This window comes from Citrobacter europaeus, from assembly GCF_037482245.1.
Classification (GTDB): Bacteria; Pseudomonadota; Gammaproteobacteria; order Enterobacterales; family Enterobacteriaceae; genus Citrobacter; species Citrobacter europaeus.
Genome location: NZ_CP148084.1, coordinates 2,473,736 through 2,531,406, shown reverse-complemented (window position 1 = coordinate 2,531,406; position 57,671 = coordinate 2,473,736). Strand labels below are relative to the sequence as shown.

Annotated in this window: 56 protein-coding genes (2 of these 56 running past the window's edge); 30 read left to right on the top strand and 26 right to left on the bottom strand. The window is 50.9% G+C overall.

Going from position 1 to position 57,671, the window contains the following annotated elements:
• The 5 genes from WHR59_RS11945 to WHR59_RS11925 form a co-directional block, all read left to right on the top strand.
• A protein-coding gene (locus WHR59_RS11945; protein WP_100194392.1) for an iron-containing alcohol dehydrogenase crosses the window boundary here: on the top strand, positions 1-797 show its 3' portion. Its footprint begins 373 nt before the window's first position; 797 of the gene's 1,170 nt are visible here — the last part of the coding sequence; the start codon falls outside the window, past its left edge; it ends in the stop codon at positions 795-797.
• Positions 790-1,674 (top strand): dihydrodipicolinate synthase family protein, encoded by an 885-nt coding sequence (locus tag WHR59_RS11940; RefSeq protein WP_087053269.1) that lies wholly within the window; start codon positions 790-792, stop codon positions 1,672-1,674. The genes WHR59_RS11945 and WHR59_RS11940 overlap by 8 nt, the downstream gene beginning before the upstream one ends.
• A gap of 47 nt (positions 1,675-1,721) precedes the next feature.
• Positions 1,722-2,672: a phosphoglycerate dehydrogenase gene (locus WHR59_RS11935; protein WP_043016352.1), complete on the top strand. Its 951-nt coding sequence runs from the start codon at positions 1,722-1,724 to the stop codon at positions 2,670-2,672.
• A gap of 61 nt (positions 2,673-2,733) precedes the next feature.
• The gene (locus WHR59_RS11930; protein WP_043016353.1) at positions 2,734-4,053 is read left to right on the top strand and encodes an MFS transporter; all 1,320 of its coding nucleotides are present in this window, start codon (positions 2,734-2,736) and stop codon (positions 4,051-4,053) included.
• 176 nt (positions 4,054-4,229) lie between these two features.
• The gene (locus tag WHR59_RS11925; protein WP_047411323.1) at positions 4,230-5,426 is read left to right on the top strand and encodes a sugar transporter; all 1,197 of its coding nucleotides are present in this window, start codon (positions 4,230-4,232) and stop codon (positions 5,424-5,426) included.
• A gap of 39 nt (positions 5,427-5,465) precedes the next feature.
• On the opposite strand, the gene WHR59_RS11920 is transcribed toward WHR59_RS11925, so the two are convergent.
• Positions 5,466-6,131, bottom strand: a complete 666-nt coding sequence (locus tag WHR59_RS11920) for a MarC family NAAT transporter (RefSeq protein WP_043016355.1) — start codon at positions 6,129-6,131, stop codon at positions 5,466-5,468.
• A 257-nt stretch (positions 6,132-6,388) separates the two neighbouring features.
• On the opposite strand from WHR59_RS11920, the gene marR reads away from it, so the two are divergent.
• Genes marR through marB form a run of 3 tightly spaced genes read left to right on the top strand, consistent with a single transcriptional unit; the run spans position 6,389 to position 7,474 of the window.
• A complete protein-coding gene (gene marR / locus WHR59_RS11915) occupies positions 6,389-6,823 on the top strand; it encodes a multiple antibiotic resistance transcriptional regulator MarR (RefSeq protein ID WP_016156485.1) in 435 nt (144 codons plus the stop codon).
• Between the two features lie 18 nt (positions 6,824-6,841).
• Positions 6,842-7,225: an MDR efflux pump AcrAB transcriptional activator MarA gene (marA, locus tag WHR59_RS11910; protein WP_003032424.1), complete on the top strand. Its 384-nt coding sequence runs from the start codon at positions 6,842-6,844 to the stop codon at positions 7,223-7,225.
• Positions 7,226-7,255: 30 nt separating this feature from the next.
• The gene (gene marB, locus WHR59_RS11905; protein ID WP_338844035.1) at positions 7,256-7,474 is read left to right on the top strand and encodes a multiple antibiotic resistance protein MarB; all 219 of its coding nucleotides are present in this window, start codon (positions 7,256-7,258) and stop codon (positions 7,472-7,474) included.
• 30 nt (positions 7,475-7,504) lie between these two features.
• On the opposite strand, the gene eamA is transcribed toward marB, so the two are convergent.
• Positions 7,505-8,404, bottom strand: coding sequence for an O-acetylserine/cysteine exporter (gene eamA, locus WHR59_RS11900; protein ID WP_227093186.1), 900 nt, complete (start codon positions 8,402-8,404; stop codon positions 7,505-7,507).
• A gap of 197 nt (positions 8,405-8,601) precedes the next feature.
• On the opposite strand from eamA, the gene ydeE reads away from it, so the two are divergent.
• Positions 8,602-9,789, top strand: coding sequence for an efflux MFS transporter YdeE (gene ydeE, locus WHR59_RS11895; protein ID WP_043016357.1), 1,188 nt, complete (start codon positions 8,602-8,604; stop codon positions 9,787-9,789).
• A gap of 40 nt (positions 9,790-9,829) precedes the next feature.
• Here the strand turns inward: ydeE and urtE are convergent, their stop codons facing one another.
• The 5 genes from urtE to urtA are packed head-to-tail and all read right to left on the bottom strand — an operon-like array spanning position 9,830 to position 15,297.
• Complete coding sequence (gene urtE / locus WHR59_RS11890) at positions 9,830-10,528, bottom strand: urea ABC transporter ATP-binding subunit UrtE (protein WP_043016358.1); 699 nt, start codon at positions 10,526-10,528, stop codon at positions 9,830-9,832.
• A gap of 9 nt (positions 10,529-10,537) precedes the next feature.
• Positions 10,538-11,335: an urea ABC transporter ATP-binding protein UrtD gene (gene urtD, locus WHR59_RS11885; RefSeq protein ID WP_043016359.1), complete on the bottom strand. Its 798-nt coding sequence runs from the start codon at positions 11,333-11,335 to the stop codon at positions 10,538-10,540.
• The gene (gene urtC / locus WHR59_RS11880) at positions 11,335-12,408 is read right to left on the bottom strand and encodes an urea ABC transporter permease subunit UrtC (protein WP_047411331.1); all 1,074 of its coding nucleotides are present in this window, start codon (positions 12,406-12,408) and stop codon (positions 11,335-11,337) included. The genes urtD and urtC overlap by 1 nt, the downstream gene beginning before the upstream one ends.
• Positions 12,408-13,982 carry an urea ABC transporter permease subunit UrtB gene (gene urtB / locus WHR59_RS11875; protein WP_338844034.1) on the bottom strand — a complete coding sequence of 525 codons (1,575 nt, stop codon included), beginning with the start codon at positions 13,980-13,982 and terminating at the stop codon, positions 12,408-12,410. The genes urtC and urtB overlap by 1 nt, the downstream gene beginning before the upstream one ends.
• A 43-nt stretch (positions 13,983-14,025) precedes the next feature.
• Entirely contained in the window at positions 14,026-15,297 is a 1,272-nt protein-coding gene (gene urtA, locus WHR59_RS11870) for an urea ABC transporter substrate-binding protein (RefSeq protein WP_103276740.1), read from the bottom strand.
• Between the two features lie 486 nt (positions 15,298-15,783).
• Here urtA and mgtS point away from each other — a divergent pair, with 486 nt between their 5' ends.
• Positions 15,784-15,879: a protein MgtS gene (gene mgtS / locus WHR59_RS11865; RefSeq protein WP_003032406.1), complete on the top strand. Its 96-nt coding sequence runs from the start codon at positions 15,784-15,786 to the stop codon at positions 15,877-15,879.
• Positions 15,880-16,165: 286 nt separating this feature from the next.
• Here the strand turns inward: mgtS and WHR59_RS11860 are convergent, their stop codons facing one another.
• The gene (locus WHR59_RS11860) at positions 16,166-17,092 is read right to left on the bottom strand and encodes a diguanylate cyclase (protein ID WP_286519154.1); all 927 of its coding nucleotides are present in this window, start codon (positions 17,090-17,092) and stop codon (positions 16,166-16,168) included.
• 346 nt (positions 17,093-17,438) lie between these two features.
• Positions 17,439-19,484: a peptidyl-dipeptidase Dcp gene (gene dcp, locus WHR59_RS11855; protein WP_338844032.1), complete on the bottom strand. Its 2,046-nt coding sequence runs from the start codon at positions 19,482-19,484 to the stop codon at positions 17,439-17,441.
• A 137-nt stretch (positions 19,485-19,621) separates the two neighbouring features.
• On the opposite strand from dcp, the gene ydfG reads away from it, so the two are divergent.
• From ydfG to ydfZ, 3 genes are all read left to right on the top strand, one after another.
• Positions 19,622-20,368, top strand: a complete 747-nt coding sequence (gene ydfG / locus WHR59_RS11850) for a bifunctional NADP-dependent 3-hydroxy acid dehydrogenase/3-hydroxypropionate dehydrogenase YdfG (RefSeq protein WP_043016364.1) — start codon at positions 19,622-19,624, stop codon at positions 20,366-20,368.
• An 86-nt stretch (positions 20,369-20,454) separates the two neighbouring features.
• Positions 20,455-21,141 (top strand): GntR family transcriptional regulator, encoded by a 687-nt coding sequence (locus WHR59_RS11845; RefSeq protein WP_043016365.1) that lies wholly within the window; start codon positions 20,455-20,457, stop codon positions 21,139-21,141.
• A 191-nt stretch (positions 21,142-21,332) separates the two neighbouring features.
• Complete coding sequence (ydfZ, locus tag WHR59_RS11840) at positions 21,333-21,536, top strand: putative selenium delivery protein YdfZ (RefSeq protein WP_005121144.1); 204 nt, start codon at positions 21,333-21,335, stop codon at positions 21,534-21,536.
• 75 nt (positions 21,537-21,611) lie between these two features.
• On the opposite strand, the gene WHR59_RS11835 is transcribed toward ydfZ, so the two are convergent.
• The 4 genes from WHR59_RS11835 to WHR59_RS11820 all read right to left on the bottom strand — a co-directional run bounded on the left by WHR59_RS11835 (position 21,612) and on the right by WHR59_RS11820 (position 26,283).
• A complete protein-coding gene (locus tag WHR59_RS11835) occupies positions 21,612-23,078 on the bottom strand; it encodes a mannitol dehydrogenase family protein (RefSeq protein WP_338844031.1) in 1,467 nt (488 codons plus the stop codon).
• Between the two features lie 161 nt (positions 23,079-23,239).
• Positions 23,240-24,574: an MFS transporter gene (locus WHR59_RS11830; protein WP_338844030.1), complete on the bottom strand. Its 1,335-nt coding sequence runs from the start codon at positions 24,572-24,574 to the stop codon at positions 23,240-23,242.
• A gap of 60 nt (positions 24,575-24,634) precedes the next feature.
• The gene (gene rspA, locus WHR59_RS11825) at positions 24,635-25,849 is read right to left on the bottom strand and encodes a starvation-sensing protein RspA (RefSeq protein WP_043016367.1); all 1,215 of its coding nucleotides are present in this window, start codon (positions 25,847-25,849) and stop codon (positions 24,635-24,637) included.
• Positions 25,850-25,956: 107 nt separating this feature from the next.
• Complete coding sequence (locus WHR59_RS11820; RefSeq protein WP_043016368.1) at positions 25,957-26,283, bottom strand: YnfA family protein; 327 nt, start codon at positions 26,281-26,283, stop codon at positions 25,957-25,959.
• A 153-nt stretch (positions 26,284-26,436) separates the two neighbouring features.
• Between WHR59_RS11820 and WHR59_RS11815 the strand changes: the two genes are divergently transcribed.
• On the top strand, positions 26,437-26,778 hold the full coding sequence (locus WHR59_RS11815; RefSeq protein ID WP_043016369.1) for a DUF1283 family protein: 342 nt from the start codon (positions 26,437-26,439) through the stop codon (positions 26,776-26,778).
• 35 nt (positions 26,779-26,813) lie between these two features.
• Positions 26,814-27,374, top strand: coding sequence for a spermidine N1-acetyltransferase (speG, locus tag WHR59_RS11810; protein WP_043016370.1), 561 nt, complete (start codon positions 26,814-26,816; stop codon positions 27,372-27,374).
• Positions 27,375-27,380: 6 nt separating this feature from the next.
• Here the strand turns inward: speG and WHR59_RS11805 are convergent, their stop codons facing one another.
• Entirely contained in the window at positions 27,381-28,091 is a 711-nt protein-coding gene (locus tag WHR59_RS11805; protein WP_043017906.1) for a YnfC family lipoprotein, read from the bottom strand.
• A 102-nt stretch (positions 28,092-28,193) separates the two neighbouring features.
• Between WHR59_RS11805 and WHR59_RS11800 the strand changes: the two genes are divergently transcribed.
• The 7 genes from WHR59_RS11800 (at position 28,194) to clcB (ending at position 37,342) form a co-directional block, all read left to right on the top strand.
• The gene (locus WHR59_RS11800; RefSeq protein WP_087050570.1) at positions 28,194-28,502 is read left to right on the top strand and encodes a DUF1161 domain-containing protein; all 309 of its coding nucleotides are present in this window, start codon (positions 28,194-28,196) and stop codon (positions 28,500-28,502) included.
• Positions 28,503-28,650: 148 nt separating this feature from the next.
• Positions 28,651-31,089, top strand: coding sequence for a selenate/tellurate reductase subunit YnfE (ynfE, locus tag WHR59_RS11795; protein WP_080625167.1), 2,439 nt, complete (start codon positions 28,651-28,653; stop codon positions 31,087-31,089).
• A 276-nt stretch (positions 31,090-31,365) separates the two neighbouring features.
• The gene (gene ynfF, locus WHR59_RS11790; RefSeq protein WP_080625166.1) at positions 31,366-33,792 is read left to right on the top strand and encodes a selenate/tellurate reductase subunit YnfF; all 2,427 of its coding nucleotides are present in this window, start codon (positions 31,366-31,368) and stop codon (positions 33,790-33,792) included.
• Positions 33,793-33,802: 10 nt separating this feature from the next.
• Complete coding sequence (gene dmsB / locus WHR59_RS11785; RefSeq protein ID WP_043016374.1) at positions 33,803-34,420, top strand: dimethylsulfoxide reductase iron-sulfur subunit DmsB; 618 nt, start codon at positions 33,803-33,805, stop codon at positions 34,418-34,420.
• Between the two features lies 1 nt (position 34,421).
• Positions 34,422-35,276, top strand: a complete 855-nt coding sequence (locus WHR59_RS11780) for a dimethyl sulfoxide reductase anchor subunit family protein (protein WP_075146145.1) — start codon at positions 34,422-34,424, stop codon at positions 35,274-35,276.
• A 42-nt stretch (positions 35,277-35,318) separates the two neighbouring features.
• A complete protein-coding gene (gene dmsD, locus WHR59_RS11775) occupies positions 35,319-35,933 on the top strand; it encodes a Tat proofreading chaperone DmsD (RefSeq protein WP_080625165.1) in 615 nt (204 codons plus the stop codon).
• A gap of 119 nt (positions 35,934-36,052) precedes the next feature.
• A complete protein-coding gene (clcB, locus tag WHR59_RS11770) occupies positions 36,053-37,342 on the top strand; it encodes a voltage-gated ClC-type chloride channel ClcB (RefSeq protein WP_080625164.1) in 1,290 nt (429 codons plus the stop codon).
• On the opposite strand, the gene bioD is transcribed toward clcB, so the two are convergent.
• The 3 genes from bioD to WHR59_RS11755 form a co-directional block, all read right to left on the bottom strand.
• Entirely contained in the window at positions 37,298-37,993 is a 696-nt protein-coding gene (gene bioD / locus WHR59_RS11765) for a dethiobiotin synthase (protein ID WP_043016378.1), read from the bottom strand. The two genes, clcB and bioD, sit on opposite strands and share 45 nt — an antisense overlap.
• Before the next feature lie 125 nt (positions 37,994-38,118).
• A complete protein-coding gene (gene mlc, locus WHR59_RS11760; protein WP_047413493.1) occupies positions 38,119-39,339 on the bottom strand; it encodes a sugar metabolism global transcriptional regulator Mlc in 1,221 nt (406 codons plus the stop codon).
• Between the two features lie 118 nt (positions 39,340-39,457).
• A complete protein-coding gene (locus tag WHR59_RS11755) occupies positions 39,458-40,366 on the bottom strand; it encodes a LysR family transcriptional regulator (RefSeq protein ID WP_043016380.1) in 909 nt (302 codons plus the stop codon).
• 106 nt (positions 40,367-40,472) lie between these two features.
• On the opposite strand from WHR59_RS11755, the gene WHR59_RS11750 reads away from it, so the two are divergent.
• Complete coding sequence (locus WHR59_RS11750; RefSeq protein WP_043016381.1) at positions 40,473-41,726, top strand: MFS transporter; 1,254 nt, start codon at positions 40,473-40,475, stop codon at positions 41,724-41,726.
• A 33-nt stretch (positions 41,727-41,759) separates the two neighbouring features.
• On the opposite strand, the gene WHR59_RS11745 is transcribed toward WHR59_RS11750, so the two are convergent.
• The 3 genes from WHR59_RS11745 to WHR59_RS11735 form a co-directional block, all read right to left on the bottom strand.
• Positions 41,760-42,446, bottom strand: a complete 687-nt coding sequence (locus tag WHR59_RS11745; protein ID WP_043016382.1) for a CPBP family intramembrane glutamic endopeptidase — start codon at positions 42,444-42,446, stop codon at positions 41,760-41,762.
• Between the two features lie 151 nt (positions 42,447-42,597).
• Positions 42,598-44,088 (bottom strand): sensor histidine kinase, encoded by a 1,491-nt coding sequence (locus tag WHR59_RS11740; protein ID WP_075146144.1) that lies wholly within the window; start codon positions 44,086-44,088, stop codon positions 42,598-42,600.
• Positions 44,085-44,807, bottom strand: a complete 723-nt coding sequence (locus WHR59_RS11735) for a response regulator transcription factor (protein WP_080626309.1) — start codon at positions 44,805-44,807, stop codon at positions 44,085-44,087. Before WHR59_RS11735 ends, WHR59_RS11740 begins: the two co-directional genes overlap by 4 nt.
• Positions 44,808-44,996: 189 nt before the next feature.
• Here WHR59_RS11735 and msrP point away from each other — a divergent pair, with 189 nt between their 5' ends.
• From msrP to WHR59_RS11710, 5 genes are all read left to right on the top strand, one after another.
• Positions 44,997-46,001 carry a protein-methionine-sulfoxide reductase catalytic subunit MsrP gene (gene msrP, locus WHR59_RS11730; protein WP_338844026.1) on the top strand — a complete coding sequence of 335 codons (1,005 nt, stop codon included), beginning with the start codon at positions 44,997-44,999 and terminating at the stop codon, positions 45,999-46,001.
• On the top strand, positions 46,002-46,628 hold the full coding sequence (gene msrQ, locus WHR59_RS11725; RefSeq protein WP_200000713.1) for a protein-methionine-sulfoxide reductase heme-binding subunit MsrQ: 627 nt from the start codon (positions 46,002-46,004) through the stop codon (positions 46,626-46,628).
• Positions 46,629-46,674: 46 nt separating this feature from the next.
• The gene (locus tag WHR59_RS11720; RefSeq protein WP_087053252.1) at positions 46,675-48,162 is read left to right on the top strand and encodes a carboxypeptidase M32; all 1,488 of its coding nucleotides are present in this window, start codon (positions 46,675-46,677) and stop codon (positions 48,160-48,162) included.
• A gap of 137 nt (positions 48,163-48,299) precedes the next feature.
• Complete coding sequence (asr, locus tag WHR59_RS11715; RefSeq protein ID WP_087053251.1) at positions 48,300-48,695, top strand: acid resistance repetitive basic protein Asr; 396 nt, start codon at positions 48,300-48,302, stop codon at positions 48,693-48,695.
• 270 nt (positions 48,696-48,965) lie between these two features.
• Positions 48,966-49,787, top strand: a complete 822-nt coding sequence (locus tag WHR59_RS11710) for a trypsin-like serine peptidase (protein WP_087053250.1) — start codon at positions 48,966-48,968, stop codon at positions 49,785-49,787.
• Between the two features lie 34 nt (positions 49,788-49,821).
• Here the strand turns inward: WHR59_RS11710 and mdtI are convergent, their stop codons facing one another.
• The 3 genes from mdtI to WHR59_RS24485 all read right to left on the bottom strand — a co-directional run bounded on the left by mdtI (position 49,822) and on the right by WHR59_RS24485 (position 50,782).
• Positions 49,822-50,151 (bottom strand): multidrug/spermidine efflux SMR transporter subunit MdtI, encoded by a 330-nt coding sequence (gene mdtI / locus WHR59_RS11705; RefSeq protein ID WP_043016389.1) that lies wholly within the window; start codon positions 50,149-50,151, stop codon positions 49,822-49,824.
• Positions 50,138-50,503: a multidrug/spermidine efflux SMR transporter subunit MdtJ gene (gene mdtJ / locus WHR59_RS11700; RefSeq protein ID WP_167373452.1), complete on the bottom strand. Its 366-nt coding sequence runs from the start codon at positions 50,501-50,503 to the stop codon at positions 50,138-50,140. Before mdtJ ends, mdtI begins: the two co-directional genes overlap by 14 nt.
• 108 nt (positions 50,504-50,611) lie before the next feature.
• Positions 50,612-50,782 (bottom strand): hypothetical protein, encoded by a 171-nt coding sequence (locus tag WHR59_RS24485; RefSeq protein ID WP_087050578.1) that lies wholly within the window; start codon positions 50,780-50,782, stop codon positions 50,612-50,614.
• 138 nt (positions 50,783-50,920) lie between these two features.
• On the opposite strand from WHR59_RS24485, the gene WHR59_RS11695 reads away from it, so the two are divergent.
• Entirely contained in the window at positions 50,921-51,955 is a 1,035-nt protein-coding gene (locus tag WHR59_RS11695) for an AI-2E family transporter (protein WP_043016391.1), read from the top strand.
• Positions 51,956-51,985: 30 nt separating this feature from the next.
• Here WHR59_RS11695 and WHR59_RS11690 read toward each other — a convergent pair whose 3' ends face one another.
• The 3 genes from WHR59_RS11690 to pntA all read right to left on the bottom strand — a co-directional run bounded on the left by WHR59_RS11690 (position 51,986) and on the right by pntA (position 56,271).
• Positions 51,986-53,182: a multidrug effflux MFS transporter gene (locus tag WHR59_RS11690; protein ID WP_338844022.1), complete on the bottom strand. Its 1,197-nt coding sequence runs from the start codon at positions 53,180-53,182 to the stop codon at positions 51,986-51,988.
• A gap of 160 nt (positions 53,183-53,342) precedes the next feature.
• Positions 53,343-54,731, bottom strand: a complete 1,389-nt coding sequence (gene pntB / locus WHR59_RS11685; RefSeq protein ID WP_043016393.1) for a Re/Si-specific NAD(P)(+) transhydrogenase subunit beta — start codon at positions 54,729-54,731, stop codon at positions 53,343-53,345.
• Positions 54,732-54,741: 10 nt separating this feature from the next.
• Positions 54,742-56,271 (bottom strand): Re/Si-specific NAD(P)(+) transhydrogenase subunit alpha, encoded by a 1,530-nt coding sequence (gene pntA, locus WHR59_RS11680; protein ID WP_080625158.1) that lies wholly within the window; start codon positions 56,269-56,271, stop codon positions 54,742-54,744.
• A gap of 525 nt (positions 56,272-56,796) precedes the next feature.
• Between pntA and ydgH the strand changes: the two genes are divergently transcribed.
• A protein-coding gene (ydgH, locus tag WHR59_RS11675) for a DUF1471 family protein YdgH (RefSeq protein WP_043016395.1) crosses the window boundary here: on the top strand, positions 56,797-57,671 show its 5' portion. Its footprint extends 70 nt past the window's final position; 875 of the gene's 945 nt are visible here — the first part of the coding sequence; the start codon lies at positions 56,797-56,799; the stop codon falls past the right edge of the window.

The following is a 57,671-nucleotide window of genomic DNA, read 5'->3' as shown; positions in this document are numbered from 1 at the left end:
TGACCTCCGTGCTAATCCCCGCCACAGCAGGCACGGGTTCAGAAGCCACTCCAAACGCGATACTGGCCATCCCCGAACAAAACACCAAGGTGGGTATCATCTCCCCGGTGCTGCTGCCGGATTATGTCGCCTTGCTACCGGAACTCACCACCAGCATGCCAGCGCACATCGCCTCATCCACCGGCATTGACGCGCTCTGTCATCTGATTGAGTGCTTTACAGCAACTATCGCCAACCCAATCAGCGACAACGCTGCGCTCATCGGTTTACAGAAATTGTTGAAAAACATCGAAACCTCGGTTAATGAACCGAACAATTTGCTGGCTAAACTGGAAATGCTGTGGGCGTCATACTATGGCGGTGTAGCGATTAATCACGCCGGTACACATCTGGTTCATGCGCTCTCTTATCCGCTGGGGGGGCGATACCACCTCCCACATGGTGTCGCTAACGCGATTCTGTTAGCACCCTGCATGAAGGTGGTTCGCCCTCACGCGGTCAACAAATTTGCCCAGGTCTGGGATCTGCTACCTGGCGCCGATCGCACACTCAGCGCTGAAGAAAAATCTTTCGCGCTGGTGGAGTACTTCTCCGTGCTTGTGAAACGGCTCAACCTGCCCGACAACCTGGCAACGCTTGGCGTGCCCTCCACTGACCTTTCCGCGCTGGCCGATGCCGCGCTTAACGTAAAACGTCTTATGAACAACGCGCCCTGTCAGGTGAGCCATGACGATGTTAAGGCTATTTATCAAACACTATTTCCAGAACTGATTACCAAAGGAGTGAATCATGAGTAAAAAAATCTGTGGCGTACTGACGGCAATCGTCACCCCTTTCGATAACGAAGGGGCATTAAACCTCACCGAACTCAAAAACCAGGTTAATCGCCAGCTAAACGCTGGAAACGGTATTTTCTGCGGCGGCACCAATGGCGAGTTTTTTGTACTTAACGAGGAAGAAAAAATAGCGGTGACCCGTACCTGCGTTGAGGAAGTTGCTGGACGGGCAAATGTGGTGGCGCATATTGGTGAAATCTCAACCCGTGAAACCATTCGTCTGGGTAAACAAATAGAAAAACTGGGCGTCGATGCCGTATCGGTGATTACCCCGTATTTTGTTCCGCTCAAACAGCAGGAACTGATTGCCCACTATACCGCGATTGCCGACGCGCTATCGGTGCCGGTATTTCTCTATAACATCCCGGCACGTACGGGTAACACCATTGAACCGGCAACCGCAAGAGTGCTGGCGGCGCATCCCAACATCATTGGCATCAAAGACAGCGCCGGTAGCTATGAAAGCCTCGGTGGATTCCTTGACGCCGTCAAAGATATTGAAGGTTTTGATGTGTTGAATGGGCCGGATTCGCTGATTCACCAGGGATTCGTTGACGGTTGTTCTGCCTGTATTTCTGGTCTGGCAAACGTGGCGCCAAAAGAAATTAATGCTATCTGGGCGCGATTCAAGGCCGGTGATATTGCCGGATCGCATGAGGCACAGGAAAGCGTCACGGGTTTGCGAACCGATCTCTATAAAGTTGCCTTCTCGCCCGCTGCAGTCAAAAAAGCGTTGCAAATCATGGGGCATGAGGTTGGCGCAAGTCGTTACGCTGTCACGTTTAACGCACAACAGGAAAATCTGATCCAACAGATTATCAATAACTATCTGCAATAACCTCTTTTACAGCGGCGGTAACGCCGCTTAACTAACAGGATTGTATTATGAACGTCATCTGTACTTCTCCGTCATTTGCCAAATACGATCGGCAGCCAATCGAGCAACTGCAGGATGCGGGTCTTAAATTAATCATGCTTCCCGCAGATATCGGACGAAAAGAACTCGAACCATACCTTGCAGACACGGTGGCGATGATCGTTGCCTTCACAGAGGTTAATGCTGAATTGCTGGCAGCGGCCCCTCAGCTGAAAATCGTCTGTAAGCATGGCGTCGGTGTCGATAACATCGACCTGGATGCCACCCGGGAAAAAGGCATTTACGTTACCAATGTGCCGGATGCCAACAAACATGCCGTCGCCGATTTTGCTTTTTCATTGATTCTCAACTGTGCGCGGCAATTACCCGGTGCAATTGAGCAAACTCGCGCCGGAAATTGGCCACGTATTTTCGCCTCTGATGTCTATGGCAAAACCATAGGTATCATTGGGCTGGGCAACATAGGTAAACAGGTCGCGCTACGTGCCCGCGGTTTCAACATGCGCATACTGGCACACGATGCCTGGCAGGATGAGTCATTCGCCAAAGCAAATTGCGTTGAGTATGTCTCATTAGATGCTTTAACAGAAAACAGTGATTTTATTACCCTCCATACACCGCTAACCCCTGAAACAAAAAATCTCTTTGATTTGGCCCGCATGCAGAAAATGAAGAAAAGCAGCTATTTAATCAATGTTTCACGCGGTGGTGTCGTTAATGAAGAGGATCTGTTCCAGGCGCTGACTCAGGGCGTTATTAAAGGAGCTGCAGCCGATGTCTTTATACAGGAGCCCTGCAATTCACATCCTTTGTTTGCCCTTGAAAACTTTATTCCGACGGCGCACATCGCAGGATATACCGAAGGTGCGGTGAGCAATATTGGAGAGCAATGCGTACACAATATTATTGCGTGCGTCATACATCAACATAAGCCGCAAAACATTATGAACTCACTCTAAAAGAACGGTAAAAATGTACCCTTCATACTAAAACAATAAACATCTACCATGGGCCAAATATATGAATAATTTAGCTGAAAAATCCCGAATTCGCTGGTGGATTGCGGGATTAATGTGGCTTGCTATTGCAATTAACTATATTGACCGAACGGTATTATCAGCTGCTGCTCCGCATCTTATTGATGAGCTTAAGCTCGATCCCGAAATGATGGGGTTTATAATGGCAGCATTCTTTTGGTCATACTCCTTATTGCAAATACCTGCAGGCTGGTTCGCCGATCGCTTCGGCCAGAAAAAAGGTCTGGGCATTGCCGTAGCGTGGTGGTCAATAGCCACATCAATGATGGGGCTGGCCACTGGTTTTAAGTCGCTGCTGGCACTCAGACTGGCTTTGGGCGTGGGTGAAGCCGCTGCCTATCCAAGCAATGCGGGGATCGCCGCACGATGGTTCCCTGACAGAGAGCGAGCAACTGTTTCCGGGTTGTTTGACAGTGCCTCAAAATTCGGCGGGGCCGTTGCCATGCCGCTGATCGTCTGGATGATTTATCAATTCGACTGGCGATTAACGTTTCTTATTATTGGTAGCGTGGGAATTTTATGGGTCATTGCGTGGTATTTTATTTATACCGAAAACCCGGAAGATCACAAAAAAATCAGCCCGGCGGAAGTGAAACATATTCGCGAGGGGCAAAAACAGAAACATGGTGATAAATCTGTATTACCCATGCGATGGTATAAGTTGCTACGCTATCGCAATATCTGGGCAATGTGTATCGGTTTTTTCACCATCAATTACACTTCGTATTTCTTTATTACCTGGTTGCCGACCTATCTGGTAAAAGACAAAGGTATGGATTTTATCAAAATGGGTATGGTCGCGGCCCTACCATTGCTTTGCGGAATGGTGATTGAAGTGTTCGCAGGTTGGGCGTCGGATCGCATGGTACATAAACGGATATTATCGCTCACCGCTACAAGAAAATTATTCCTGACTATTGGTTTATTGATGGCTTTATGTATTGGTTTTGCCCCCTTTACTGACTCCGTTTTCATGACTGTCTTTTTACTGTGTGTAGCTAAATCAGGAACTACCGTCGCGGCCTCACAGGTCTGGGCATTACCAGGCGATGTTGCCCCCAAAAACAGCGTGTCGATTGTTGCCGGGTTACAGAATACCGTCTCAAACATGGGTGGTGCAGTCGGCCCGATTATTACAGGTGCAATCGTCGCTGCCACGGGTTCATTTACGTGGGCCCTTGTATTTTCCGCGGCACTCGTCGTACTGGGTATTTTGAATTACCTGTTTTTAATGGGCAAAGTCGAACCCATCGTTGACAGCGAGTATGACGCATTGTGCATGAACCAGGCACGACAGCATTAACACCTGCAATCACTTTGCTCTGTTTCCCGGTCAGTCATCGTACTGACCGGTTCCCCGAAAAACCGCCAAACATTCAGCAGAATAATGTGATATAAATCACGAAATGATTGTATTTTCGCCAGCAAACGTTTTAAGATCGTGACCTTACCTTTTCGCAGCTAATCCACCTATTTGATATGACAACAGACACTGTTTCCCGCAAGGTCGCGTGGCTACGGGTAGTTACGCTTGCCATTGCCGGTTTTATTTTCAATACCACTGAGTTTGTCCCTGTCGGTTTGCTGTCCGACATCGCACAAAGTTTTAATATGCAGACCGCGCAGGTCGGGATCATGCTGACGATCTACGCCTGGGTTGTGGCTCTGATGTCGCTGCCTTTCATGCTGCTTACCAGCCAGGTAGAACGCCGTAAACTTCTGATCTGCTTGTTTGTGGTGTTTATCGCCAGCCACGTACTCTCTTTCCTGGCATGGAATTTTACCGTGCTGGTAATTAGCCGTATTGGTATTGCTTTTGCGCACGCCATTTTCTGGTCGATCACAGCCTCGCTGGCGATTCGCCTGGCTCCTGCCGGGAAACGCGCGCAGGCGCTCAGTCTGATTGCGACCGGCACCGCGCTGGCGATGGTGCTTGGTCTGCCTATCGGGCGGATCGTTGGCCAGTATTTTGGCTGGCGCACCACCTTCTTCGCCATCGGTATGGGGGCGTTAGTTACCCTGCTTTGCCTGATTAAGCTCCTGCCCAAATTACCCAGCGAGCATTCTGGTTCATTGAAAAGCCTGCCCGTGTTATTTCATCGTCCGGCGTTAATGAGCCTGTATCTGCTGACAGTGATTGTGGTCACCGCGCATTACACGGCCTACAGCTATATCGAACCGTTTGTGCAGACCGTCGCCGGGCTGAGCGCAAACTTTGCAACCGTGCTACTGCTGGTTCTGGGGGGTGCGGGAATTGTCGGTAGCGTCATTTTTGGCAAGCTGGGTAATCAACATGCATCCGTACTGATTAGCAGCGCCATTGCCCTGCTGACGGTGTGCCTGGTGTTGTTACTTCCCGCCGCGAACAGCGAAATGCATCTGGCCGTCCTGAGTATATTCTGGGGCATCGCCATTATGTTGATAGGTCTGGGTATGCAGGTCAAAGTGCTGGCGCTGGCCCCGGATGCCACCGACGTCGCAATGGCCCTGTTCTCAGGCATTTTTAATATCGGTATAGGGGCTGGCGCGCTGGTGGGAAATCAGGTGAGTCTGCACTGGTCAATGTCTACGATTGGTTATGTCGGCGCAGTGCCTGCCGTTTTGGCGTTGATCTGGTCGATAATTATCTTCCGTAAATGGCCAGTATCACTGGAAGAACAGCCTCAACATTCGTAAAAAAAACCGTGCCCGGCAGGCCATGCCGGGCGCGTTGTTTTAAGCGTAAGTTTTAATGATTTCCAGCACGCCGTTAATAATAAACTGCACGCCCATACATACCAGCAGGAAGCCCATCAGACGGGAAATCGCCTCAATCCCGCCTTTACCGACCAGGCGCATAATCCCACCGGAACTGCGCAAACTGCCCCACAGGATCACCCCGACTGCCGCAAAAATAATCGGCGGCGCGACCATGATCACCCAGTCTGGAAACTCGGAACCATGACGTACGGTTGACGCCGAACTGATGATCATTGCAATCGTACCCGGACCGGCGGTGCTTGGCATGGCCAGCGGAACAAATGCAATATTGGCCGTCGGTTCGTCTTCCAGTTCTTCTGATTTGCTTCTCGCTTCCGGAGAATCATGCGCCTTCTGCTGTGGAAACAACATCCGAAAGCCGATAAACGCAACGATTAACCCACCCGCAATACGTAGCCCGGGAATCGAAATCCCAAAGGTGTTCATCACCAGTTGTCCGGCGTAGTAAGCCACCATCATGATAGCGAACACGTAAACGGACGCCATGAGTGACTGACGGTTACGCTCTGCGCTGTTCATGTTGCCGGCAAGGCCAAGGAACAACGCCACGGTGGTTAACGGGTTTGCCAACGGTAACAGGACTACCAGCCCCAGCCCTATTGCTTTAAACAAGTCCATCATAATGTCATCTTTCCTGTGCGTTAATCGTCAACGGCAAGTATACGGTGAAATCCGGGAGATAAGCCATTTTCGCGCTGTAAGGATTCATTTTTCATCTGCAGGTATAAACCATAATTATCAAACCGTTAAATTTCCACTCGCCAGGTGTTCGGCCTGATGCTTTAGCAAAACGTGGCATTTGCCGACTCATTCATTTGACTTATATTTGCCTAAGCAATAATATCAGCCGTGACTAACTACTTGCCAGGGCAACCATTGTGAAAAGCACCAGTGATCTGTTTAACGAAATCATCCCACTGGGTCGTTTGATCTACATGGTTAATCAGAAAAAAGATCGTTTGCTAAACGACTATCTGTCACCGCTGGATATCACGGCATCGCAGTTCAAGGTGCTTTGCTCCATCCGTTGCGCGGTGTGCATCACCCCTGTCGAATTGAAAAAAGTGCTGTCTGTCGATCTCGGTGCTCTGACGCGGATGCTGGACAGACTGGCCTGTAAAGGCTGGATTGAAAGGCTTCCGAATCCACATGACAAGCGGGGCGTGCTGGTGAAACTCACCGAGCATGGCGCAGCAATTTGCGAGCAGTGTCATCAATTAGTAGGGCAAGACCTACACCAGGAACTAACAAAAAACTTAACGGCGGATGAAGTGACCACGCTTGAGCATTTGCTTAAGAAAATCCTGCCGTAAACAGAAAGAGGTATGACGATGTCCAGACGCAATACTGACACAATCACTATTCATAGCATTTTGGACTGGATCGAAAATAACCTTGAATCGCCGCTCTCACTGGAAAAAGTGTCAGAGCGTTCAGGTTACTCCAAATGGCACCTGCAACGGATGTTTAAAAAAGAAACCGGTCATTCACTGGGCCAATACATCCGCAGCCGTAAAATGACTGAAATAGCACAAAAATTAAAAGAGAGTAACGAGCCGATCCTTTATCTGGCGGAACGTTACGGCTTTGAGTCTCAGCAAACGCTGACCCGAACATTCAAAAACTATTTTGATGTTCCGCCGCATAAATACCGTATGACGAATATGCACGGCGAATCGCGCTATTTGCTTCCACTCAATCAATGTAATTGCTAATCGCCAGTTAACGACGTAACCGAGGAAATCATGAAACTTCTGTCTTATGCAATGCTGGCCCTGCTGTTTGTTGTTTCGGGCCAGAGCATGGCGGAACAGACCGCGCAGCCTGCCACACAAAACAGTCGCGACGCGATCATTATGCCGCCAGCGCACGATCAGTCCCCGTTCGATTTTAATCATATGGGTGCAGGCAGCGACAAATCCGACGAATTAGGTGTGCCTTATTACAATATGCGCAACCTGTGATTTTTTTGCCCCGTCACTGCGGGGCTTTTTTTATCCTCTCGCCTGCGCTGTCTTACGAAACCGAAAGCCAAACACATTGATATACAACCCCGCCATGATCAGTAGCGCACCGAGCAGTTGCAATCCGGTCAGCGTTTCATCCAGCAGCACGGCCGCGCTCGCCAGTCCAACCACCGGTACCAACAGCGACAACGGCGCGACACGCCAGGTCTCATAACGCCCGAGTAAAGAACCCCAGATACCGTAACCCACAATGGTCGCCACAAACGCCAGATAGACCAGTGACAGAATGGTGGTCATATCTATTGCCACCAGACTTTGGGTAATTTGCGTCGGTCCATCGAGAAGTAATGAGGCCAGGAAGAATGGAACAACAGGAATCAACGCACTCCATACCACCAGTGACATCACGGCCGGGCGTGACGGGTGCTGCATGATTTTTTTGTTAAAGATATTACCGCAGGCCCAGCTTAGCGCCGCCGCCAGCGTCAGCATAAAACCGAGCATGCCGACATGCTGTCCGTTCAGACTGGCCTCAATCAGCACCAGCACGCCAAAGACCGCCAGCGCAATTCCTACCAGTTGTTTACCCTGCAGACGCTCGCCAAAGGCAAATGCCCCCAGAATGATGGTGAAAAATGCCTGAGCCTGTAATACCAGAGAAGCTAACCCGGCAGGCATACCGAATTTGATGGCGCTAAAGAGAAACGCGAACTGCCCAAAACTGATGGTTAGTCCATAACCGAGTAGTAGCGAAAGCGGTATTTTCGGACGGGCAACAAAGAATATCGCCGGAAACGCCACCAGTAAAAATCGCAGTCCTGCCAGCATTAAGGGGGGCATATTGTGCAGCCCCACTTTAATGACAACAAAGTTCAGCCCCCAAACCACAACGACCAGTAACGCTAATAACCCGTCTTTACGCGACATACCACCGCCCCTGCAAATATTAAATTTTTGTAAACAAGTTAAAGTAACGGAAATCGTTGTGCCGTAACAGATCATTAATTCAGGTAGGCCACACAGGGCGTTTTCGGACAACTTATTGAGTGTACATCACACTTTTAGCATGCTATTTGTTTTTGATATCTAAAAAAACATAACAACATGCATTGTCGGGCAGGAAAATGAATATCTCTTTGAGAAGGTCCACTCTCGCGTTACTCGCATCATCATTGTTATTAACGATTGGCCGTGGCGCCACGCTGCCATTTATGACTATCTACCTCAGTCGACAGTACAACCTGAGCGTCGACCTGATCGGTTATGCGATGACGGTCGCTCTGACCATTGGCGTGGTGTTCAGCCTTGGCTTTGGTATTCTGGCCGACAAGTTCGATAAAAAACGCTACATGCTGCTGGCTATCTGCGGCTTTGCATCAGGCTTTATTGCTATTCCACTGGTGCATAACGTGGTGGTGGTGGTTCTGCTTTTCGCTCTGATCAACTGCGCCTACTCCGTCTTCGCCACGGTTTTGAAGGCCTGGTTTGCCGATAACCTCTCCGCGACCAACAAAACGAAAATTTTCTCGCTTAACTATACCGTGCTGAACATTGGCTGGACCGTTGGCCCACCGCTGGGCACGCTGCTGGTGATGCAAAGCATTAACCTGCCGTTTTGGCTCGCTGCGGCTTGTTCAGCCCTACCACTGGTGTTTATCCAGACCTGGGTAAAACGTTCACCGGCAGCATCAGAAGGTTTAAACGCCGCGGTTTGGTCCCCCTCGGTACTACTACGCGACAGAGCATTATGCTGGTTTACGCTATCCGCATTCCTGGCGTCATTCGTTAGCGGCGCGTTTGCGTCCTGTATTTCACAATACGTCATGGTGGTTGCTGACGGCGATTTTGCCGAGAAGGTGGTGGCAGTGGTTCTGCCCGTCAACGCCGCTATTGTGGTATCACTGCAATATGCCTTCGGCCGCAGGCTCACCGCCACGAATATCCGACCGTTAATGACGGTGGCGACGCTGTTCTTTGTGGTTGGCCTGGTTGGCTTCACCTTCTCCGGTAATAGTCTGTTGTTATGGGGGATATCTGCCGCCTTTTTCACTATTGGTGAAGTTATTTACGCGCCAGGTGAATACATGCTCATCGACAACATCGCGCCAGCTGGCATGAAAGCCAGTTATTTTTCCGCTCAGTCGTTAGGCTGGCTGGGCGCAGCGGTAAACCCATTAGTCAGCGGCGTCATTTTAACTACATTGCCGCCGTGGTCGCTGTTTGTGGCGCTGATGGTCGCAATCATCCTTGCCTGGGCGCTAATGATAAAAGGCATGCGCACCAAACCCTGGGGACAGACAGCGGTCTGCTAATGAGTAAAGCGACAGAGCCGGAGCCGCTCTGTCGCATATTTCAAATGGCGACCAGTCCCCGGACGCCCTCGGTCTCCATATTTTTGCCGTCGCCGCTTTGAATAATACTGCCGCGCGACATAATCAGGTATTTATCGGCCAACTGCTGCGCAAAATCATAGAACTGCTCCACCAGCAAAATGGCCATATCTCCCCGGTGCGCCAGTTGAGAAATCACCTGACCAATCTCTTTAATCACTGACGGCTGGATCCCCTCAGTGGGTTCATCGAGGATCAACAGCTGCGGGCGACTTGCCAGCGCCCGTCCAATCGCCAGCTGCTGCTGTTGCCCACCGGACAAATCACCGCCCCGCCGGTGCTTCATCTCCTGTAAAACCGGAAAGAGCGCGTAGATATCATCCGGAACACATCGGGCCTCCTGTGCTGAAAAACGGGAAAGGCCGAGCAACAGATTCTCTTCCACCGTCAGACGTGGAAAAATATCGCGCCCCTGTGGGACATACGCCACACCGGCCCTGACCCGCTGATGCGGTTTCCACTGAGTGACATTTTTTTCCTGCCAGAGCACGCTTCCACTACGGGCAGGAATAAGCCCCATCAGGCACTTCAGAAGCGTCGTTTTCCCCACGCCGTTACGCCCCAGCAGACATGTCACCTCGCCGATACGCGCGTCAAAGTTCACACCTCGCAGAATATGACTGCCACCATAATATTGATTCAGTTCTTTCACCTGCAGCATCTGCACCCCTTAACGTCCGAGATAAACTTCAATAACCTGCTCATTGGCCTGCACTTCACGCAGACTCCCCTGAGCCAGTACACGTCCCTGATGTAATACCGTGACGCGATCGGCGATGGTTTCGACAAATCCCATATCGTGTTCAACAACCATCAGAGAGTGCTTCCCGGCAAGCTGGCGAAACAGCTCCGCCGTGTATTCCGTCTCCGCATCCGTCATACCCGCAGCAGGCTCATCCAGCAGCAGTAAATGAGGTTCCTGAACCAGCAGCATGCCAATTTCAAGAAATTGTTTCTGCCCGTGCGAAAGCAGCCCGGCGCGACGGGCCCGCTCGTTACCCAGGCGCAACAGCGCCAGTATTTCATCAATACGATCCCGCTGTTCGCCTGTTAGGCGCGCCCGTAGAGAGCCCCAGACAGATTTATCGCTTTTCAGCGCCAGCTCCAGGTTCTCCTCCACCGTTAACGCTTCAAATACCGTGGGCTTCTGAAATTTCCGCCCAATCCCCTGACGTGCAATGGCGATGGGATCCAGCGTTGTTAAGTCGGTTGACTGATCGTATATCGCACGACCGCTTTGCGGCCTGGTTTTGCCGGTAATGACATCCATTAGCGTCGTTTTTCCGGCGCCGTTGGGACCAATGATGCAACGCAACTCCCCAACGCCAATATTGAGCGTGAGATCCGTTAACGCCTGAAATCCATCGAAATTAACGTTAATTTTTTCCAGCTGTAACACGGGGTCCGTTTGGTCGCGAAACCGATCCCCAGGCATCTGGCGAGTGAAAAGTCCTTCATCTGGCTGCATTATTTGTCTCCCTTGCGAAACAGGCCAATCACGCCGCGAGGTAAAAAAAGCGTAACGCCGATAAAGATCAGGCCAAGAAACAGCTGCCAGTATTCCGGCATGATGACGGTAAACAGGCTTTTAGCGCCATTCACCAGTACGGCGCCAAAAACCGGGCCGATCAGGGTTCCACGCCCGCCGAGCGCAACCCAAATCGCCGCTTCAATCGAGTTAGTCGGCGACATTTCGCTGGGGTTAATGATTCCTACCTGTGGAACATACAACGCACCCGCCAGACCGCACAGCACGGCGGAAAGCGTCCACACCAGCAGCTTGAAACCTTTTGGATCGTATCCACAAAACATCAGACGATTCTCGGCGTCGCGTACGGCAGTCAGAATACGACCAAACTTACTGCGGGCCAGCGCCAGCCCCAGCCATATTGCCAGTACCAGCAGCAGGACTGTCGCCAGAAACAGCGCAATACGGGTTGAGGTCGCGGTCACCGGGAATCCCAGAATGGTGGTAAAGCCAGTAAAACCGTTATTTCCCCCAAAGCCGGTTTCGTTACGGAAAAACAGCAGCATTCCGGCGAAAGTCAGAGCCTGGGTCATGATGGAAAAATAGACCCCTTTGATTTTTGAACGGAAGGCAAACCAACCAAATACCAGGGCCAGCAGGCCCGGCACCAGCACAACCAGCAGCATCGCCCAGATAAAGTGTTGCGTCCCCCACCAAAACCAGGGCAGCTCGGTCCACGACAGGAACGACATAAAGGCCGGTAACTCTTCGCCGGAGGCCTGACGCATCAGGTACATTCCCATCGCATAGCCCCCAAGCGCAAAGAAGATACCGTGGCCCAGCGAAAGCATTCCCGCATAACCCCACACCAGATCCAGCGCGACCGCCACAATGGCATAGCAGAGAATTTTTCCGGCCAGCGTCAGCGTCCACACCGATATGGCCAGCGGATGTTCCGCAGGTAACAGCGCCAGAAACGGCAGAACAATCAACGCGAGCAGTAAGCACAGTCCCAGGACGCGTGTCGCCCGCGGCGCTTTACGCGCCAGCGTCAATGTCATTGGCATCGTCATCAGTCAATAACCCTCCCTTTTAGCGCGAACAGCCCTTGAGGACGTTTCTGAATAAACAGAATAATCAGCACCAGAATCATAATTTTGCCGAGAACCGCCCCCACCTGAGGCTCAAGAATTTTGTTGAAGATCCCCAGCCCAAACGCGGCGGCCACACTCCCGGCGAGTTGCCCAACACCGCCCAGCACCACCACCAGAAACGAATCGATAATGTAGCTTTGCCCCAGTTCCGGTCCTACGTTGCCTAATTGCGAGAGCGCGACGCCCCCCAGTCCGGCAATCCCTGAACCAAGACCAAAAGCCAGCATATCGACGCGTCCGGTAGGTACGCCGCAGCAGGCCGCCATATTGCGATTTTGCGTCACTGCACGCACGCGCAGCCCGAGACGCGTTTTATTCAACAACAGCCAGGTGAAGAACAGCACCAGCATGGCAAAGCCAAGCACCACAATTCGGTTCCACGGCAAAATCAGATTGGCATAAACCTGAATGCCGCCGGAAAGCCATGCCGGATTGGCGACTTCAAGGTTTTGCGCGCCGAAGGTCATACGCACCAACTGGATCAGCATCAGACTGATCCCCCATGTCGCCAGCAGTGTTTCGAGTGGACGTCCGTATAAATGGCGAATCACCCCGCGCTCGAGCAGCATTCCCACCGCCGCGGTAAGTAAAAAGGCGACCGGAAGCGCAATAACTGGATACCAGGCCAACCATTGCGGGAAAAACTGGCCGATAATCTGTTGCACCATCCAGGTACAGTAAGCTCCAAGCATTAACATCTCGCCATGCGCCATATTAATGACGCCGAGTAGCCCGTAGGTAATAGTCAGCCCCAGTGCCGCCAACAGCAGAATTGAGCCCAGCGACAGCCCCATAAATGCCTGTCCAAGAAGATCGCCAACCTTCATGCGATGCGCGATGGAATTCAGGCTTTCGCCAGCGGCTGCACGAACGCGCGCATCAGGTTCATGTTCAGCCCGGGTGAATGGCAGCAGGCGCGCCTGGGTTTCAGGATCGTTTGACGCCCCGAGAAGTTCGACGGCCTGCCGTCTGACCTCTGGCAAGGTGCTGGTTAGTTGCAGGTTTGCCAGTGCAATCTCCAGCGCGGATTTCACGCCAGCATCTGGCTCCCGGGCCAGTTGTAGCTGCAAAAACGGCAGCATGCCCGGCTGTGCCTCACGTTGTAATGTACGTGCTGCCCCTTTTCTCATGGTGACACTGTCACTTAAAAGTTGATGAACGGCCCACGTTCCGGCCACCAGATTACGCAGGCGGTTAGTCAGGCGGACTTTTTTAAGCTCGCCGGACGGAGATGCCGCGGCTCCTAACGGCTGTACGTGCGAGTCGTCCACGATGAACGCATTTTTCACGTCATCGGTCATCAGGTTCTCATCTCGCAGCGCGCTAAGCAGCGGCATACGCTGAACGTCTGGATTCACCGCCCATTGTTCAAGCAAGGCGGCCTGCTGAGTTCGGCTGCCGGCGGTAAAGGTATCGGCATCTGCGGCCTGCGCTATCCACGGCATAAACCAGATCAGCAACAGCACACCACGAATAAAACGCATAGCTTTCATAAGCGTTCTCCAAAGCGTTGCCCTCCCGCGGGAGGGCGTAAGATCAGTTGCTGGCGGTTTTCACGGGCTGGTCAGATTTTTTATCATTACCGGCGATGTACGGACTCCACGGCTGGGCGCGGACCGGTTCATCGGTTTGCCACACCACGTTAAACTGGCCGTTGCCTTCAATCTCGCCAATCATGACGGGTTTATGCAGGTGATGGTTGGTTGCATCCATGGTCAGGGTAAAACCTGATGGCGCAGCGAATGATTGCCCCGCCATAGCGGCGCGAACTTTATCCACATCGGTAGTTCCGGCTTTTTCTACCGCTTGCGCCCACATATGCAGGCCTACCCAGGTGGCTTCCATAGGATCGTTCGTTACCACCGAATCCGCGTTTGGTAGCTTATGGGCTTTGGCATACGCCCGGTAATCCGCGACGAACTTTTTATTGGCCGCATTATCTACGGACTCAAAGTAGTTCCACGCAGCAAGGTTGCCCACCAGCGGTTTGGTATCAATTCCTCGTAATTCCTCCTCACCCACGGAGAATGCCACCACCGGAACATCGGTGGCTTTCAGCCCCTGGTTCGCTAACTCTTTATAGAATGGAACGTTAGAATCCCCGTTGATGGTTGATACCACCGCCGTTTTCCCCCCTGCGGAGAATTTTTTAATACTGGCGACAATGGTCTGGTAATCGCTGTGTCCGAATGGGGTATACACCTCTTCGATGTCTTTATCGGCAACGCCTTTCGAATGCAAAAAGGCGCGTAAAATTTTGTTAGTCGTACGCGGATAGACATAGTCCGTACCCAGCAGGTAGAAGCGCTTAGCGCTGCCGCCGTCCTCACTCATCAGGTACTCAACCGCCGGGATCGCCTGTTGGTTAGGCGCCGCGCCGGTATAGAAGACGTTAGGCGACATCTCCTCACCTTCATATTGCACCGGGTAAAACAGCAGACCGTTTAATTCTTCAAACACCGGTAAAACAGATTTACGCGAAACCGATGTCCAGCAGCCGAAAACCACCGCCACCTTATCCTGACTCAGCAACTGACGTGCTTTTTCAGCAAATAACGGCCAGTTCGAGGCCGGGTCAACCACTACAGGCTCCAGCTTTTTACCCAACACACCACCCTTCGCATTGATTTCATCAATGGTCATCAACGCCACATCTTTCAGCGGCGTTTCGGAAATAGCCATCGTGCCGGATAACGAATGCATGATGCCAACTTTAATGGTGTCGGCTGCCTGAACGCTAAAACTCATTCCCATTGCTACTACAGAGGCGGAAAGCGCAAAAGCTTTTAAAAATGTACGACGCTGCATAGTTTCACTCCTGAAATTAGACTTGCTGAAAGCTCCGGTGCAGCCGGGCAGACAAAACGGTGCAAATTAAGGGTATTCAGAAGTGATAAGGCAAAAACGATGCCAGATATTAAAACATCACATAAAATCAATAAATTAGCGCGTCATGTACAAAAATTAGTATTAAAATCCCCCACCAGAAGGATTAATCAAACGAAAAATTGAACCACCATGAGACAACTCTGCATTATAAACGTGCAACAGTCTGTGTCTGCAGCACACCGTGATAACGGCGTCTCCGGGTTGAAAAGCAGGGTTATTTGCCTGCAGATAAATGTGTCTCGTCACTATTATTTATTTTTCCCGACGCCATCACGTCAAAATTTTACTTTTCAGCCAAAATAATCACACAGTTCAGCCTTTGTTTAAGATTGAATTGCTACTATAGTCATAAACGAGGTGAACTTAAGGTAAGAGAGGAAACTCACAGATAAAGGAGCATTTACTATGCTGGGTAATATGAATATTTTTATGGCTGTTCTGGGAATTATTTTATTTTCCGGTTTCCTGGCCGCGTATTTTAGCCACAGATGGGATGATTGATGAACGGAGATAGTCCTGCACCGACCCGGCCCCTTGTAGCGTAACTGCACAAGGGGCCATTTTTTTTACCTGAATCGCCCTCCTGGCACTTTTTCCCTGGTTTACAGATAAAAAAAACCGCCGGATAAACCAGCGGTGAATGCTTGCATGGATAGATTTGTGTTTTGCTTTTATACGCTATCTGGCAATTCCCTGCGAAGATAACGGATATTTGGCTAATCTATCATCGACAACCCCAATGAAAGTTAAACGAAACGCAACTACCTTGAAACGGTGTTCGCAAATCTCACGCGCTCAAGGGGTATGAGATCTCATCACTGGCGTCAACCAGAGTGATCCGCTCGCGTTCATCCATGAACATACAGCGATTCCTGCCGGCCTGTTTTCCTTGATACATCGCGTTATCAGCCCGACCAAGAGCGGTATCCAGCGCTTCTCCCTGTTGAACTCGTGTTATTCCAGCCGTTACCGTGATTCCGATCTCTCCATCAGCATAGGGTATTTTTTTCTGGCCAATAAGCTGACACAATCGCAAACCTGCCTGGCAAGCCTGTTCATCCGTTTTTGTGCGGATGATGATAATAAACTCTTCACCACCGTAGCGGTAAGCCACCTCATCATATCGTGTCCATGACAACAAATTTGATGCCAGAGCGCGTAGTACCACGTCCCCCACCAGGTGACCATAAGTATCGTTAATGTGCTTAAAACGGTCGATGTCCAGCAACAAGATATAGAGGTTAAGCGGCTCGGCATCGAGTAACTGCTGGTCAAAAGTCTCATCAAGCATTCTTCTGCCGGGTAAGCCTGTTAATACATCGATATTACTGCGGATGTTCAGTAAATATATTTTGTAGTCCATTACAGCAGACGTAAATGCCAGTAACGCGTCCTGGAAGCTGTCGAAATGCCATGAATGGCTACGATTCTCCACTATTGCCAATAGCAACTCCTTTCCTAATAAATGCATCTTTTCATGAGCTGCATTTATCTTACTTACATAACTACAATCATCCTCATTGTGCAATGGATGATAATTAAGCCACTGTCCAAATTGACAAACAAAATGAGAGTTGTCACCTACAATATCCGGCTGAGTGACATCGGAGGACACAACGCAGCGGAACATTTTCACCATCCATTTATAGTGAGCATCAATGGACTTGTTCAATGCTAGCAAAATCGCATCTATTTCCGCCGTATTTTTCATCATCACGACCTCCCTCCCTGTTCGAGCGTCTCAGATGTAATTATCTTAACGACAAAAAAGAAAATTTATGTAAATTTTTTAATAGTAGTTATTAGACAACAAATTAACGCCTCCTTCATTATAGGTCGCAAGATGATTGAAACTCACATTTAACCATTAAATATCAATGAGATATATTAATCGCCCCTTTCCTTGTTTCATATTTAATGAAACGAAAACATATCAAGCAAAACAATATACAACTCGGACAGCATAGTTAAAATGAGAATAAGCGTTATCAATTGGAACGATGAACACAAGATAAAAAACCGGGCATCACGCCCGGTTCTTCTCGTCATCTAAACAAACCTTACGCGCTCAAACCACGATGTTTGAGCATCGGCTCCATTTGTGGATCGCGTCCGCTCCAGTGGCGATAAAGCACAGCTAAATCAGTGCTATTCCCGCGCGACAAAATCGCATCGCGGAATTTCTGCCCGTTTTCCCGGGTTAATCCGCCCTGCTCTACAAACCACTGATAGCCGTCGTCGGCCAGCATTTGCGTCCACAGGTAGGCGTAATAACCAGCGGCATAGCCGCCGCCGAAAATATGGGCAAAATAACTACTGCGATAACGTGGCGGCACGGCCTTGAGATCCAACCCTTCGGCCACCAGCGCCTGCTGTTCAAATTGATCGACCGGATGACATGCGTCGCTCATTTCCAGAGAGTGCCAGCGCATATCCAGCAATGCGGCGCTGAGCAGTTCAGTCATGTCATAACCTTTGTTAAACAAACTTGCCTGCTGCATTTTATCTCGCAATGCCTGCGGCATGTGCTCCCCGGTATCAACATGCCGGGCAAAACGGGAAAAGACCTGCGGATGACTCGCCCAGTGCTCGTTGATCTGCGAAGGGAACTCGACAAAATCCCGCGGAGTATTGGTTCCTGAAAGTGTGGCATAACGCTGAGTGGCAAACAGACCGTGCAACGTATGTCCAAACTCATGAAATAACGTAATAACATCATCCCACAGCAGTAACGCGGGCTGCTCTTTTGCAGGTTTTTGATAATTACAGACGTTGTAAATAACCGGTCTGGTTTCGTTAAGTAGCGATTGCTCAACAAAATTACCCATCCAGGCTCCACCGCTTTTTGATTCCCGGGCAAAGAAATCACCGTAAAATAACGCCAACCCTATGCCATCATGATCGAATATTTCCCATACCCGTACATCCGGGTGATAAACAGGAATGTCGAATCGCTCCACGAATTTGATGCCATAGAGCTGATTGGCCGTCCAGAAAACGCCCTCGTTCAGTACCGAATCCAGGGAAAAATAAGGTTTGAGCTGAGCCTCATCAAGGGCATATTTCTCACGACGGACCTGCTCGGCATAAAACGACCAGTCCCAGGCCTCGGCGCTAAACTGCCCGTCTTGCTGAAAGATAACTTTCTGGATTTCAGCCTGCTCATCTAACGCTCGCGCTCGCGCGGCCGGAACAATAGACCGCATGAATGTCAGTGCCGCTTCCGGCGTTTTTGCCATCTGGTCGGCAATTTTCCATGCAGCGTAATTAGCAAAACCGAGCAGTTTCGCCTGCTGCATCCGGATCTCCACCAGTCGCTGAATAATAGCCCGAGTGTCGTTAGCATCATTGTTTTCAGCCCGTGTCCATGCGCGGGTGAAAAGATTTTCACGGGTCTGACGATCGCGTAATACCGCAAGCGCTGGTTGCTGAGTGGTGTTTAATAACGGGATAACCCAACGCGCTTCAAGCCCTTTTTCCCTTGCAGTTTCGGCGGCAACAGCAATTTCCTCTGTGCTGAGCCCGTCCAGATGCCGGACATCATCCACCACCATAGCACCAGACTTGTTCGCCGCCAGCAGGCGTTGATTAAACTGGCTGGTCAGCGTGGCTGACTCCGTATTAAGCGCTTTAAGGCGGGCTTTATCCGTCTCATTCAGACAGGCGCCGGCCAATACAAAACGCTGGTAGACGACTTCCAGCAGGCGTATTGATTCGCTATCCAGTCCTGAGGAACTGCGCCGTTGCCAGACGCTTTCGACGCGGGCGAAAAGCGCACTGTTGAGATAGATATCATTGGCAAGGCTCGCCAACTCTGCGGAAAACTCTTCGTCAAGGCGTTGTAGTTCATCGTTGGTGTGCACCGCCGTCATCGCGAAGAAAACGCTGGTCACCCGCGTGAGCAGCGCGCCACTTTGCTCAAGCGCCAGTAAAGTATTCGCAAAATCAGGGCGCTGCGGGTTTTGCACAATCCCTTCGATCTCTGCGCGCTTTTGACGCACACCTTCATCGAACGCAGGACGATAATGTTGCACGTCAATCTGATCAAACTGCGGCGCCTGATAAGGTAACGTGCTAGGGTGTAAAAAAGGATTCGTTAACGACATCTTTCACTCCTGAAAACGATTTGTTTACCAGAGTAGACTTCCCACGAATCGACCGCAATCGTGTTAAGCAGCAATAGCTCTGAACGGAAGTGACGTGCTATGGTAGTACTACATAAAAAGCGTTGAGGAACAGTGAGATGATCGTTTTAGTAACCGGAGCAACCGCAGGTTTTGGTGAGTGCATTACGCGTCGTTTTATTGAGAATGGGCATAAAGTTATTGCCACCGGACGCCGCCAGGAGCGCCTGCAGGAACTCAAAGATGAGTTGGGTGACCGTCTCTATACTGCGCAACTGGACGTACGTAATCGTGCATCAATTGAAGAGATGCTGGACGCCTTACCTGCTGAATGGCGCAATATTGATATTCTGGTCAACAACGCGGGTCTGGCGCTGGGCCTTGAGCCTGCTCATAAAGCCAGCATTGAAGACTGGGAAAATATGATCGACACCAACAACAAAGGCCTGGTTTATATGACCCGTGCTGTTCTGCCTGGTATGGTTGAGCGCAACCGCGGTCATATTATCAATATTGGTTCTACGGCGGGCAGTTGGCCATACGCTGGCGGTAACGTCTACGGTGCAACCAAGGCGTTTGTTCGCCAGTTTAGCCTGAATTTACGTACTGACTTACACGGTACTGCGATTCGCGTCACCGACATTGAACCGGGTCTGGTTGGCGGTACGGAGTTCTCAAATGTCCGTTTCAAAGGCGATGACGCTAAAGCTGAAAAAGCTTACGAAAATACCACAGCGCTGACCCCGCAAGATGTCACTGAAGCGGTATGGTGGGTGGCGTCTTTACCCGCTCATGTCAACATTAACACCCTTGAAATGATGCCTGTGGCACAGTCTTTTGCCGGACTGAGTATTCATCGTGGCTAATTTCTCTGCCCGGCCTTGCGCCGGGTATAGATAGCCTGAAATAAGTGATAAAATACCCGGGTTAACTCTCTAAAAAGTAAGAATGAATGACCGTAGAAACGCAGCTCAACCCTACACAGCCAGTAAATCAACAGATTTACCGTATTCTTCGTCGTGATATCGTGCATTGTCTGATTGCGCCCGGTACCCCGTTGTCGGAGAAAGAGGTTTCCGTACGCTTTAATGTGTCACGCCAGCCGGTACGAGAAGCATTCATTAAACTGGCAGAGAATGGCCTGATTCAGATCCGTCCGCAGCGTGGCAGCTACGTGAATAAAATTTCGCTGTCGCAGGTACAAAACGGCTGTTTTGTTCGCCAGGCAATTGAATGTGCCGTGGTCCGCCGCGCCGCATCATTGATCACCGATAAACAGTGTTATCAGCTCGAACAAAACCTGCATCAGCAGCGCATTGCGATTGACCGCAAGCAAATTAATGATTTCTTCCAGCTTGATGACGAGTTTCATCAGAAACTGGCTCTCATCGCCGAGTGCCAGCTTGCCTGGGACACCGTCGAGAATATTAAGGCCACGATCGACCGCGTTCGTTATATGAGCCTGGATCATATTTCCCCGCCAGAAATGCTGCTGCGTCAGCATCACGATATCTTTGCCGCACTTGAGAAACATGATGGCGATGCCGTTGAGCGTGCAATGATGCTGCACCTCCAGGAAATTGGTGAGTCCGTTCAGTTGATCCGTCAGGAAAATAGCGACTGGTTCAGCGAAGATTAATACTACACTCACCTCACATCGAGGTGAGTTTCTCCTGTATTTTTCCCTCTCCCGCACATCTGCATAAAAAAAGCTGTGATTTTGATCGAAAACAAAAAAAATCATTAACGAGAAGCGTATTTATATTGCGCCCGTTACGTGGGACTAAAAACCCACGGGCTTTGACGGTAAGTTGGAAAGGAGAAAACACCATGAAAACATACGATCGTAACCGCAACGCAATCACCACTGGCAGCCGCGTCATGATTAGCGACTCCGGACTCACAGGCCGCATTACAGCGATAGATACCGATGGCCTGACCGCTGAGCAAATTCGCCGCGGAAAAACAGTGGAAATCGAAGGGTGTGAAGGTAAATATGCCCCCCTCGAACTGATTCGTTTGGGCATGAACTAATTGGTGTGAATGCCAGAAAACAATGCGCCATCTGGCCCGTTTACAGCCAGATGGCGACCTGAAAGGTGTTCTTCTTTACTTCAGTTTTGCAGCATACTTCGCAACCGTTGCCTTCGCCCCTTCTGCCAGTAAAGCAAGATACGCTTGTGTGACCTGGTTTTTGAACCGTTCAACCTGCGGCAGTTCACGCCCAAATATAGCATCGATAGCCAGCAGTGCCTGAACGCGCTCTTCACCTTCGTTACTGCCACGCACTGCATTCTGGATCACCGGCAACAGTGGATCGCTAATTTCAATCGCCTGGCCCTGCTCATCCACACCGCCGACGTAGCGCATCCAGCCTGCCACGCCCAGGGCCAGTAACTCAAAGCAGCTACCGTGTACAATGTGCCAGCGAACGGAATCGAGCATACGCTGCGGCAATTTTTGACTGCCATCCATAGCAATCTGCCAGGTACGATGACGCAGTGCCGGGTTGCTGTAGCGCTCAATTAACAGATCGGCATAGTGCTGTAGATCCACGCCCTTAACTTTCAGGGTTGGCGCTTGTTCCTGCAGCATCAGCGCGCGGGCGGCAAGACGATAGTTTTCATCGCCCATACAGTCGTTAATGTGCTGATACCCAGCCAGATAGCCAAGATAAGCAAGAAAAGAGTGACTGCCGTTAAGCATACGCAGTTTCATCTCTTCAAACGGAATAACATCAGCGACCAGCTCCGCGCCAGCCTTCTCCCATTCAGGGCGACCGGCGACAAAGTTATCTTCAATAACCCACTGACGGAACGGTTCGCATGCCACGCCTGCCGGGTCGCGAACGCCGGTGATGCGTTCAATTTTGTCCAGCGTATCCTGGGTAACCGCCGGGACGATGCGGTCAACCATTGTTGAAGGGAATGTCACATGTTGTTCAATCCACGCAGCCAGATCAGCATCTACCGCCCGGGCATACGCAGTGACAACATTGCGCATCACATGACCGTTTTCTGGCATGTTGTCGCAAGACATCACGGTAAAGGCGCCTAAACCCGCACCTTTGCGACGCGCAAGAGCCTCAACAACAACGCCTGGCGCAGTTTTTGGTTGTGTAGGGTTTTGCAGATCGGCGGCAATCATTGGGTTGTCTAACATCAATTGACCGGTCGCCGGAGAGTGGCAATATCCTTTCTCGGTGATGGTCAGGGAAACGATCGCAACCTGCGGTTCGCACATCGCGGCCAGTACGCTTTCCAGACCATCAACTTGCGCATGCAGGGCATTTTTCACCACGCCCACGACTCTTGCAGTCCAGGCATCCGCAGACATTTCTGCAACGGTATACAGATTATCTTGCTGTTTGAGATCGGCAATCTGCTGCTCACCGCCAATCAGGTTCACTTCGCAATAACCCCAGTCACTGTCATGTTCTGCAGCCAGAATATCAGCGTAAACCCCCTGATGTGCGCGGTGAAACGCGCCAAAACCCAGATGGACAATACGCGGAACCAGTTTTGTACGATCGTAGTCGGGAAGCACAGCCTTTGCTGCCAGGAGCTTGTTTTGCATGGTATGGCCTACTTATCAATGGAATCAGGACTGTCTCAGAGTAACGCCTGTACGGTTGTATGTTTTGATTTGCATTAAGCTTTTTATGATTGGTATGACATCATTTGTTTAGTTATGTACCAAAGTCAGTGAATTTGGCGGCATACTGCCGCCAAAGGATATTAATGTTTCTGCCACTGCTGGTATTCACGCTTAAGTCTTTGCGGAGCGGTTTCCGGCATCATCAACAAACCAATAATTGAGATAACTCCAAGTACAATCACATAGGTTGCAAGTCCATAGTAATGTCCACCTGTTACTTGCAGAATTTTTACTGCCACCAAGCCAAGAATGCCACTGCCTATTAGCGACCCCAGTTGCCAAATTAATGCTATTCCGCTACAGCGAATATGAGTTGGGAAAAGCTCCGGAAAATAAGAAGCCTGAGGTGCATAACACATACTATGCCCAACACTCAGCACCAGGATCATTACTATTTGTGTAAGCCAAAAACTATCCTGATTAATCGCAAGGAAGAAAGGAATAATCATAACGACCTGCAGCAGCGCACCGATAATATAGACTGGTTTACGTCCAATTTTATCGCATAGCGACCCCATCAACGGTATTGCAATGATTTCTATTATGACCGCAACGATCATTGTCTCCATCAAAATATTAGCATCAAGATTGTTTGCCTTACCGTAAGCCAAAACAATCACTGTGAACATTGCAAATGTACAAGCTTCAATCAGTTTCGCGCAGACCCCCTTGACAACAATGCCAGGAAAATCACGGATAACTTCAACTAATGGACGTGATTCTTCTGCTTTTGTCTCCCTAATCTGAGCAAAGACCGGTGATTCATCAATTTTTAAGCGGATAAACAGCCCAACAATAACCAGTAACAGACTCAACAGGAACGGTATACGCCACCCGTAATCCATCATTGCCTCTGGAGAAAGCGTGGCATTTAACAGCGCAAAGAGCGCTAACGGCAGAAGGAAACCAACCGGGGCACCGATTTGAACCCAACTGGAAAAAAATCCACGATGTTTGGGTTCAGAATATTCAGCCGTCATCAGTACTGCACCGGCTTGCTCGCCTCCAACGCCAAATCCCTGTAATACACGAATAAAAATAAGTAAAGCTGGAGCCCAGACACCTATTTTCTCATATGTAGGTAATAACCCTATACAGAACGTCCCCAAACCAACAATTAATATAGTAATAACCAGTGCTTTTTTACGCCCAACCTTATCGCCAATATGGCCAAAGACAATTCCTCCTAATGGTCTTGCGAGGAAACCAACAGCATAGGTTGCAAAAGCAGCGAGAGTACTTATTAACGGATCGTCACTTGGGAAAAATAGATGACCAAAAAAGAGTACAGCTGCTGTCCCGTATGCAAAAAAATCATAATACTCATCAGCAGTACCAATTGCGGATGCTGAAGCCACTCGACGAATAATGGGCTTATTATCTACGTTATTTTTAATATCGACTGAACTAACCATAAGTTTAACCTTCTGTAGGGTATTGGGTTAATCAACATCTTTCGTACGTAAAATGTATATTTACCAGTTCCACAATGTGCCATCTTCCAGGCGAGCAACGGGCAGATATGCAGGATCATACGGATATTTCGCCGCCAGTTTTTCGTCAAACTCGATCCCAAGACCGGGTTTGTCTCCTGGGTGCATATAGCCGTTATCAAAGGTCCAGTTATGTGGGAACACTTCCAGCATCTGCTCGGAATATCCCATATATTCCTGTACGCCAAAGTTCGGCACCCACAGATCAAAGTGCAGCGCGGCGGCCATGCATACTGGTGACAAATCGGAAGGTCCATGTGAACCGGTACGTACCTGATACAGCGAGGCGAAATCGGCAATCCGGCGCATACCGGTGATACCACCCGCATGGGTGATGGTGGTACGGATATAGTCGATCAGTTGTTCTTCAATCAGCTGTTTACAGTCCCAGATACTGTTGAACACTTCCCCTACCGCAATCGGCGTGACCGTATGCTGGCGGATCAGGCGGAAGCACTCCTGGTTTTCAGCCGGGGTTGGGTCTTCCATCCAGAACAGACGGTATTGCTCAATGCTTTTGCCGAAACGGGCCGCTTCAATAGGCGTCAGACGGTGGTGCATATCGTGCAGAAGATGTTCGTTAAAACCAAACTTATCGCGTACGGCAGCAAATAGTTTTGGCGTGAAATCCAGGTATTTCTCCGTTGACCACAACTGCTCTTCCGGCCATTGCCCTTTAGTGGCCGGTTCATAGGCCTGTCCTTTTCCTTTAGACATGCCGTAAGTGGTTTTCATGCCAGGTACGCCACACTGTACGCGAATGGCTTTAAAGCCCATCTCTTTATGACGCGCATAGTCTTCGAGTACGTCATCAACGGTATGGCCTGTGGTGTGACAGTAGACCATAACCCCTTCACGAGAAGCACCGCCGAGCAACTGGTACAATGGCATATTTGCCGCTTTCGCTTTGATGTCCCATAGCGCCATATCCACTGCGGAAATCGCCGACATGGTGACCGGACCACGACGCCAGTACGCGCCTTTGTAGAAGAACTGCCAGATGTCCTCGATTCGGTGTGCATCCCGGCCAATTAGCTGCGGGCAAACATGATCTTTCAGATAGGACGCCACGGACAACTCGCGTCCGTTTAATGTGGCATCTCCCAGTCCGGTGATGCCATCTTCTGTCGTAATTTTCAACGTTACAAAATTACGCCCCGGACAGGTGACAAACACTTCAGCCCCAACAATCTTCATTTTTTATCCCTTACATCTGTTCTTGTGATGCAGGAAATTTACCCAACTGAGCTACTACCATACAAGTATAATGATCAAAAAAGCGCTGATTGATCACAAAAAAGGCGCTATGCGCGCCCCCATCCAGCCACAATGATCAGCATGCCGCACAGCGCCACCAGCGCGCCTGACCAGTCATACAGGCTCAATTTTACGCCATCGACAATGCGTAGCCATAGCAGCGCGGTCACCACGTACACCCCGCCATAGGCTGCATAAACACGTCCGCTTGCTGCCGGATGCAGCGTCAGCAACCAGACGAATAACGCCAGTGACACCCCGGCGGGTATCAGTAGCCAGGCCGTAGCCCCTCGCTTAAGCCAGAGCCAGGGTAAAAAGCAGCCAATGATTTCGCATAATGCGGTGACGAAAAAAAGCAAAGTAGTCTTAAGCATTGATGTTATTCAGTTACCTTAGGTTTAAGCATGATACGACAGAATATTACCAGCGTATCCATATCCGCTGAGTGGGTATGCCCGGAAGCCGGAATAGTGTAGAATTTAACCCTGTTTTATCGTTTTTTCCCTTTCCCATAAAAGGAATTCGCCATGAAAATTACACTGACCAAACGCCTGTGCCTGACGGCTATGCTGACGCTGGCTGCGGCTGTGTACACCTCTTCCGCATTCGCTGAAACCAGTAAACTGATCATTGAATCCGGAGACAGTGCGCAAAGTCGTCAACAGGCAGCAATGGAAAAGGAACAATGGAACGATACGCGTCAGCTACGCCAGAAAGTTAATAAACGTGTAGAGAAAGAGTGGGACAAAACCGACGCGGCGTTCGATAGCCGTGATAAGTGCGAACAGAGCGCTAATATTAATGCGTACTGGGAACCCAACACCCTGCGCTGCCTTGACCGCCGTACTGGCCGCACCGTTGCCCCATAATCATTGCACTTTGAAGGATATTGAAAGGATACGATATGACTAGCGCCCTCAGTGTTAAGTTGCGCCCGCTGGAGCGTGAAGATTTACGATTCGTCCATCAGCTTGATAATAACGCCAGCGTAATGCGTTACTGGTTTGAAGAACCTTACGAAGCGTTTGTTGAGCTGTCAGACCTGTACGACAAGCATATTCACGACCAAAGCGAACGTCGCTTCGTGGTGGAGTGTGACGGTGAAAAAGCCGGTCTGGTGGAGCTGGTTGAAATTAACCATGTGCACCGCCGGGCCGAATTCCAGATCATTATTTCGCCTGACTATCAGGGCAAAGGTCTGGCAACGCGCGCGGCAAAGCTGGCAATGGATTACGGCTTTACCGTACTCAACTTATATAAGCTGTATCTGATCGTTGATAAAGAGAACGAAAAAGCCATCCATATCTATCGTAAACTCGGCTTTATGGTCGAAGGTGAGCTGATTCATGAATTCTTTATCAACGGCCAATACCGCAACACTATCCGCATGTGCATCTTCCAGCAGCAGTATCTGGCAGAACATAAAACGTCAGGTCCTAACCTGTTGCAACCTACCGCTCAGTAAAGGTGATTAGTAGTAATCGATAGTGTTTTCAATTGAGTAATGATGTTCAACTGCCGGCTTAACGCTCTCGTCAACGATAACGAGCCGGCAGTTGACCGGATTAGCATAGTCATCGTACTTGCACGTTTGTTTGACATTACCTAACGGAAGATTGTTGAGCAGGCTCACTGCGGTGTAATCCAGTTTCTTCAACGGGTCGACCGACGGTTTGGCATCTACCTGCAAGGTATTGTCCTTATTGACGGTTGTTTTGCCCAACGGGTAGCCTTCCGCATCATAGCGATATTTCACTTTCATCTCTTTTCCCGTGGCAGAAACAACGAAACCGTTATCGTCGGTATCCCACACCACACCCGCCGCAGGCAGCTCTGCTAACTGGCATTTACCCTGTAAGCGGATCCGTTTTTCCAGCGTTTCGGCATCCCGATAATAGTTAGCATCCAGGACCAGCGCCATACCGGTATTGTTTTCGATATCATGCAACTCAAGCGTATCGAAGCACCCTTCCTGTGAGAGCGTACCGACAACGCGTTTGGTGACTTCACCTTTGTCATTAAGCAGCGTCTGGCTGAAATCTTTTACCGGCCCGCGCAGAGGATCGAAATCAAATTCATTGGAAAAACTGGCCATTTCCGGCGTAAAGGAATCCAGGCCTTTGGCGTTATCACACCCGACCAGCACGACACACAGGAATCCTAACAGGGTCTGTTTCTTCACATTTTTCACCGGGATAAGAAGATAATTCTCAATCATATTAGCAAATACAGTTATTTACACCAGAAATGCTAATCTTAGTCTATGTCGATAATAAAGGAGCTGATGATGAAATACATAACAGGAATTGCCGCGCTCTTACTGGTAGTCGCGTCCCCGCAGGTTCTGGCGGCACCGGCGTCATGTGAACGCGTGAAAAGCGATATCGAACAGCGCATCATTAATAACGGCGTGGCAGAATCCAGCTTTACGCTGAACATTGTCCCCAACGATCAGGCCGATCAGCCTGATTCACTGGTCGTGGGCCATTGTGCAAACGACACGCACAAAATTCTCTATACCCGTACCAACAGTGGCAACGCCCCTGCCAATAGCACCCCAGCACAGGATGGACACGTCGCCGAACCGCAATAAATTACACCCTCCGTGCGCGGAGGGTCACTCCAGTTTGATATGCATTAATATGACATACTCATAACCAGGTAAACTCAAACCATTATTAGCATGCTATTAATTTCGTTATAGAAATTAATATATAGCGATAACTATAATGGAGTGAGTTATGTCTGAAACTGAGCAATATGGAGGCATCAGCCGCAGGACGTTAGTGAAATCCTCGGCAATCGGTTCGCTGGCGCTTGCTGCAGGTGGGCTGTCGTTACCTTTCGGAATGCGCACTGCAGCCGCTGCGCTACAACAGGCGCTACAACCTGCGGAAGAAAAAGTGGTTTGGGGTGCTTGTTCGGTGAACTGCGGCAGCCGTTGTGCCCTTCAACTCCACGTCAAAGATGACGAAGTCGTATGGGTGGAGTCCGATACGACCGGAGACGACATTTACGGTCAACACCAGGTTCGCGCCTGTTTGCGTGGGCGCTCAATTCGTCGACGGATCAATCATCCGGATCGCCTGAATTACCCAATGAAGCGCGTGGGCAAACGCGGTGAAGGGAAATTCGAGCGCATAACCTGGCAGGAAGCGCTGGATACCATCAGTGCCAGTTTGAAAAATACCGTGCACAAATACGGTAACGAGGCCGTGTATATCAACTACACCTCTGGCATTGTAGGTGGCAACATTACTCGCTCCTCACCTTATGCCTCGCTGGTGGCTCGCCTGATGAACTGCTATGGCGGTTTCCTGAGCCATTACGGCACCTACAGTACCGCGCAAATCGCGGCGGCAATGCCTTACACCTACGGTTCTAACGAAGGCAACAGCACCTCCGATATCGAAAACACGAAGCTGGTGGTGATGTTCGGCAATAACCCTGCCGAAACGCGTATGAGCGGCGGCGGAATAACTTATTTCCTTGAACAGGCCCGGGAGCGCTCTAATGCCCGGATGATCGTCATTGACCCGCGATATACTGATACCGCTGCGGGTCGTGAAGATGAGTGGATCCCTATTCGTCCGGGAACCGATGCCGCGTTAGTGGCGGGAATCGCCTGGGTCCTGATTAACGAAGATCTCGTCGACCAGGCATTCCTTGACACGTACTGCGTTGGTTATGACGAAAAAACCCTGCCCGCCGACGCGCCGGCTAACGGGCACTACAAAGCCTATATTCTGGGCAACGGTGATGACGGTATTGCCAAAACTCCGCAATGGGCTTCACATGTCACCGGGATCCCAGCCGAACGCATTATTAAACTGGCACGGGAAATCGGCAGTACAAAACCGGCATATATTTGTCAGGGTTGGGGGCCGCAACGTCAGGCTAACGGTGAACTGACCTCACGCGCAATCGCCATGTTGCCAATCCTCACCGGCAACGTCGGCATCAACGGCGGCAATAGTGGTGCACGAGAATCAACCTACACCATCACGATTGAACGTATGCCGCTACCAGAGAACCCCATCAAAACCCAGATATCCTGTTTTAGCTGGACGGACGCAATCGCCCGGGGTCAGGAAATGACCGCTACCCGCGATGGCGTACGCGGAAAAGATAAGCTCGACGTGCCGATTAAATTTATCTGGAACTACGCGGGCAATACCATCACCAATCAGCACTCAGATATCAATAAAACGCATGAGATCCTTCAGGACGACACGAAATGCGAAATGATAGTTGTCATTGAAAACTTCATGACCTCTTCAGCCAAATATGCCGATATTCTACTGCCTGATTTAATGACCGTTGAACAGGAAGATATCATTCCAAACGACTACGCGGGCAACATGGGGTATCTCATTTTTATTCAACCTGCGACGTCGCCTAAGTTCGAGCGCAAACCGATTTACTGGATAATGAGTGAAGTTGCAAAGCGTCTTGGCAATGATGTGTATCAACGGTTTACGGAAGGTCGTACCCAGGAGCAATGGCTTCAGTATCTGTACGCGAAAATGCTGGCTAAGGACCCCGCTCTCCCTTCTTATGACGAGCTGAAAAAAATGGGGATCTATAAACGCAAAGATCCAAACGGGCACTTTGTCGCCTATAAAAAATTCCGCGACGATCCGCAGGCCAATCCGCTTAAAACACCGTCGGGTAAGATTGAAATTTACTCCAGCCGACTGGCGAAGATTGCCAACACCTGGGAGTTGCAAAAAGATGAAGTGATTAGCCCGCTTCCCGTTTACGCCTCAACGTTTGAAGGATGGGATGACCCAAAACGCAGTTCTTTCCCACTGCAAATGTTTGGCTTCCACTACAAATCCCGTACGCACTCCAGCTACGGCAATATTGATGTTCTCCAGGCGTCCTGCCGTCAGGAAGTGTGGATAAACCCGGTCGATGCCCAAAAACGGGGGATTGCAAATGGCGATATGGTGCGGGTCTTTAACGATCGCGGTGAACTGCGCATCCCTGCGAAAGTGACCCCGCGGATCCTGCCCGGCGTAAGCGCAATGGGCCAGGGCGCATGGCACGATGCCAATATGGCCGGCGATAAGATTGACCATGGCGCCTGCGTCAACACCTTGACCACTCAGCGCCCGTCTCCTCTGGCAAAAGGCAATCCACAGCATACCAATCTGGTCGAGATCGAGAAGGTTTAAGGACTACCCTATGACAACTCAGCATGGATTTTTTATTGATTCCAGCCGTTGCAAAGAGGACGAAACGTTCTCGATGAGGAAGTTTTCAGGGCTGGCGCTGGGCTTAGTATTGCCAGTAGTTGAAAGTCCATTTCGAGACACATTAATAAGATCGCCCCACACTTTGATACGCATTAATAAAACATACCTATAAATGGGTAAACTCGTCCTACAATTAGCATGCTATTTATTCATTATGTAATTAGATATATAGCGATGATTTCAATGGAGTGAGTTATGTCTGAAACCGAACAATCCGGAGGCATCAGCCGTAGGACGTTAGTGAAGTCCTCAGCTATCGGTTCACTGGCGCTTGCCGCGGGTAGCCTGTCCTTACCCTTTGGTATGAGATCCGCTGCCGCGGCAGTACAACAAGCGATGCAACCGGTTGAAGAGAAGGCTGTCTGGAGTTCCTGTACCGTTAACTGCGGCAGCCGTTGCCTTTTACGTCTGCACGTTAAAGATGATGCCGTTTACTGGGTAGAGTCTGACACAACGGGCGATGATACCTATGGTAATCACCAGGTACGCGCCTGCTTGCGCGGCCGATCGATCCGTCGCCGGATGAATCACCCTGACCGCCTGAAATATCCAATGAAACGCGTGGGCAAGCGTGGAGAAGGAAAATTTGAGCGGATCACCTGGGATGAAGCGCTGGACACTATTAGCGGTAATCTGCAGCGGATCCTGAAGGATTACGGCAACGAAGCGGTCCATGTGCTGTACGGTACAGGTGTAGATGGTGGGAATATTACAAACTCCAACGTCCCCTATCGCTTGATGAATTCATGCGGCGGCTATTTGAGTCGCTATGGTAGCTATAGTACCGCGCAAATCAGCGCCGCCATGAGTTATATGTTTGGTGCTAACGACGGCAACAGCCCGGACGACATCGCCAATACAAAACTGGTTGTCATGTTTGGCAACAACCCTGCCGAAACCCGTATGAGCGGCGGTGGTGTAACCTGGTATGTTGAGCAAGCCCGCGAACGTTCTAACGCACGAATGATCGTTATCGATCCTCGTTATAACGATACTGCCGCTGGTCGTGAAGATGAATGGCTTCCTATTCGACCAGGAACTGACGCTGCACTGGCTGCGGCAATTGCCTGGGTGTTGATCACCGAAGATCTCATCGATAAACCTTTTCTTGATAAATACTGCGTCGGCTACGATGAAACCACTCTTCCCGCCAGTGCACCGCGTAATGCGCACTATAAGGCATACATTCTGGGGGATGGGCCAGACGGAGTTGCCAAAACGCCAGAATGGGCTTCTCACATTACCAGCATTCCGTCTGAGAAAATTATCCACTTAGCGCGTGAAATCGGCGCAGCGAAACCCGCTTATATCTGCCAGGGCTGGGGACCGCAGCGTCACTCCAATGGTGAACAAACCGCTCGCGCGATTACGATGCTCTCCGTTTTAACCGGCAATGTGGGGATAAACGGTGGTAACTCAGGGATGCGTGAAGGGACGTGGGATCTGGGCGTGGAATGGTTCTCCATGTTAGAAAATCCGGTTAAAACGCAGATATCTGTCTTTACCTGGACGGATGCTATCGATCATGGCGCAGAGATGACCGCGACCAGAGATGGTGTTCGCGGCAAAGATAAGCTGGACGTGCCTATCAAATTTATCTGGTGTTATGCCAGTAATACGCTCGTCAACCAGCATGGCAATATCGCGCATACCCATGAAGTCTTACAGGATGACAGCAAGTGCGAGATGATCGTCGGTATTGAGCATTTTATGACTGCCTCCGCAAAATACTGCGACATCCTGCTGCCTGACCTGATGCCAACCGAACAGGAAGATCTCATCTCCCACGAGTCTGCCGGGAACATGGGGTATGTCATCCTTGGTCAACCTGCGACTTCGCCAAAATTTGAACGTAAACCCATTTACTGGATGCTCAGTGAAGTCGCCAAACGTTTGGGCCCGGATGTGTACCAAAAATTCACCGAGGGTCGTACACAACATGAATGGGTGAAATACCTTCATGCCAAAACCAAAGAGCGTAACCCGGAAATGCCGGATTACGAGGAAATGAAAACGACAGGCATATTCAAGAAAAAATGTCCCGAAGAACACTATGTTGCCTTTCGTTCTTTCCGGGAAGATCCCGCCGCTAACCCATTGAAAACGCCATCAGGGAAAATTGAGATTTACTCTGAACGGCTTGCCGTCATCGCAGAAACATGGGAACTCAAAGACGACGAGATTGTTCATCCTCTTCCTGCTTATGCCCCAGGCTTTGACGGTTGGGACGATCCTAAGCGCCAAACGTATCCACTGCAGCTCACGGGGTTCCACTATAAGGCGAGAACCCACTCCAGCTACGGCAATATCGATGTTTTACAGCAGGCTTGCCCGCAGGAGGTCTGGATAAACCCCATTGATGCCAATGCACGTGGTATTCGTAACGGCGACACGGTAAGGGTGTTTAACAATAATGGCCAGATGTTGATCAGCGCGAAAGTTACACCGCGCATTTTGCCCGGCGTCACAGCTATCGGACAAGGTGCCTGGCTCAATGCCGATATGTTCGGCGATCGGATCGATCATGGTGGTTCCATTAACATTCTCACGTCGCATCGACCTTCTCCATTAGCGAAGGGGAATCCATCCCACAGTAATCTCGTTCAGGTTGAAAAGGTATAAGGACTAACCCATGACAACTCAGTATGGATTTTTTATTGATTCCAGCCGTTGCACCGGGTGTAAAACCTGCGAGCTGGCCTGCAAAGACTACAAAGACCTCACCCCCGACGTCAGTTTCCGGCGGATTTACGAGTACGCAGGTGGTGACTGGCAGGAAGATAACGGCGTCTGGCACCAGAATGTTTTCGCCTATTACCTCTCCATTGCCTGTAACCACTGCGAAGATCCAGCCTGCACCAAGGTTTGCCCCAGCGGAGCCATGCATAAACGTGAAGATGGTTTTGTGGTGGTTGATGAAGACGTTTGCATCGGCTGTCGCTACTGCCACATGGCCTGCCCGTATGGTGCGCCGCAATACAATGCCGCCAAAGGACATATGACCAAGTGTGATGGTTGTCATGACCGCGTCGCCGACGGCAAAAAGCCCATCTGCGTCGAGTCCTGTCCGCTGCGCGCGCTGGACTTTGGTCCCATTGATGCGCTGCGCAAAAAACACGGTGAACTGGCGGCAGTCGCTCCGCTGCCGGGCGCGCATTTCACCAAACCGAGCATTGTGATCAAACCCAACGCCAATAGCCGCCCGACCGGGGATACCACGGGTTATCTGGCAAATCCGAAGGAGGTGTAACATGGGCAATGGATGGCATGAATGGCCGCTGGTCCTGTTTACGGTGCTCGGCCAGTGCGTGGCTGGCGCGCTGATAGTGAGTGGCTATGGCTGGCTGACCGCTAAAGACGGAATGGCAAAACAACGTATCGTGCGCAGCATGTTTTTTCTGTGGCTGGTGATGGGCATCGCCTTTCTCGCCTCGGTAATGCATTTAGGTTCACCGCTGCGCGCCTTTAACTCGCTGAACAGGGTCGGCGCATCTGCGCTGAGTAATGAAATCGCCAGCGGTTCTCTGTTTTTCGCCGTCGGCGGTCTGTGGTGGCTGGTGGCGTTTCTCGGTAAAATGCCTGCAGCGTTAGGTAAAATCTGGCTGCTGGCAGGCATGCTGCTGGGCCTGGTTTTTGTGCTGGCGATGACCAGCGTCTACCAGATAGATACCGTTCCGACCTGGTATAATGGCTACACCACGCTGGCATTTTTTATGACACTGTTGCTAAGCGGACCACTGTTTGCCGCCCTGCTGCTGCGCGCCGCGGGTGTTTCTTTTAACGCCGCCAGATTCGCCAGTATCAGCGTTGTGGCCCTGCTGGTGGCGGTGGCCGTTATTGTCCTGCAGGGTGTATCGCTCAGTGATATTCACAGCTCGGTACAAAACGCCAGCGCGTTGGTTCCCGACTATGGCAGTTTACAGGTCTGGCGTGTCCTGTTGCTGGCTGCGGGTCTGGGTTGCTGGATATGTCCGTTAATCCGTCGCAAAGAGCCGTCAGTCGGCGGACTGGCGCTGGGCCTGGTTTTAGTACTTGGCGGTGAAATCATCGGCCGCGGTTTGTTTTACGGTTTACATATGACAGTCGGCATGGCTGTTGCAGGTTAACTTTTGGGTGCGGGGTAACCCGCACTGTTCAGGATGTTTTGCATGACCCATTTTTCGCAAGGTGACAACTTTTCTACCGCAGCGCGCGTGCTTGGCGCGCTGTTTTACTATGCGCCAGACAGCGTGGAAGCCTCTGCAGTAGTCAGTGCGTTAAGGGCCGATGGCTGGCAGGCGCAATGGCCGCTTGATCAAGCAACACTCTCCCCGCTGGCAGTACAACTGCAAGCCGAGACCGATGAGCCTCTGCCGCAGGCCTGGCAACGCTTGTTTGTCGGTCCGTATGCGCTACCTTCTCCGCCCTGGGGATCCGTCTGGCTGGATCGTGAAAATGTGTTGTTTGGCGACTCCACGCTGGCTCTGCGTCAGTGGATGCGGGACAACGACATCCAGTTTGCCATGCAGCAAAATGAGCCAGAAGATCACTTTGGTTCGCTGCTATTGCTGACAGCCTGGCTTGCTGAGAACGAACGCCACACCGAGTGCGAACAGCTGCTGGCCTGGCATCTTTTCCCGTGGTCATCTCGCTTCCTTGAGGTGTTTATCGAAAAAGCTGACCACCCGTTTTACCAGGCGCTGGGTGAGCTGGCGCGCCTGACGCTGGCCCAGTGGCAGTCGCAGTTACTGATCCCGATAGCTGATAAGCCCCTGTTTCGTTAATTTCACGACAGGCAGGAAGCATCCTGCCTGTCGTGCATCCTGTTGCGCACGCTGAGCTTTTGCTTCTGTTGTCAAATAGCCGCAAAATACAGCGTCTGAAACTTCCTCTCTGGCCACACATGCATCATTTACATGCTTATCCTGACCTGCGCGCCATGTTTCGCCGCCTGCTGATTGCCGCGCTGATTGGTATCCTTGCTGCGTTGGCCGTCGCAGGATTTCGTCATGCTATGTTTCTTCTCGAATGGTTGTTCCTGAGCAACGACACCGGGAGTCTGGTCAATGCAGCGACAAACCTTTCCCCTTTAAGACGTATGCTGACGCCTGCATTAGGGGGGCTGGCGGCAGGATTGCTGCTTTGGGGATGGCAAAAGTTCAACCGTTTACGCCCGCAGGCTCCCACTGATTATATGGAGGCCCTGCAAACCGACGGACAATTTGACGTCAGTGCAAGCCTGGTGAAATCGCTGGCCTCGTTACTGGTCGTTGCCAGCGGGAGCGCCATCGGGCGTGAAGGCGCCATGATTTTACTGGCGGCGCTTGCGGCCTCCTGCTTTGCTCAACGTTTTACCCCGCGTACAGAATGGAAGTTATGGATTGCCTGCGGCGCCGCTGCGGGTATGGCCGGAGCGTACCATGCTCCGCTGGCAGGCAGTTTATTTATTGCCGAAGTGTTGTTCGGCACGTTGATCCTGGCGTCATTGGGACCGGTGGTGGTCTCCGCCGTCGTCGCTCTGCTCACCACCAATGTGCTGAGCGACAGCAATGCGCTGCTGTATGCCGTGCACTTCACACGGGAACTGCATGTGCTGGAATACGTCATGATCGTCAGTACGGGTCTGGCTGCCGGCGTTTGCGGACCGCTTTTTATGTGGTTAATGACCGCCAGTCATAATGTTTTTTTACACTTTAAACTCTCGCCCCCGTGGCAACTGGCGCTTGGCGGGCTGATCGTTGGCCTGCTGTCATTACTCACACCAGCAGTCTGGGGTAATGGCTACAGCGTGGTGCAATCATATTTACTTTCCCCACCATTGCTGGCCGTGGTGAGCGGGATCTTCATCTGCAAATTACTGGCTGTGCTTGCCAGCAGTGGATCCGGCGCGCCAGGCGGCGTGTTCACGCCAACGCTGTTTGTCGGTCTGTCGGTGGGCATGCTGCTGGGACGGGTATGGGGGTTGTGGCTTCCGGGTCCGGATGAGATTGCCATTTTGCTGGGATTAACGGGGATGGCCACGCTGCTGGCAGCAACTACGCATGCGCCAATAATGTCGACGCTGATGGTTTGTGAAATGACCGGGGAGTATCGTCTACTCCCCGGATTGCTGATTGCCTGCGTGTTGGCGTCAGTGCTGTCGCGAACGTTACGCCAGGACTCTATCTACCGACAGCACGCTGCCGAGCATTGACAGACGGATGTACTGAGACAGCTCGCGCTGCTCTGCCCGAGGCAGATAAGGTAGTTCGCCGATTAACGGAGCGGGTAATTTTTTACTTAGCACATCAATGATTTCCGCATAATGCGCCAGCCCCGGGTTGATTCGGTTCGCGACCCAGCCAATCAGCGGCAGTCCGTCGCTGGCAATTGCCTGTGCGGTGAGGATGGCATGATTAATACAGCCTTCCTGGATACCCACCACCATCAGCACCGGCAGTTGTTCCTGCACCACCCACTCCGATAACGGACGCAGATCGTTCATCAGACTGCGCCAGCCTCCGGTACCTTCCACGACAACATGATCGACTTTTTCGCTGAGGCTTGCGAGACCGTTGGATAACAGAGTGTAATTGACCGGACCACTATGCGCTACGCTACTTTCGTCTTCGCTGAGCGCAATCGGGTTGACCGCTTCGTAAGGCAGTTCGATAGTGGACACGCTTTGCAGCACCAGCGCATCTTTGTTGCGCAGGCCTTCAGGTGTCTCTTTGCTTCCTTTGGCTACGGGTTTGTAACCCGCAACGCTTTTACCCCCTGACGCTAACGCTTGTAGTAATGCGCGGGAAACCACGGTCTTCCCAACAGAAGTGTCTGTACCTGTAATAAAGAAACGCTTCAGCATCACTAACTCCACCGTTATGCTTTGAAAATATAAATCAGGAAAATAAAACAGTGGAGAAAGTCTAAGGTATGATGACGAGAATCAGCTTGAGATAGCGCAATTTTTCGTACAACAGTTAAAAAATGTTAACCCTGTAATAGACGAATCAACAAAGAACCGTTATACATCGCGTCCTTAACGAGCGCGGCCCCCGCCATCGTCCCTTGATTGGTGAATTGCGTACTTTCAACGACTATATGCTGACTGTAGGCCGGGAGCGCCTGCTGACGAATGCTGTCAGCAATAGTGGGGAACAGAATATCCGACGCTTTACTGAGCGGAGAACCAATCAATATCTTTTGCGGGTTGAACAAATTCACCATGATGGCCAGAATGCGTCCGACGTGGGTCCCTACGCCGCTAATGATATCTTTCGCCAATAAATCACCCTGCATTGCCGCCAGACACAGTGCGTCTACCGTCAGCGGTTGTCCGTGTAAAGAAGAACTCATTGACTGCTTCAAGCGCACCTGCGCCAGTTCGAGCACGCTGTCGACGCTGGCGATCGTTTCCAGACACCCATGGTTACCGCAGTAGCAGCGTTTACCGTACGGATCCACCTGCGTATGGCCAATTTCCACCAGGCTACTGCTACCGGCATGCAGTAAATGACCGTCAGTGATCACCCCGGCACCCACGTTATGATCGATCACCACCTGAATGACATCGCGCGCGCCGCGCGATGCGCCGAAAAGCGCCTCAGCCATGGTCCAGGCGCTAATATCATGCTGAATATAGACCGGTACGCCAGTATGGTTCTCAAGCGCCTGGCCCAGCGGCATCTCTTTGACATCTTCGTAAAATGGCATGCGATGCACGATACCGTTTTCAGTATCAATAATGCCGGGTAAGGTGATGGCGATGGAGGTTAAGCGTTCCAGCTTTTGTTGGTGGCGGATGAAAAACTGGTCGACCTGAGTAATAACACGTTCCAGCAGCGGTGTTTCACTGACCAGCGCCATTTCGAGACAATCTTCTACCACCAGTTTGCTGCTCAGATCGCGCAGTGCCAGAAAGATCTCGCCGCGACTGATACGAATGGATAAATAGTGCCAGGCTTCCGTTTCAACAACCAGCCCAACAGCCGGACGCCCACGGCTGCCCGCTTCCTTGATTTCCAGCTCTTGCACCAGGTGCGCTTCGAGCATTTCGCGGACAATTTTAGTAATACTGGCTGGCGCCAGTTGCGCCAGGCGAGAGAGATCAATACGCGATACCGGACCCAGCTGATCAATCAGGCGGTAAACTGCGCCAGCATTGGTCTGCTTAATTTGATCGATATGCCCAGGCTGACTATCAGCAACCACCACTTACTCCCTTTATTTTCGCGCTCCGAAATAATCTGCGGGCTATGGTGAAGCACTTCAATGGCTTCCGTCAACTTTTTACTTAGCCTTGTGATTTACTGCACATTTTCGCTCATTTTTAAACTAAATTAATCGCCTTAACGACCGCCAGAAGCTGTTCCCGAAAGCGTTGCGCGGCGTGACTTTGCTCATGATGCTTTGGCCACACTAACCACATTTCTGAAACGGCATCTTCCTCCGCTATCGGGATCCAACACATTTCATACAATTGCACCCGTTTAAAGGAAGCGGGAAGAATGGAGACACCTAATCCTGCGGCCACCAGCCCGATGATAGTCATCGCCTCACCAACCTCCTGAGCGATAGTCGGCTTCAGTCCATAGCGACGCATCAGGCCAAGAATATCGTCATACAATCCCGTCCCTACATGGGGGTCAAAAAAGACAAATGGCTCATTGGCAAGTTCCGCCAATGTGACCACGGGCTTTTGCGCCAGCGGATGCGTACGCGGGATCATCGCCATCAGCGGCTCATGCAGAATGGTTTCATGCTCCAGTGTTTCAGGAAGCTGTGTGTTGCGCAGAAGTCCCAAATCCAGCGTTCCTTCATTAAGCGGAGCAATTTGCTCGCGCGTATTCATTTCGCGGGTTTGCATATGCACTGCAGGGTAGCTTTGGCGAAACACGGATAAGGTATCTGAAACCGCTTTGATAAACGGTGCCGAAGACGTAAAACCGATACGCAATTCCCCCGCTTCTCCCAGATGAAGCCGCTCAGCCCTGGCAGCGGCTTCATTAACCAAACCGAGGATTTGCCGACTGTCCGCCAGGAACTGCTTTCCGGCAGAGGTCAGCGCCACGCTGCGATTAGTCCGCGCCAGAAGCCGGGCGCCGACCTGCTGCTCCAGGATTTGGATCTGCTGGCTAAGCGGCGGTTGCGATATATTCAGCCGCGCCGCCGCCCGACCAAAATGCAGCTCTTCAGCAACCGCTACAAAGTAACGTAAATGACGCAGTTCGATATTCATATTTTTAAGATATCATTTGAGATTATTAATATATTAGACAGAATATTGTGATTTTCATACTCTTAAGGCTAGTCCTGTAGAAGTTTTGATTGAGCAAGGATTTCAAGTGAGCCGTACAACAACTGTCGATACCGCGCCAACCAGCGATGTTGATGAACAGATAGTTACCCCGCCGGATGGTTTTATCAAACGCGGAACATCCCCATTTATGCGCGTCACTCTGGCGCTGTTTTCCGCCGGGTTGGCGACTTTTGCTCTCCTCTATTGTGTGCAACCCATACTACCAGTGCTCTCAAACGAGTTTGGAGTCTCTCCTGCCAGCAGCAGTATTTCGCTTTCCATCTCAACGGCGATGCTGGCGATCGGTTTACTGTTTACCGGTCCACTTTCCGATGCGATAGGCCGCAAGCCGGTAATGGTTACGGCGCTATTGCTCGCGTCCTGCTGTACGTTGCTTTCGACGATGATGACCAGTTGGCACGGTATTTTAATCATGCGCGCGCTGATAGGGCTTTCGCTCAGCGGCGTGGCGGCAGTGGGAATGACCTATCTGAGCGAGGAAATTCACCCCAGCTTCGTCGCCTTTTCAATGGGCTTATATATCAGCGGTAACTCAATTGGTGGTATGAGTGGTCGTTTGATCAGCGGCGTTTTTACCGACTTTTTTAACTGGCGTATCGCGCTGGCGGCGATTGGGTGTTTTGCCCTCGCCTCCGCGCTGATGTTCTGGAAAATCTTACCGGAATCACGTCATTTCAGACCAACGTCGCTACGCCCGAAAACGTTGTTTATCAACTTTCGTTTGCACTGGCGCGACAGAGGGTTGCCGCTGCTGTTTGCGGAAGGCTTTTTACTGATGGGGTCGTTTGTCACGCTGTTTAATTACATCGGCTACCGTCTGATGCTCTCTCCGTGGGAACTCAGCCAGGCGGTGGTCGGCCTGCTTTCCGTAGCGTATCTGACCGGGACCTGGAGTTCGCCGAAAGCGGGTTCTATGACTACCCGCTATGGACGTGGCCCGGTAATGCTCTTTTCAACCGGCGTAATGTTGGCTGGACTGTTGATGACTCTGTTCACTTCGCTGTGGTTGATCTTTGCCGGGATGCTGCTCTTTTCAGCCGGGTTCTTTGCCGCGCACTCTGTGGCAAGCAGTTGGATTGGACCGCGGGCAAAACGCGCTAAAGGCCAGGCGTCTTCCCTGTATCTGTTCAGCTATTATCTGGGTTCAAGCATTGCCGGTACGCTGGGCGGCGTATTCTGGCACAGCTACGGCTGGAACGGCGTGGGTGGATTTATCGCCCTGATGCTGGTGCTGGCATTGCTGGTCGGCACACGTCTGCACCATCGTCTGCACGTTTAATCTACGATGCCCGGGTTCCGGGCATCACCTTCATCAACCAGGCTGTAGCGTCTGAGCCGCCATTTGCAGGGCAATAACCGTCCCGTTCATCACTATATGCAGCATAACCGGCATCAACAGCCCGTTACTTCTCAGTCTGGCGATGATCAAAACCTGCGACACAAGAAACAACATCAGCAACGTGCGCAAATCCACATACTGTGTATGCATGATGGCAAAAATGACCGATACCACCACCGACGACAGCCAGGTTTTATTATTGAACCAGTACTGGAATGCGTTGAATAAACAGCCCCTGAAAACAATTTCTTCATAAACTGGCGCAATAAATATCAGAGTCAGAGTGGATAACCACAGCGCGTAGCTGTTTAGGGATATCTGGCTGGTCACCCACGCTTCGGTTTGTCTGAGGCCCAGAATCCATGGCAGGATGAGCTGAATAAACAACAGCGCCACGAACAAAATGGTAAACCACCTGGCGTTGAAAATTCCTTTGCCCAACCCCTCTCTTTTTCTGAAGAAGAAATAATACAGCGGAACCAGCACAACAAATTCCAGCGCAAACAGCAGCGGAAAAAGTAGCCCTTTGGCAAGCAGTGTCTGGCTCGCGGGGAAAAATAACGGGGTAAACGTGAGACCAAACATCAGTAAAAACATGGAAAAACAGCCAGCAACCGCTTTGGTTCTGACGATATACAGGTTGTCGGCATCCTGTGACATACGATCTCCTTGCGCTTATCAAAGATAAGTTGATGAATTATCGATATATGATAAAAATTCTCATTATCACTGACAACCTACCAACTTTTACGCAATGGCCACGGGTTCACACGAGGATTGCGGTATAGCGCTTATCGCCAGAACATTATCGTCAGCTATTTAGTGGAGAATCCGCCAGCGGCAATGAAAAACGGAAACAGGCCCCAGCCGTGGAATTAACCAGGCTGATATCCCCCCCATGCAGCTCGAGCATTCTACGCACAATCAGTAAACCCAGTCCGCCGCGCTCTGCCCGCTGCTCACGGGGAATTAACGCGGTCGGGCGTTGAAATAATACTTCTCGTACAGCCTCTTCTACTCCTGGCCCACTGTCCTGCACTTCTGCTAATAGGCGGTCTGCATCACGCCAGACTTTCAACCGCACCTCACCCCCATCAGGCGTATGACGGATAGCGTTATCCAGCAAATTCGTCACGACTCTTTCCATCATCGACAAATCTGCATTCACCAGCGGTAGCGGTCCCATTACCTCAAGGTGCAACTGCAAGTGACGCGTGGCAACAGGGAGATCAAACTTCTGCGCCACATCCTGGATCAGCTCGCCAATAGCAAATCGTTCACGCTGCGGTTTTATACCGCCATGCTCAAGCCTCGCCAGTTCAAACAGCTGTTGTGACAGATGGCGAACCTTATGTCCCTGGCGCAGCGCGATGCTAAGATAATGCCGATTTTCCTCCGGCGTCATGGTATCGGCTTTCAGCGACAGCATTTCCAGATATCCCAGCAGGGAAGTCAGCGGCGTACGTAAATCGTGCGAAATATTGGCTATAAATTCTCTGCGCTGACGATCGCTATCCGCTAATAAATCCCATTGCAGGGCAATTTTCTGCGCTAATTCGATAAACGCATTGTTCAGCAATGCTATTTCATTTGCCGGTGCCGGTTCGGGATCTTTTTGCGCCAGCTGTTTGATGACGCTAATGCTGTCTTGCTCCAGTTTAACCACCTGTCCTGTCAGTCTTTTCACCGGGTTCGTCACCCATCGCCACACCAGGAATCCAGCGATTGCGCCGGCTAATAAAACCAGTATTAACGTCCAGGCCACGGTATTCCAGAGCGTTTTTTGCCAGGCGGTATTCGCCAGCGTATTCAGGTCTTCGCCCTGCAAAATAATGTACAAATAGCCATGCAGCTCACCGTTCAATAAAACTGGCGCGGCGCTGAATACTTTTTGCTGGCTGCTGCGCGGATCGTTGCCGTATACGGGCAGTTCGTCCGAATTAAGGAAAACCTGAATCGGCTGTACGCTAATTTTCTGTCGCTGAATATGCCCGGGCGGGGCGGCATCGGCGAGTATTTCACCTGACGGAGAGACCAGATACAGCTCCACGCTTGGGTTGAGCGTCATCAGGTGATTAAAAAGTCCTTTTAAGATCTGGCGATTAACCTGACCACTGGCATCAATAAGCGACTCACTTTTGACAATTTTGCTCGCCAGCTCCAGTGAAAGTCTCTGCACCATGGCGTCGCCATACTGTTTACTGCTGCGGATCTGGACAACGCTGACGGTAACAGCGCAAATCAGCATAATGGCGGTAAAGACAAGGGTCAGGCGCTGGCTTAGCGACAGGCGATAAATCATGGCTGATGCTCCGCGTTAACCGCAGCAAGCTTATAGCCCCGTCCCCAAACCGTGAGAATAATTTCCGGCTCCGCAGCATCTTTTTCAATTTTGGTCCGCAGGCGATTGATATGACTGTTCACCGTATGCTCATATCCTTCGTGCTGATAGCCCCACACCTGATCTAACAGCGCCTGACGCGAAAAGACCTCCCCTGGATGACGAGCGAAAAAATAGAGCAGATCGAATTCACGCGGCGTTAAATCGAGGGATTTACCATGCTGGCGGACTTCCCGGGCTAATGGATCAATCTCTACGCCATGGAGGGTGATAATCCCCGCTTCCATACGCAGGTTCTGACTCATAGCCTCCTGACGGCGAAACAGTGCTTTCACCCGGGCCATCAACTCGAGCACCGAGAAAGGTTTGGCCAGATAATCATCGGCCCCCATTTCCAGTCCCAATACGCGATGAGTTTCACTGGTACGGGCGCTGATAATGATGACCGGAAGATAGAAACTCATTTGACGGATCCGACGACAAATCTCCAGACCGTCCACGCCCGGCAGCATCAAATCGAGGATAACGGCATCCCAGACATGCTTCTCAAGTTGCTCAAGCGCTCGTGACCCATCAGCCTCATGAATAATTTCATACCCTTCATCCTTCAGGCTCAGTTGCAAAAGTGCGGCAATATCGCTGTCATCTTCCACCAAAAATATCTTTTTTGCGCCAGCCATCAGTGTCATCCCCCTCTCATCATGCTGAAAGCTTACCTCAGGCAAGGGGCGGAAGTTATCACAAAATTTTTAACTTTTCGTGAGGATCCTGGGATACGCAGGCGCACAGTATGTCGTTATCGACACGCCAGACATCAACAGGGAAACGTCGCTTTGTTTTCCCTACTATGAAAATAAAAAGGAAACGTTATGCAGAAAAAACGTCCACTTCGGGAAGCTGATGTTACAGCCGAGTCAGTATTTTTTATGCAACGACGACAGATCCTCAAAGCACTTGGGATAGGCGCAGCGGCGGCGTCGTTGTCTGCCCCGACACAAGCCGGTTTGTTAAATTGGTTTAAAGGCAACGATCGTCCGCCTGCACCGGCGGGCAAACCACTCGGGTTTACAAAACCCGAGCTTTGGCAAAACAGTCTGCCCCTGACGCCGGAAGACAAAGTGACGGGCTACAACAATTTCTACGAGTTTGGTCTGGATAAAGCCGATCCTGCCGCCAATGCCGGTAGCCTGAAAACCGATCCATGGACGTTGACCATCAGCGGTGAAGTGAACAAACCGTTAACGTTGGATCATGATGCGCTGACCACTCGTTTTCCATTAGAAGAGCGTATTTACCGGATGCGTTGCGTTGAGGCATGGTCGATGGTTGTGCCATGGGTCGGTTTTCCTTTGCATAAATTATTGGCGCTGGTAGAGCCAACCAGCCACGCCAAATACGTCGCCTTTGAAACTCGCTACGCTCCTGATGAAATGCCCGGCCAGAAAGATCGCTTCATTGGTGGTGGGTTGAAATATCCCTATGTTGAAGGTCTGCGTTTGGATGAGGCTATGCATCCGCTGACACTGCTGACCGTGGGCGTGTATGGCAAAGCGTTGCCGCCGCAAAACGGGGCGCCGATACGCCTGACCGTACCCTGGAAGTACGGCTTCAAGGGCATTAAATCGATAGTCAGTATTAAGCTCACGCGCGAGCAGCCGCCGACTACCTGGAATATTTCAGCGCCGAACGAATACGGTTTTTACGCCAATGTAAATCCACAGGTCGATCACCCTCGCTGGTCTCAGGCCACAGAGCGTTTTATCGGTTCGGGTGGCATTCTCGATGTACAGCGACAGCCCACGTTGCCTTTCAATGGTTATGCCGATGAGGTGGCCTCTTTATATCAGGGTATGGATCTACGGGAGTACTTTTAAGTGAGGCTAACCGCAAAACAGATAACCGGCCTGAAAGTACTGCTGCATCTCGCCGGTTTTTTACCCCTGCTGTGGCTCTTCTGGGCCACACAGCATGGCGGATTGGGGACCGACCCGGGAAAAGATATCCAGCACTTTACAGGCATCACCGCACTGAAGTTTTTGCTGGCTACCCTGCTGGTATCACCGCTCGCACGCTACGCAAAGCAGCCTTTGTTATTTCGCACCCGACGGTTGTTAGGCTTGTGGTGCTTTGCATGGGCTACGTTGCATATGCTCAGCTATGCGCTGCTGGAGTTGGGTATGCAAAATCTGGGATTGCTAGGACATGAACTGGTTTCACGCCCATGGCTAACGCTGGGCATGACGGGTTGGATTATCTTACTCCTGCTGACGCTGACCTCCACGCAAGCCGCGCAACGTAAAATGGGCAAAAACTGGCAAACGTTGCACAACTACGTTTACCTGGCCGCCATTTTGCTACCGCTGCATTACCTGTGGTCGGTAAAAGTGTTATCACCGCTCCCCATTATCTACGCCATTTGTTTTGTCGTGTTACTGGCTTTTCGCTATAAAAAGCTGTTACGGAAAACCAGGTATAAAGGTGTGTTTATGAAAAGTGAATGAATCACGGTAAACTTCTTACTACACCTAAGCAGAACGAGAACAAAAAATGAGTAACAATGATAATTACCATCAGCTCACCCGCACGTTCCTGCGGCTCTCTCGCTTCTCCCACCTTTCGGCAATAGCCAGTTGGGACATGTTTACCATGATGCCATCAGGCGGCAGCAAAGCTCGCGGCGAAGCGCTGGCCGAGTTGAGCGTGCTTGAGCATCAGCTGTTAACCGACCCGAAGGTGGCAACGTGGATCGCCGCAGCGCAACAGGAAGATCTCAACGATGTTGAGCAAGCGAACCTTCGCGAAATGTCGCGGCTACATCACCAGGCATCCCTATTGCCCGAATCGTTGGTAGAAGCAAAATCTCTTGCGGGAAGCCGCTGCGAGCATGCCTGGCGTAGTCAGCGACCCGCAAATGACTGGGAAGGATTTGCCGAAAACCTGAAAGAAGTCGTGCAGTACAGCCGCGAAGAAGCCCGACTACGCGCAGACGCAAAAGGCTGTTCGCCTTATGACGCGCTACTGGACATCTTTGAGCCCGGAATGACCAGCGCCCAACTGGATGTCCTGTTTGCAGATGTAAAAAGCTGGCTGCCCGATCTGCTAAACAAGGTGGTGGCAAAACAGTCTCAGCAGTCGCTCATCCCCCCGGTTGGCCCCTTCCCAACCGCTATCCAGCGAGAGTTGGGGCTTGAAACGATGGCGCAGTTGGGATTTGACTTTACGGCTGGCCGACTGGATATCAGCGCACACCCCTTCTGTGGCGGCGTGCCTGAAGACGTTCGTATTACCACTCGCTATGATGAAAATGAATTGCTCAGCGCACTGTTTGGCGTGATTCATGAAACCGGTCATGCCCGCTATGAGCAAAATTTGCCACGTAACTGGTTAGGGCAACCTATCGCTCTGGCACGTTCAACCGCCATTCATGAGTCCCAGAGTCTGTTCTTCGAGATGCAACTGGGACGCAGTAAAGCCTTTCTGACACGGTTAATTCCTGCTGTAACGCGCCACTTTGGCGATCAGGCTGCATTTGAAGAAAGCAATTTCATCGCCTGGAACCAGCAGGTTAAACCCGGGTTTATTCGTGTTGATGCCGACGAGGTGAGCTATCCCGCTCACGTGATCCTGCGTTATGAAATCGAACGCGCGCTCATCAATGGCGATATTGAAGTGGATGATATCCCGGCATTGTGGAATGAGAAAATGCAGGCCTGGCTGGGGCTGTCAACGATCGGAAACTATCGTAACGGTTGTATGCAGGATATTCACTGGACCGACGGCGGCTTTGGCTACTTCCCTTCCTATACCTTGGGCGCCATGTATGCGGCGCAGTTGTTCAGTGCCGCAAACCGCGCACTGCCTGACTTGAATCAGTCTATTGCGCAAGGTGAGTTTGGTCCCCTGTTTGACTGGTTACGTCAGAACATCTGGCAGCATGGCAGCCGTTTCACCACTGAACAACTTATTACCCAGGCCACCGGAGAGCCGCTTAGCAGCCGTTATTTCCGCGCCCACCTGGAAGCCCGCTATTTGTAATCTCATACCGTGAGTCATTGTACATATCGTTACACGTCGATACCAATGACTCACGGAAGCCCTGTGATTACAGCGATATAGTTATTTCAACGGCCCCGCAGTGGGGTTGAATGAAAAACCAAATCGAGGGTATGAGAATGAAAAAAGTATTAGCTCTGGTTGTTGCCGCTGCTATGGGTCTGTCTTCTGCTGCATTTGCTGCTGAAACAACTGCTACAACCGCTCCGGCTGCTGCTGCAACCACTAAAGCTGCGCCGGCAAAAACCACGCATCATAAAAAACAGCACAAAGCAGCGCCGCAGAAAGCTCAGGCTGCCAAGAAACACGCTAAAAAATCCACCACAAAACCGGCTGTAGAACAAAAAGCACCAGAGCAGAAAGCTCAGGCCGCTAAAAAACACACCAAAAAAGCAGCAACCAAACCAGTAGCAGAACAAAAAGCACCAGAGCAAAAAGCTCAGGCCGCTAAAAAACACACCAAAAAAGCAGTAAAACACGACACCGCTAAACCAGCAGCTCAACCTGCTGCATAACACATTTGTAGTCACTATGGCGTCCCCCACGCCATAGCATACGGCGCTAAATCGATCTGATTTAGCGCCGCCTTTCGGAGGGTAAAATGGTGTCACATTACCGCTTTGAGTTCATTCTTATTACCTTAATAATTTGCGCCTTCATTGCCATGCATTTTTATCTTTCCTGAGTGTAGTTATCTGATTTTACTCCCACTTTCCCGCCGTCCCGTCTATAGTATTAACTGAGGGTTTGCTGTTAAAAATCATAATTCCCCACCAGAGTGTGATATGCATAAAACCATTGCTGTGTTACTGGGTTCAATTTGTTTACTTCCTGTCGTTGCGCATGCGGACCAGCCTGCAACAGCCAGCGCTGAAGCAGAAAACATAAAAACGTTATTTTTTGGTCATGACGATCGCACCAAGGTGACCGACCCAACGCAATCTCCGTGGGACGCTATCGGGCAACTGGAAACCGCCAGTGGTAACTTGTGTACCGCCACGCTCATTTCACCACGTCTGGCACTGACGGCCGGACACTGCTTACTCACCCCGCCGAAAGGCAAGCCGGATAAAGCCGTGGTGTTACGCTTCGTGTCGAAAAAGGGTGTCTGGCGCTATGAAATTCATGGAATCGAAGGCCGGGTTGATCCTTCGCTCGGAAAACGTTTAAAAGCCGATGGTGATGGCTGGATAGTACCGCCTTCCGCGGCCCCGTGGGATTTTGGTCTGGTGGTGCTGCGTTACCCACCTTCTGGGATCACACCGCTGCCATTATTTGAAGGTGATAAAGCAGCATTAACCGCAGCGCTGAAAACCGCAGATCGTAAAGTTACGCAGTCGGGCTATCCGGAAGATCATCTTGACGACTTATACACGCATCAGGATTGCGTAGTGACCGGCTGGGCGCAAAATACCGTTCTGTCACACCAGTGCGACACGCTCCCGGGCGACAGCGGTTCACCATTGATGTTGAAGACTGATTCAGGCTGGCAGTTGATTGGAGTACAAAGCTCTGCTCCGGCGGCGAAAGATCGCTGGCGGGCCGATAATCGCGCTATATCCGTAACCGGTTTTCGCGATAAGCTGGAAGAGTTGGCGAAGGAATAACACATGCTGCCCGCATTAACGGGCAGCACGGATATCAGGCAAGTTTTATCATTATCATCCCGGCAAGCAACAACGCCACGCCGATCCAGCCTTTATTATTCAGGCGTTGACCAAACAACACCCAGCCTGCCGCTAACGTCGCGGCAATCCCGAATCCGCCCCACAGGGCGTAGGCTACTGAAAGGTCGATACCTTTTACCGCCTGCGACAACGCGCTAAAGGCCGCGAGCACGGCAGCCAGCGACAATACGCCATAAATCTTGCGGCGAAATCCATCAGAAAACTTCAGAAAGACGTTAGCGACAATTTCCAGCACGATGGCCATACCAAGCCATGCGCCGTGAACCCACTCAAACTGCTGCATGGGTCACCTCTCTACCCGCTTTTGTCGGTTTTCGTGTACCTGATTTAATCAGTACAATACCTAACACTAGCGAGACCAGACCTGCCACCTTCATTGTGGACAAGGTTTCATCAAATAACAGCACACTAAATAGCGTAATAAATAAAATACCGATACCTTCCCACAAGGCATAGGCCACACCAAGGGCAATTTTTTTAACGGCAAAACTGAGAAAAATATACGATAAGGCGATCATTACCAGCATTAAAATAAAGCCCGAATTACCATGACCGACGCTTGCCCATTTCATTGACAGCGTACCAGTAATTTCAGCCGCGATGGCCAGACCTAATAATATCCAGTAAAACATGATGCTTCTCCTGCTTGAGAATATAGTCCTTTGGGCCTACTGCATGCAGTAAACCAAAAAAATAAAATTAGTTAGCTCAGCGCACAGCGCCAGCTCAGGCAGAAGAAGGGACTAAAGCGCGTTGCGCCAGTGTTGCTCACCCGCAAGCAAGAAAGTGGAGGAGGTACGAAGAAGTGTAGGTAAACGCAAAAACATCCTGAACATATTGTCCATAATATTACAATTATCCGCAGTGTTGCTTCTCATCATCGCGGATGATAATTGTCCTCGGTAGTTAAACACAGATGATTTGTATCATAGCTGCAAGACGAACTCAAAGTCTTTTCACTTCTTTACCTGCCCCGTTTGATTTTTGTTATAACGGCTCGACGCAAATCACACTATTATTCAGATTCAAAAATGAAAAACGCAGGAATACCTATGGCGAAACCGATCATCACGCTTAACGGCCTAAAAATAGTCATTATGCTGGGCATGCTGGTTATCATCCTGAGCGGCATCCGCTTTGCCGCAGATATCATCGTCCCCTTTATTTTGGCGTTATTTATTGCCGTTGTGCTAAACCCCGTGGTGCAGCGGATGGTCAAACTTCGCATACCGCGCGTATTCGCGGTGTCATTGCTCATCGTTATTATTGTGATGCTAATGGTGCTGCTGTTAGCGTATTTAGGTACATCCTTAAATGAGCTTGCGCGTACGCTGCCACAGTATCGTTCTTCCCTGGTTATCCCGCTTAAAAATCTCGAACCGTGGCTACAGCGCGCAGGGATCGGCGTTTCCGTGGACGAACTCGTCAAATATATCGATCCGAACGCGGCAATGACGCTGGTGACCAATTTACTGACGCAGCTGTCTAATGCCATGTCGTCAATATTTTTGCTGCTGCTGACGGTAGTGTTTATGCTGCTGGAAGTTCCGCAGCTACCCAACAAGCTCAAGCAAATGATGAGTCGTCCCATTGAGGGAATGGCGGCGATTCAACGCGCTATCGACAGTGTATCCCACTATCTGGTGCTAAAAACGGCGATCAGCATTGTGACCGGGCTGGTAGCCTGGGGCATGCTCTCAGCACTCGACGTGCGTTTCGCCTTTGTCTGGGGATTGCTGGCCTTTGCTCTCAACTATATTCCTAATATCGGTTCGGTGCTGGCAGCCATTCCGCCTATTGCTCAGGTGCTGGTATTTAGCGGCCTTTACGATGCCCTGGTCGTATTGGCGGGTTATCTGGTCATTAATTTGGTGTTTGGAAATATCCTCGAACCGCGGATCATGGGGCGTGGGCTTGGGTTATCTACACTGGTGGTGTTTCTGTCGTTGATCTTCTGGGGCTGGTTGTTGGGGCCAGTCGGGATGCTGCTTTCTGTACCGCTGACCATCATCGTGAAAATCGCTCTCGAACAAACCAACGGCGGTCAAAGCATTGCCGTGTTGCTCAGCGATCTCAACAAAGAATGAACGATTGCCCCGACATCGCGGGGCATCTGTTTATCGTTTTGCGCGCAGCGCCAGTATGGCGCTTAACAAGGTAAATAACGCAATTATCCATGCCATTGTCCATGGCGTTCCGTCGCTGAAGGCGGTTAGCAGCAACGACGAGATAATGCCACTACCGTATTGTAACGCACCAATCAGCGCCGAGGCTGAACCGGCAATGTTCGGTACCGCATCCAGCGCGGCAGCGGTTGAAGTCGCAGCGATGATGCCATTCATCGAGAAAAACAAAAAAACGGTGACGATAATGGCAACAACGCCACCTGACTCCAGTTTAACCAGCAGCGCAAGCGCCACTGCGACCAGCGCCGCCAACATCGTCGCATACTTTAGTAGTTGTTCCAGAGCGTGGCGTTGCACCAGACGACGGTTTACCACGCTCATGGCCATGACCCCGACAATATTGAGCGCAAACAGCCAGCCGTAATGCTGTGGGTCAACATGGTAATAGCTAATATAAACAAACGGCGAACCAGTAATAAACGCGTACGCTGCAACGTAATAACACGTCAGACTCAGGGTGTAGCGCATAAAATGGCCATTGGCTAATAACGACCGGTAATGACGAAATGCGCCAGCCAAAGAGGCTTTCACCCGTTTCTCTTCCGGGAATGTTTCCGGCAACCAGTTCAAAGAGATAAACATCAGCGCGCCGATCACCACCAGTAGCCAAAAAACAGAGTGCCAGGTACTCAGGCGAATTATTTGTCCGCCAATCAACGGTCCCGCTATTGGCGCAATCGCCATTACCAGCACCAGAGTTGAAAGCATTTGCGCCGCGCGAGTGCGCGCAAACAGATCGCGGATCATCGCCCGCGCCAGCATAGGTCCGGTACAGGCACCAAGGGCCTGAAAAACCCGCCAGAATACAATTTGCGTGATACTCGTAGACATCGCGCATCCTGCAGAGCCGATGATAAAAAACACCATGCCAATAAACAGCGGTTTACGCCTTCCCAGATGATCGCTTATCGGCCCCCAAATCAACTGTGCAATGGCAAAACCTATCAAAAAACCGGTGACGGTCAGTTCCACATTGCCCTGTAAATCCTCGGCCATGGTCGGCATTGCCGGAAGATAAATGTCGGTGGAAAGCGAGGTAAAGGCCATCAGGCCGCTGAGGATCAGAATAAAAGTAAGCCCGGTCTGGCTTGCGGAAACTACCGGCGAAGCATGTTCACGTGTACGCATAGCGTCCTGTCATGTTCTAAAAAGTCAGGCAGCAGTATATACACGACGTATTATGGTGATTAGACAGCTAAAACCGCATGGGTTTATGAACTGCAATCATCAATAACGGCATATTAATAAAAACGGCCTCCGCAGAGGCCGTCTTGGTTTTCGCTAACGATTACAGCGCTTTCAGGATTGCATCCACGCTGGCTTTGGCGTCGCCAAACAGCATATGGGTGTTTTCTTTAAAGAACAGCGGGTTCTGCACACCAGCATAGCCGGTGTTCATCGAACGTTTGAACACAATAACGTTCTGCGCTTTCCATACTTCCAGCACCGGCATTCCGGCGATTGGGCTGTGTGGATCGTCCTGCGCCGCCGGGTTTACCGTATCGTTGGCGCCAATCACCAGCACGGTATCGGTATCGGCGAAATCATCGTTGATCTCATCCATTTCCAGCACGATGTCATAAGGTACTTTGGCTTCCGCCAACAATACGTTCATATGACCTGGCAAGCGCCCTGCTACCGGGTGAATACCGAAGCGCACTTTGATGCCGCGCGCGCGCAGTTTCTCGGTAATTTCCGCTACCGGGTACTGCGCCTGTGCCACTGCCATGCCATAGCCCGGGGTGATTATCACGGAGTGCGAGTTCTTCAGCATTTCTGCCGTGTCTTCCGCAGTAATCTCACGATGTTCACCGACTTCTTCATCAGACCCGGTAGAAGAACCGTCAGAACCAAAGCCACCTGCAATAACGCTGAAAAATGAACGGTTCATCGCCTTACACATGATGTAAGACAGGATCGCACCAGAAGAACCGACCAGCGCACCGGTAACGATCAGCAGATCGTTGCTCAGCATAAAGCCCGCCGCCGCTGCCGCCCATCCTGAATAGGAGTTGAGCATTGAAACGACGACTGGCATATCCGCACCGCCGATAGACGCCACCAGATGCCAGCCAAAAGCCAGAGCAATAATGGTCATCACCAGCAGCGCCAGGACCTGCAGGCCCACGCTTTCGGTACGAACAAACACCACCAGCAACAGGAAAGAAACAACCAGCGCCGCCAGGTTCATTTTATGACGATTCGGCAACATCAGCGGTTTAGAGGAGATCTTGCCGCGCAATTTGCCAAACGCCACCACGGAACCGGTAAAGGTCACCGCACCGATGAAGATACCCAGGAACACTTCCGTCAGGTGAATGTTCACCAGAATCGGTTCCAGGCCCGTGTCGTGATACAGGTAGCTGTTGAAACCCACCAGAACTGCAGCCAGACCGACGAAGCTGTGCAGAATTGCCACCAGCTCCGGCATCTCGGTCATCTCAACTTTCTTCGCCAGACGAATACCAATCGCGCCGCCGATGATCATCGCCACCAGGATCCACGCAACGTTGCCGGTATCCGGGCCAAAAATCGTTGCAATCAGCGCAATCGCCATCCCGGCGATACCGTAGTTGTTACCCTGCTGAGAGGTTTCGTGTTTCGAAAGCCCCGCCAGGCTGAAAATAAACAGGATCGCGGCAACAATGTATGCAGCTGTAACTAATCCTCCAGACATATGTTACCCCTTAGTTTTTCCGGAACATTTTCAGCATGCGCTGAGTCACGGTGAAGCCACCGAAAATATTAATGCTGGCAATAAGCACCGCGATAAAGCTCAGGAAACTCACCCAGCCACCCTGGCCAATTTGCAATAACGCCCCGACAACGATGATTCCGGAGATGGCGTTGGTCACGGACATCAACGGAGTATGCAGCGCGTGCGACACATTCCAGACCACGTAGTAACCCACCACGCAGGACAGCGCGAACACCGTAAAGTGGCCAAGAAACTCTTTCGGCGCAACGTCGGCGAGCCAGCCAAACAAAATGACCACCAGCGCCATCACCGCATATTTGCGCCACGGTGAGACTGGCTTTTTCTCTTCTTTCGGCGCTGGCGCGGCTTTCGGCGCAGCCTGCGGCTGAGCAGATACCTGGATAGGCGGCGCAGGCCAGGTGATTTCACCCTCGCGTACCACCGTGACACCACGTACTACCACGTCGTCAAAATCGACGGTGATATTGCCGTCCTTCTCTTTGCACAACAGTTTGAGCAGGTTGACGAGGTTCGTGCCGTACAGTTGGGAAGATTGCGTCGGCAGACGGCCTGGCAGATCGGTATAACCAATAACCTTCACCCCGTTTTCGGTGGTGGTTACCTGGTTAGGGACCGTGTATTCGCAGTTACCGCCGTTTTGCGCGGCGAGATCGACAATCACGCTGCCAGCCTTCATCGAATCAACCATTTCACGGGTGATCAGTTTCGGAGCAGGTTTGCCCGGGATCAGCGCGGTGGTAACGATAATGTCGACATCTTTCGCCTGTGCAGCGAAGAGTTCCATTTCGGCTTTGATGAACGCCTCGGACATTACCTTAGCGTAACCGTCGCCGCTGCCCGCCTCTTCTTTGAAGTCCAGTTCAAGGAACTCAGCGCCCATACTCTGAACTTGTTCTTTCACTTCCGGACGGGTGTCAAAAGCACGAACGATAGCGCCCAGGCTGTTTGCCGCACCAATAGCCGCCAGACCTGCAACACCTGCACCGATTACCATCACCTTGGCCGGTGGAACCTTGCCCGCGGCGGTAATCTGGCCGGTAAAGAAACGACCAAATTCATGTGCAGCTTCAACAATAGCGCGATACCCGGCGATATTCGCCATCGAGCTTAAGGCATCCAGCGACTGCGCGCGCGAAATACGCGGCACGGAGTCCATCGCCATCACCGTCACGTTGCGCTCAGCAAGCTTTTGCAACAGCTCAGGGTTTTGCGCGGGCCAAAGAAAACTCACCAGCGTCGTGCCCGGATTGAGTAACGAAATTTCCGTCTCTTCCGGTGCGTTGACCTTCAGGATAATCTCTGACTGCCAGACGGTATTTCCGTCAACAATTTCTGCGCCTGCCTGAACAAACGCCTTATCGTCAAAACTCGCCAGTTGACCTGCGCCGCTTTCAACCGCGACGCTGAAACCCAACTTAAGCAGCTGCTCAACCGTTTTCGGCGTGGCTGCTACGCGGGTTTCATTGGTTAACCGTTCTCTTGGTATGCCAATTCGCATAATGTTCCCTTCCATCTGTATTTATGATGATGGTTTATCAATGTTCGCACGAGGCATGCGCGCACTCTCGAAAGAGGTCAGTGTTACCTCAATAAAATAAAACAGTAACAAACTCTGTATAACCTACTGAAAATGACGCTTGTGATCTAGCGCCAAAAAACAGTATTTATTATGAAATTCGCAAAATAGAGATGAATCGAACGGCAGGCAGATAAAATGCCCTAAAAATAGCCCACAAAGGCCGATAATTCGCTCAAGCGAAGCGGCAAAACATGATTACGTGCCTGCCAAAAACAATTAATTAACATTAAATTAACTTATGAAATTCAACTGCTTTATCAGTTTTGCTCGCCAAACGCCGAAATTTTCGACATATCACAAAATGTTATCGATGTTGTTACGTCAGGTGGCACGATGAGTGAAAATTGACGCAGACACTGACACAATTTAAATGCAATAATCAGCGACGTTTCTAGTCAATAACAATACCAGTACCTGGTTTGCGCAAGGCGAAGGATTATTTTTATGAAGCTTAAGAACACTCTCCTGGCGTCCGCACTTATTTCTGCGACTGCTTTTTCTGTAAATGCAGCGACAGAATTGACGCCGGAGCAAGCGGCTGCACTGAAACCCTATGACCGCATTGTGGTTACCGGTCGTTTTAATGCTATCGGTGATGCGGTGACCGCCGTATCACGCCGTGCAGATAAAGACGGTGCAGCCTCCTTTTATGTTGTTGATACCTCAGATTTTGGCAGCGGCGGTAACTGGCGCGTTGTAGCCGACATCTATAAAGCCGACGCTGAAAAAGCGGAAGCATCCAAAAACCGTGTCATTAACGGCGTTATGGAATTACCGAAAGATCAGGCCGTTCTGTTAGAACCATTCGATACCGTTACGGTGCAGGGTTTCTACCGCAGCCAGCCTGAAGTGAACGATGCCATCACCAAAGCAGCGAAAGAGAAAGGCGCCTACTCCTTCTATATCGTGCGCCAGGTCGATGCTAACCAGGGTGGCAACCAGCGTATTACTGCATTCATCTATAAAGCTGATGCGAAAAAACGCGTAGTACAAAGCCCTGATGCGATCCCAGCAGATTCCGATGCCGGTCGTGCCGCATTAGCTGCAGGTGGCGAAGCCGCGAAGAAAGTTGAGATCCCAGGTGTTGCGACTACCGCGTCTCCGAGCGCTGAAGTTGGTCGTTTCTTCGAAACGCAATCCACCAAAGGCGGACGTTACACCGTCACGCTTCCGGATGGAACCAAAGTTGAAGAACTGAACAAAGCAACTGCCGCGATGATGGTGCCATTCGACAGCATCAAGTTCACCGGTAACTATGGCAACATGACCGAAATCTCTTACCAGGTAGCTAAACGCGCAGCGAAGAAAGGCGCTAAGTA

What these genes read in the sequence shown, in the direction of transcription:
- WHR59_RS11940 (WP_087053269.1), top strand. Translation starts at nt 790, where the DNA reads ATGAGTAAAAAAATCTGTGGCGTACTGACGGCAATCGTCACCCCTTTC.
- WHR59_RS11935 (WP_043016352.1), top strand. Translation starts at nt 1,722, where the DNA reads ATGAACGTCATCTGTACTTCTCCGTCATTTGCCAAATACGATCGGCAG.
- WHR59_RS11930 (WP_043016353.1), top strand. Translation starts at nt 2,734, where the DNA reads ATGAATAATTTAGCTGAAAAATCCCGAATTCGCTGGTGGATTGCGGGA.
- WHR59_RS11925 (WP_047411323.1), top strand. Translation starts at nt 4,230, where the DNA reads ATGACAACAGACACTGTTTCCCGCAAGGTCGCGTGGCTACGGGTAGTT.
- WHR59_RS11920 (WP_043016355.1), bottom strand. Translation starts at nt 6,131, where the DNA reads ATGATGGACTTGTTTAAAGCAATAGGGCTGGGGCTGGTAGTCCTGTTA.
- marA (WP_003032424.1), top strand. Translation starts at nt 6,842, where the DNA reads ATGTCCAGACGCAATACTGACACAATCACTATTCATAGCATTTTGGAC.
- marB (WP_338844035.1), top strand. Translation starts at nt 7,256, where the DNA reads ATGAAACTTCTGTCTTATGCAATGCTGGCCCTGCTGTTTGTTGTTTCG.
- eamA (WP_227093186.1), bottom strand. Translation starts at nt 8,404, where the DNA reads ATGTCGCGTAAAGACGGGTTATTAGCGTTACTGGTCGTTGTGGTTTGG.
- ydeE (WP_043016357.1), top strand. Translation starts at nt 8,602, where the DNA reads ATGAATATCTCTTTGAGAAGGTCCACTCTCGCGTTACTCGCATCATCA.
- urtE (WP_043016358.1), bottom strand. Translation starts at nt 10,528, where the DNA reads ATGCTGCAGGTGAAAGAACTGAATCAATATTATGGTGGCAGTCATATT.
- urtD (WP_043016359.1), bottom strand. Translation starts at nt 11,335, where the DNA reads ATGCAGCCAGATGAAGGACTTTTCACTCGCCAGATGCCTGGGGATCGG.
- urtC (WP_047411331.1), bottom strand. Translation starts at nt 12,408, where the DNA reads ATGACGATGCCAATGACATTGACGCTGGCGCGTAAAGCGCCGCGGGCG.
- urtB (WP_338844034.1), bottom strand. Translation starts at nt 13,982, where the DNA reads ATGAAAGCTATGCGTTTTATTCGTGGTGTGCTGTTGCTGATCTGGTTT.
- urtA (WP_103276740.1), bottom strand. Translation starts at nt 15,297, where the DNA reads ATGCAGCGTCGTACATTTTTAAAAGCTTTTGCGCTTTCCGCCTCTGTA.
- mgtS (WP_003032406.1), top strand. Translation starts at nt 15,784, where the DNA reads ATGCTGGGTAATATGAATATTTTTATGGCTGTTCTGGGAATTATTTTA.
- WHR59_RS11860 (WP_286519154.1), bottom strand. Translation starts at nt 17,092, where the DNA reads ATGATGAAAAATACGGCGGAAATAGATGCGATTTTGCTAGCATTGAAC.
- dcp (WP_338844032.1), bottom strand. Translation starts at nt 19,484, where the DNA reads ATGTCGTTAACGAATCCTTTTTTACACCCTAGCACGTTACCTTATCAG.
- ydfG (WP_043016364.1), top strand. Translation starts at nt 19,622, where the DNA reads ATGATCGTTTTAGTAACCGGAGCAACCGCAGGTTTTGGTGAGTGCATT.
- WHR59_RS11845 (WP_043016365.1), top strand. Translation starts at nt 20,455, where the DNA reads ATGACCGTAGAAACGCAGCTCAACCCTACACAGCCAGTAAATCAACAG.
- ydfZ (WP_005121144.1), top strand. Translation starts at nt 21,333, where the DNA reads ATGAAAACATACGATCGTAACCGCAACGCAATCACCACTGGCAGCCGC.
- WHR59_RS11835 (WP_338844031.1), bottom strand. Translation starts at nt 23,078, where the DNA reads ATGCAAAACAAGCTCCTGGCAGCAAAGGCTGTGCTTCCCGACTACGAT.
- WHR59_RS11830 (WP_338844030.1), bottom strand. Translation starts at nt 24,574, where the DNA reads ATGGTTAGTTCAGTCGATATTAAAAATAACGTAGATAATAAGCCCATT.
- rspA (WP_043016367.1), bottom strand. Translation starts at nt 25,849, where the DNA reads ATGAAGATTGTTGGGGCTGAAGTGTTTGTCACCTGTCCGGGGCGTAAT.
- WHR59_RS11820 (WP_043016368.1), bottom strand. Translation starts at nt 26,283, where the DNA reads ATGCTTAAGACTACTTTGCTTTTTTTCGTCACCGCATTATGCGAAATC.
- WHR59_RS11815 (WP_043016369.1), top strand. Translation starts at nt 26,437, where the DNA reads ATGAAAATTACACTGACCAAACGCCTGTGCCTGACGGCTATGCTGACG.
- speG (WP_043016370.1), top strand. Translation starts at nt 26,814, where the DNA reads ATGACTAGCGCCCTCAGTGTTAAGTTGCGCCCGCTGGAGCGTGAAGAT.
- WHR59_RS11800 (WP_087050570.1), top strand. Translation starts at nt 28,194, where the DNA reads ATGATGAAATACATAACAGGAATTGCCGCGCTCTTACTGGTAGTCGCG.
- ynfE (WP_080625167.1), top strand. Translation starts at nt 28,651, where the DNA reads ATGTCTGAAACTGAGCAATATGGAGGCATCAGCCGCAGGACGTTAGTG.
- ynfF (WP_080625166.1), top strand. Translation starts at nt 31,366, where the DNA reads ATGTCTGAAACCGAACAATCCGGAGGCATCAGCCGTAGGACGTTAGTG.
- dmsB (WP_043016374.1), top strand. Translation starts at nt 33,803, where the DNA reads ATGACAACTCAGTATGGATTTTTTATTGATTCCAGCCGTTGCACCGGG.
- WHR59_RS11780 (WP_075146145.1), top strand. Translation starts at nt 34,422, where the DNA reads ATGGGCAATGGATGGCATGAATGGCCGCTGGTCCTGTTTACGGTGCTC.
- dmsD (WP_080625165.1), top strand. Translation starts at nt 35,319, where the DNA reads ATGACCCATTTTTCGCAAGGTGACAACTTTTCTACCGCAGCGCGCGTG.
- clcB (WP_080625164.1), top strand. Translation starts at nt 36,053, where the DNA reads ATGCATCATTTACATGCTTATCCTGACCTGCGCGCCATGTTTCGCCGC.
- bioD (WP_043016378.1), bottom strand. Translation starts at nt 37,993, where the DNA reads ATGCTGAAGCGTTTCTTTATTACAGGTACAGACACTTCTGTTGGGAAG.
- WHR59_RS11755 (WP_043016380.1), bottom strand. Translation starts at nt 40,366, where the DNA reads ATGAATATCGAACTGCGTCATTTACGTTACTTTGTAGCGGTTGCTGAA.
- WHR59_RS11745 (WP_043016382.1), bottom strand. Translation starts at nt 42,446, where the DNA reads ATGTCACAGGATGCCGACAACCTGTATATCGTCAGAACCAAAGCGGTT.
- WHR59_RS11740 (WP_075146144.1), bottom strand. Translation starts at nt 44,088, where the DNA reads ATGATTTATCGCCTGTCGCTAAGCCAGCGCCTGACCCTTGTCTTTACC.
- WHR59_RS11735 (WP_080626309.1), bottom strand. Translation starts at nt 44,807, where the DNA reads ATGGCTGGCGCAAAAAAGATATTTTTGGTGGAAGATGACAGCGATATT.
- msrP (WP_338844026.1), top strand. Translation starts at nt 44,997, where the DNA reads ATGCAGAAAAAACGTCCACTTCGGGAAGCTGATGTTACAGCCGAGTCA.
- WHR59_RS11720 (WP_087053252.1), top strand. Translation starts at nt 46,675, where the DNA reads ATGAGTAACAATGATAATTACCATCAGCTCACCCGCACGTTCCTGCGG.
- asr (WP_087053251.1), top strand. Translation starts at nt 48,300, where the DNA reads ATGAAAAAAGTATTAGCTCTGGTTGTTGCCGCTGCTATGGGTCTGTCT.
- WHR59_RS11710 (WP_087053250.1), top strand. Translation starts at nt 48,966, where the DNA reads ATGCATAAAACCATTGCTGTGTTACTGGGTTCAATTTGTTTACTTCCT.
- mdtI (WP_043016389.1), bottom strand. Translation starts at nt 50,151, where the DNA reads ATGCAGCAGTTTGAGTGGGTTCACGGCGCATGGCTTGGTATGGCCATC.
- WHR59_RS11695 (WP_043016391.1), top strand. Translation starts at nt 50,921, where the DNA reads ATGGCGAAACCGATCATCACGCTTAACGGCCTAAAAATAGTCATTATG.
- WHR59_RS11690 (WP_338844022.1), bottom strand. Translation starts at nt 53,182, where the DNA reads ATGCGTACACGTGAACATGCTTCGCCGGTAGTTTCCGCAAGCCAGACC.
- pntB (WP_043016393.1), bottom strand. Translation starts at nt 54,731, where the DNA reads ATGTCTGGAGGATTAGTTACAGCTGCATACATTGTTGCCGCGATCCTG.
- pntA (WP_080625158.1), bottom strand. Translation starts at nt 56,271, where the DNA reads ATGCGAATTGGCATACCAAGAGAACGGTTAACCAATGAAACCCGCGTA.